The organism is Streptosporangium heterodermiicola (genome assembly GCF_051390675.1).
In the GTDB taxonomy this organism is placed as follows: Bacteria; Actinomycetota; Actinomycetes; order Streptosporangiales; family Streptosporangiaceae; genus Streptosporangium.
Window position 1 is genome coordinate 115344 of the sequence record NZ_JBPJSR010000005.1, and the last position, 56269, is coordinate 171612.

51 protein-coding genes, 1 tRNA gene and 1 other annotated feature (2 of these 53 only partly in view) are annotated in these 56269 nt (G+C 71.6%); of the genes, 27 read left to right on the forward strand and 25 right to left on the reverse strand.

The annotated features are described in order from the left end of the window. A protein-coding gene (locus ACSC1Q_RS12825; protein ID WP_436758901.1) for an AfsR/SARP family transcriptional regulator crosses the window boundary here: on the reverse strand, positions 1-809 show its beginning. Its footprint begins 2161 nt before the window's first position; the window shows 809 of its 2970 coding nt (coding positions 1-809); it begins with the start codon at positions 807-809; its stop codon lies off the left edge, out of view. 314 nt (positions 810-1123) lie between these two features. On the opposite strand from ACSC1Q_RS12825, the gene ACSC1Q_RS12830 reads away from it, so the two are divergent. From ACSC1Q_RS12830 to ACSC1Q_RS12875, 10 genes are all read left to right on the forward strand, one after another. Continuing rightward, a complete protein-coding gene (locus ACSC1Q_RS12830) occupies positions 1124-2155 on the forward strand; it encodes a LacI family DNA-binding transcriptional regulator (RefSeq protein WP_436758902.1) in 1032 nt (343 codons plus the stop codon). Continuing rightward, the gene (locus ACSC1Q_RS12835; RefSeq protein WP_436758903.1) at positions 2152-3402 is read left to right on the forward strand and encodes a sugar ABC transporter substrate-binding protein; all 1251 of its coding nucleotides are present in this window, start codon (positions 2152-2154) and stop codon (positions 3400-3402) included. The genes ACSC1Q_RS12830 and ACSC1Q_RS12835 overlap by 4 nt, the downstream gene beginning before the upstream one ends. A 2-nt stretch (positions 3403-3404) precedes the next feature. Beyond that, entirely contained in the window at positions 3405-4352 is a 948-nt protein-coding gene (locus ACSC1Q_RS12840) for a carbohydrate ABC transporter permease (protein WP_436758904.1), read from the forward strand. Further along, a complete protein-coding gene (locus ACSC1Q_RS12845) occupies positions 4349-5218 on the forward strand; it encodes a carbohydrate ABC transporter permease (protein ID WP_436758905.1) in 870 nt (289 codons plus the stop codon). Before ACSC1Q_RS12840 ends, ACSC1Q_RS12845 begins: the two co-directional genes overlap by 4 nt. Positions 5219-5365: 147 nt before the next feature. Continuing rightward, positions 5366-6823, forward strand: coding sequence for a glucoamylase family protein (locus ACSC1Q_RS12850; protein ID WP_436758906.1), 1458 nt, complete (start codon positions 5366-5368; stop codon positions 6821-6823). A gap of 46 nt (positions 6824-6869) precedes the next feature. Further along, the gene (locus tag ACSC1Q_RS12855) at positions 6870-8705 is read left to right on the forward strand and encodes a GH39 family glycosyl hydrolase (protein WP_436758907.1); all 1836 of its coding nucleotides are present in this window, start codon (positions 6870-6872) and stop codon (positions 8703-8705) included. A 94-nt stretch (positions 8706-8799) separates the two neighbouring features. Continuing rightward, positions 8800-9612 carry an RNA polymerase sigma factor gene (locus ACSC1Q_RS12860; protein ID WP_436758908.1) on the forward strand — a complete coding sequence of 271 codons (813 nt, stop codon included), beginning with the start codon at positions 8800-8802 and terminating at the stop codon, positions 9610-9612. Continuing rightward, positions 9605-10813 carry a CU044_5270 family protein gene (locus ACSC1Q_RS12865; RefSeq protein ID WP_436758909.1) on the forward strand — a complete coding sequence of 403 codons (1209 nt, stop codon included), beginning with the start codon at positions 9605-9607 and terminating at the stop codon, positions 10811-10813. The genes ACSC1Q_RS12860 and ACSC1Q_RS12865 overlap by 8 nt, the downstream gene beginning before the upstream one ends. Positions 10814-11126: 313 nt before the next feature. Beyond that, positions 11127-11669, forward strand: a complete 543-nt coding sequence (locus tag ACSC1Q_RS12870) for a hypothetical protein (RefSeq protein ID WP_436758910.1) — start codon at positions 11127-11129, stop codon at positions 11667-11669. Positions 11670-12038: 369 nt separating this feature from the next. Continuing rightward, complete coding sequence (locus tag ACSC1Q_RS12875; RefSeq protein WP_436758911.1) at positions 12039-13604, forward strand: PepSY-associated TM helix domain-containing protein; 1566 nt, start codon at positions 12039-12041, stop codon at positions 13602-13604. A gap of 154 nt (positions 13605-13758) precedes the next feature. Here ACSC1Q_RS12875 and ACSC1Q_RS12880 read toward each other — a convergent pair whose 3' ends face one another. Continuing rightward, a complete protein-coding gene (locus ACSC1Q_RS12880; RefSeq protein ID WP_436758912.1) occupies positions 13759-14562 on the reverse strand; it encodes a helix-turn-helix domain-containing protein in 804 nt (267 codons plus the stop codon). A 142-nt stretch (positions 14563-14704) separates the two neighbouring features. On the opposite strand from ACSC1Q_RS12880, the gene ACSC1Q_RS12885 reads away from it, so the two are divergent. Both ACSC1Q_RS12885 and ACSC1Q_RS12890 read left to right on the forward strand, forming a co-directional pair. Further along, positions 14705-14983 (forward strand): type II toxin-antitoxin system Phd/YefM family antitoxin, encoded by a 279-nt coding sequence (locus ACSC1Q_RS12885; protein WP_435286912.1) that lies wholly within the window; start codon positions 14705-14707, stop codon positions 14981-14983. Continuing rightward, positions 14980-15255, forward strand: coding sequence for a type II toxin-antitoxin system RelE family toxin (locus tag ACSC1Q_RS12890; RefSeq protein WP_436758913.1), 276 nt, complete (start codon positions 14980-14982; stop codon positions 15253-15255). Before ACSC1Q_RS12885 ends, ACSC1Q_RS12890 begins: the two co-directional genes overlap by 4 nt. 13 nt (positions 15256-15268) lie before the next feature. On the opposite strand, the gene secA2 is transcribed toward ACSC1Q_RS12890, so the two are convergent. Beyond that, positions 15269-17470 (reverse strand): accessory Sec system translocase SecA2, encoded by a 2202-nt coding sequence (gene secA2, locus ACSC1Q_RS12895; RefSeq protein ID WP_495573944.1) that lies wholly within the window; start codon positions 17468-17470, stop codon positions 15269-15271. A 207-nt stretch (positions 17471-17677) separates the two neighbouring features. On the opposite strand from secA2, the gene ACSC1Q_RS12900 reads away from it, so the two are divergent. Continuing rightward, on the forward strand, positions 17678-18829 hold the full coding sequence (locus ACSC1Q_RS12900) for a lactate 2-monooxygenase (RefSeq protein WP_436758915.1): 1152 nt from the start codon (positions 17678-17680) through the stop codon (positions 18827-18829). 83 nt (positions 18830-18912) lie between these two features. Beyond that, the gene (locus ACSC1Q_RS12905; protein ID WP_436758916.1) at positions 18913-19704 is read left to right on the forward strand and encodes a class II aldolase/adducin family protein; all 792 of its coding nucleotides are present in this window, start codon (positions 18913-18915) and stop codon (positions 19702-19704) included. A 104-nt stretch (positions 19705-19808) separates the two neighbouring features. Here ACSC1Q_RS12905 and ACSC1Q_RS12910 read toward each other — a convergent pair whose 3' ends face one another. Further along, entirely contained in the window at positions 19809-20819 is a 1011-nt protein-coding gene (locus tag ACSC1Q_RS12910) for an EamA family transporter (RefSeq protein WP_436758917.1), read from the reverse strand. 299 nt (positions 20820-21118) lie between these two features. On the opposite strand from ACSC1Q_RS12910, the gene ACSC1Q_RS12915 reads away from it, so the two are divergent. The 3 genes from ACSC1Q_RS12915 to ACSC1Q_RS12925 all read left to right on the forward strand — a co-directional run bounded on the left by ACSC1Q_RS12915 (position 21119) and on the right by ACSC1Q_RS12925 (position 24664). Beyond that, positions 21119-21487, forward strand: coding sequence for a VOC family protein (locus ACSC1Q_RS12915; RefSeq protein WP_436758918.1), 369 nt, complete (start codon positions 21119-21121; stop codon positions 21485-21487). A 386-nt stretch (positions 21488-21873) separates the two neighbouring features. Further along, positions 21874-23640 carry a pentapeptide repeat-containing protein gene (locus ACSC1Q_RS12920; RefSeq protein ID WP_436758919.1) on the forward strand — a complete coding sequence of 589 codons (1767 nt, stop codon included), beginning with the start codon at positions 21874-21876 and terminating at the stop codon, positions 23638-23640. A gap of 163 nt (positions 23641-23803) precedes the next feature. Then, positions 23804-24664, forward strand: a complete 861-nt coding sequence (locus ACSC1Q_RS12925; RefSeq protein ID WP_436758920.1) for a DMT family transporter — start codon at positions 23804-23806, stop codon at positions 24662-24664. A gap of 19 nt (positions 24665-24683) precedes the next feature. Here the strand turns inward: ACSC1Q_RS12925 and ACSC1Q_RS12930 are convergent, their stop codons facing one another. Further along, on the reverse strand, positions 24684-25862 hold the full coding sequence (locus tag ACSC1Q_RS12930; protein WP_436758921.1) for an FAD-dependent oxidoreductase: 1179 nt from the start codon (positions 25860-25862) through the stop codon (positions 24684-24686). 73 nt (positions 25863-25935) lie between these two features. Between ACSC1Q_RS12930 and ACSC1Q_RS12935 the strand changes: the two genes are divergently transcribed. Beyond that, the gene (locus ACSC1Q_RS12935) at positions 25936-26514 is read left to right on the forward strand and encodes a TetR/AcrR family transcriptional regulator (protein WP_436758922.1); all 579 of its coding nucleotides are present in this window, start codon (positions 25936-25938) and stop codon (positions 26512-26514) included. A 42-nt stretch (positions 26515-26556) separates the two neighbouring features. On the opposite strand, the gene ACSC1Q_RS12940 is transcribed toward ACSC1Q_RS12935, so the two are convergent. Further along, positions 26557-27144: a GNAT family N-acetyltransferase gene (locus ACSC1Q_RS12940; protein ID WP_436758923.1), complete on the reverse strand. Its 588-nt coding sequence runs from the start codon at positions 27142-27144 to the stop codon at positions 26557-26559. Between the two features lie 44 nt (positions 27145-27188). After that, positions 27189-27785, reverse strand: coding sequence for a YdeI/OmpD-associated family protein (locus ACSC1Q_RS12945; RefSeq protein WP_436758924.1), 597 nt, complete (start codon positions 27783-27785; stop codon positions 27189-27191). 76 nt (positions 27786-27861) lie between these two features. Between ACSC1Q_RS12945 and ACSC1Q_RS12950 the strand changes: the two genes are divergently transcribed. The 3 genes from ACSC1Q_RS12950 to ACSC1Q_RS12960 all read left to right on the forward strand — a co-directional run bounded on the left by ACSC1Q_RS12950 (position 27862) and on the right by ACSC1Q_RS12960 (position 31680). Continuing rightward, the gene (locus ACSC1Q_RS12950) at positions 27862-29064 is read left to right on the forward strand and encodes an acyl-CoA dehydrogenase family protein (RefSeq protein ID WP_436758925.1); all 1203 of its coding nucleotides are present in this window, start codon (positions 27862-27864) and stop codon (positions 29062-29064) included. 158 nt (positions 29065-29222) lie between these two features. After that, positions 29223-30398, forward strand: coding sequence for an acyl-CoA dehydrogenase family protein (locus ACSC1Q_RS12955; RefSeq protein ID WP_436758926.1), 1176 nt, complete (start codon positions 29223-29225; stop codon positions 30396-30398). Between the two features lie 172 nt (positions 30399-30570). After that, a complete protein-coding gene (locus ACSC1Q_RS12960) occupies positions 30571-31680 on the forward strand; it encodes an acyl-CoA dehydrogenase family protein (protein ID WP_436758927.1) in 1110 nt (369 codons plus the stop codon). Between the two features lie 71 nt (positions 31681-31751). Here ACSC1Q_RS12960 and ACSC1Q_RS12965 read toward each other — a convergent pair whose 3' ends face one another. Continuing rightward, positions 31752-32354 (reverse strand): TetR/AcrR family transcriptional regulator, encoded by a 603-nt coding sequence (locus ACSC1Q_RS12965; RefSeq protein ID WP_344745336.1) that lies wholly within the window; start codon positions 32352-32354, stop codon positions 31752-31754. Positions 32355-32579: 225 nt separating this feature from the next. Between ACSC1Q_RS12965 and ACSC1Q_RS12970 the strand changes: the two genes are divergently transcribed. Next, a complete protein-coding gene (locus ACSC1Q_RS12970; RefSeq protein ID WP_436758928.1) occupies positions 32580-33317 on the forward strand; it encodes a nuclease-related domain-containing protein in 738 nt (245 codons plus the stop codon). A 21-nt stretch (positions 33318-33338) separates the two neighbouring features. Here ACSC1Q_RS12970 and ACSC1Q_RS12975 read toward each other — a convergent pair whose 3' ends face one another. From ACSC1Q_RS12975 to ACSC1Q_RS12985, 3 genes are read right to left on the reverse strand one after another with little or no spacing between them, the layout of a single operon-like run. Further along, positions 33339-34706: a vWA domain-containing protein gene (locus ACSC1Q_RS12975; RefSeq protein ID WP_436758929.1), complete on the reverse strand. Its 1368-nt coding sequence runs from the start codon at positions 34704-34706 to the stop codon at positions 33339-33341. Further along, entirely contained in the window at positions 34703-34825 is a 123-nt protein-coding gene (locus ACSC1Q_RS12980) for a hypothetical protein (RefSeq protein ID WP_436758930.1), read from the reverse strand. Before ACSC1Q_RS12980 ends, ACSC1Q_RS12975 begins: the two co-directional genes overlap by 4 nt. Then, positions 34822-35673 (reverse strand): AAA family ATPase, encoded by an 852-nt coding sequence (locus ACSC1Q_RS12985; protein WP_436758931.1) that lies wholly within the window; start codon positions 35671-35673, stop codon positions 34822-34824. The genes ACSC1Q_RS12980 and ACSC1Q_RS12985 overlap by 4 nt, the downstream gene beginning before the upstream one ends. A 169-nt stretch (positions 35674-35842) precedes the next feature. Here ACSC1Q_RS12985 and ACSC1Q_RS12990 point away from each other — a divergent pair. The 4 genes from ACSC1Q_RS12990 to ACSC1Q_RS13005 all read left to right on the forward strand — a co-directional run bounded on the left by ACSC1Q_RS12990 (position 35843) and on the right by ACSC1Q_RS13005 (position 38919). After that, positions 35843-35916: transfer RNA gene (locus ACSC1Q_RS12990), tRNA-Lys, on the forward strand. Positions 35917-36157: 241 nt separating this feature from the next. Continuing rightward, positions 36158-37407 (forward strand): IS3 family transposase gene (locus tag ACSC1Q_RS12995; RefSeq protein WP_436758932.1). Its coding sequence is split into 2 segments (ribosomal slippage): positions 36158-36467 and positions 36467-37407, totalling 1251 coding nucleotides; the frame shifts between segments, so codons are not numbered across the junction. Further along, positions 36460-36574, forward strand: a sequence feature (AL1L pseudoknot). Its footprint overlaps the gene before it by 115 nt. A gap of 103 nt (positions 37408-37510) precedes the next feature. Next, complete coding sequence (locus tag ACSC1Q_RS13000; RefSeq protein WP_436758933.1) at positions 37511-37993, forward strand: NUDIX domain-containing protein; 483 nt, start codon at positions 37511-37513, stop codon at positions 37991-37993. 113 nt (positions 37994-38106) lie between these two features. Continuing rightward, positions 38107-38919, forward strand: coding sequence for a DUF1684 domain-containing protein (locus tag ACSC1Q_RS13005; RefSeq protein ID WP_436758934.1), 813 nt, complete (start codon positions 38107-38109; stop codon positions 38917-38919). Positions 38920-39082: 163 nt separating this feature from the next. Here ACSC1Q_RS13005 and aroC read toward each other — a convergent pair whose 3' ends face one another. The 8 genes from aroC to ACSC1Q_RS13045 all read right to left on the reverse strand — a co-directional run bounded on the left by aroC (position 39083) and on the right by ACSC1Q_RS13045 (position 49097). Next, complete coding sequence (gene aroC / locus ACSC1Q_RS13010; RefSeq protein WP_436758935.1) at positions 39083-40267, reverse strand: chorismate synthase; 1185 nt, start codon at positions 40265-40267, stop codon at positions 39083-39085. Then, positions 40264-41466, reverse strand: a complete 1203-nt coding sequence (locus ACSC1Q_RS13015; RefSeq protein ID WP_436758936.1) for a 3-hydroxybenzoate 6-monooxygenase — start codon at positions 41464-41466, stop codon at positions 40264-40266. Before ACSC1Q_RS13015 ends, aroC begins: the two co-directional genes overlap by 4 nt. Positions 41467-41473: 7 nt before the next feature. Next, positions 41474-41806, reverse strand: a complete 333-nt coding sequence (locus ACSC1Q_RS13020; protein WP_436758937.1) for a hypothetical protein — start codon at positions 41804-41806, stop codon at positions 41474-41476. Positions 41807-42334: 528 nt separating this feature from the next. Then, positions 42335-44671: a non-ribosomal peptide synthetase gene (locus tag ACSC1Q_RS13025; RefSeq protein WP_436758938.1), complete on the reverse strand. Its 2337-nt coding sequence runs from the start codon at positions 44669-44671 to the stop codon at positions 42335-42337. Between the two features lie 38 nt (positions 44672-44709). Then, positions 44710-45879 carry a 3-deoxy-7-phosphoheptulonate synthase gene (locus tag ACSC1Q_RS13030; RefSeq protein WP_436758939.1) on the reverse strand — a complete coding sequence of 390 codons (1170 nt, stop codon included), beginning with the start codon at positions 45877-45879 and terminating at the stop codon, positions 44710-44712. 65 nt (positions 45880-45944) lie between these two features. Next, positions 45945-46967, reverse strand: a complete 1023-nt coding sequence (locus tag ACSC1Q_RS13035; protein WP_436758940.1) for a ketoacyl-ACP synthase III family protein — start codon at positions 46965-46967, stop codon at positions 45945-45947. Further along, positions 46954-47511: a type II toxin-antitoxin system RatA family toxin gene (locus tag ACSC1Q_RS13040; RefSeq protein ID WP_436758941.1), complete on the reverse strand. Its 558-nt coding sequence runs from the start codon at positions 47509-47511 to the stop codon at positions 46954-46956. Before ACSC1Q_RS13040 ends, ACSC1Q_RS13035 begins: the two co-directional genes overlap by 14 nt. 5 nt (positions 47512-47516) lie before the next feature. Next, the gene (locus tag ACSC1Q_RS13045; protein WP_436758942.1) at positions 47517-49097 is read right to left on the reverse strand and encodes an aldehyde dehydrogenase family protein; all 1581 of its coding nucleotides are present in this window, start codon (positions 49095-49097) and stop codon (positions 47517-47519) included. 243 nt (positions 49098-49340) lie between these two features. Here ACSC1Q_RS13045 and ACSC1Q_RS13050 point away from each other — a divergent pair, with 243 nt between their 5' ends. Further along, positions 49341-49919, forward strand: a complete 579-nt coding sequence (locus ACSC1Q_RS13050) for a CGNR zinc finger domain-containing protein (protein WP_436758943.1) — start codon at positions 49341-49343, stop codon at positions 49917-49919. A gap of 317 nt (positions 49920-50236) precedes the next feature. Here ACSC1Q_RS13050 and ACSC1Q_RS13055 read toward each other — a convergent pair whose 3' ends face one another. From ACSC1Q_RS13055 to ACSC1Q_RS13080, 6 genes are all read right to left on the reverse strand, one after another. Continuing rightward, complete coding sequence (locus ACSC1Q_RS13055; RefSeq protein ID WP_436758944.1) at positions 50237-51382, reverse strand: acyl-CoA dehydrogenase family protein; 1146 nt, start codon at positions 51380-51382, stop codon at positions 50237-50239. Between the two features lie 8 nt (positions 51383-51390). Next, positions 51391-53028, reverse strand: coding sequence for an AMP-binding protein (locus ACSC1Q_RS13060; protein WP_436758945.1), 1638 nt, complete (start codon positions 53026-53028; stop codon positions 51391-51393). Next, the gene (locus tag ACSC1Q_RS13065) at positions 53025-53987 is read right to left on the reverse strand and encodes a transketolase family protein (RefSeq protein WP_436758946.1); all 963 of its coding nucleotides are present in this window, start codon (positions 53985-53987) and stop codon (positions 53025-53027) included. The genes ACSC1Q_RS13060 and ACSC1Q_RS13065 overlap by 4 nt, the downstream gene beginning before the upstream one ends. Further along, the gene (locus tag ACSC1Q_RS13070; RefSeq protein ID WP_436758947.1) at positions 53984-54892 is read right to left on the reverse strand and encodes a transketolase; all 909 of its coding nucleotides are present in this window, start codon (positions 54890-54892) and stop codon (positions 53984-53986) included. Before ACSC1Q_RS13070 ends, ACSC1Q_RS13065 begins: the two co-directional genes overlap by 4 nt. Positions 54893-55079: 187 nt before the next feature. Beyond that, entirely contained in the window at positions 55080-56105 is a 1026-nt protein-coding gene (gene argC / locus ACSC1Q_RS13075; RefSeq protein ID WP_436758948.1) for an N-acetyl-gamma-glutamyl-phosphate reductase, read from the reverse strand. Further along, positions 56102-56269: the 3' end of a RimK family alpha-L-glutamate ligase gene (locus ACSC1Q_RS13080; protein ID WP_436758949.1), read on the reverse strand. It continues 696 nt past the right edge of the window; the window shows 168 of its 864 coding nt (coding positions 697-864); its start codon lies beyond the right edge, outside the window; it ends in the stop codon at positions 56102-56104. Before ACSC1Q_RS13080 ends, argC begins: the two co-directional genes overlap by 4 nt.

Below are 56269 nucleotides of genomic sequence, written 5' to 3' on the forward strand. Positions count from 1 at the left end.
AGGGATGGGGCCACAGGGGCCACAGGGGAAGGGACGGGAGCCGGTGCCGCCTCGGGCCGGGGAGCCAGGTCGACCCGGGCGTCCCCGCGCAGGATGGCCTGTTCCAGCGCGCGCAGCTGCGGCCCCGGTTCCAGGCCCAGTTCCTCGGTGAGGACGGCACGGGTGCGCCGGTAGGTCTCCAGCGCCTCCGTACGCAACCCGGCCCGGTGCATCGCCACCATCAGCCGCGCGGCGGTGGACTCCACCAGCGGATCCTCCGCGAGCATCGAGAGCAGCTCCGGGATGACCTCCGCGTGCCTGCCCAGCGCCAGGTCGGTGTCGATGCGCTCGGTCAGCAGCCGCCTGCGGTCCTGCTCCAGGCGTTCGGCGGCCTCCGCGAGCTGGGCCACGTCGTCCAGTCCGGAGAAGGCCCGGCCGTTCCACAGCGCGAGCGCCTCCCGCTGCAGGGCGGACGCGGCCTCCGGCTCTCCCTGGTTCAGTGTCCGCCTGGCGAGCTCGGCCAGGTCGGCGAAGTGCCAGGCGTCGACCTCCTCCGGCCGCGCGGACAGCGTGTAGCCCGAGCGGTCGTGCCGGATCCGCTCGGGGGCGTCGAGCGTTCTGCGCAGCCGGTGCACGAGCACCCGCAGGTTCTTTCCGGCGCGCGGTCCGAGCCGCTCCCCCCACAGCGCGTCGATCAGGGTCTCGGCCGTCACGATGCGTCCCCGCGCGCAGACGAGGAGCGCGAGCAGCTGCTCCTGCCTGCGTGAGGACAGGGGTACGGGACGCTCGTCGGCGACGATCGTCACATCGCCCAGCACCTGGAATCTCATCAAGCTCCCCGAACGGCTCACGGATCTCAGGAGGCGAGGTGAACGGCGCCGCGCCCTGAAGATTATGGACTGCCCGATTCCGGCGAGGATAGCTCGGATGATCTTTCAACGGTAGTCGGCCGGTGTTCGTGCGCACCGGTCCGCCGAGCCTCACGAACACCGGAGCGCCACCGTGCCCATTTGGTAACGGTGATGTAACAACCCTTTACCGATGATTCCGTCCGATGGTTGACTCCGGTCATCCACTGTAAGCGCTTCCACTTTTCGTCGCCGCTGAGTGTAAGCGCTTCCACTCCTGGGAGATCGGACGACGGGTGCCACACAGTGACGAAGGTCAGGGCGCGACCATCTACGAGGTCGCGCAGCGGGCGGGCGTCTCCATCGCCACCGTCTCCCGGGCGCTGCGCAACACCGGCCCCGTCGCGGCCGGGACGCGCGAGAAGGTGCTGAGGGCGGTCGAGGAGCTCAGCTTCACCCCGAGCCGCCTCGGCGTCTCCCTCGCCCAGGGCCGCCACGCGGCCAACGGGATCGTCTTCCCCGACCTGTCGGGCCCCTACTTCGCCGAGGTCCTCCTCGGGTACGAGGAGGTGGCCGCCGAGCTCGGCCGTTCCGTGCTCATCCTGTCCACGCGCGGGCGGGCGGCCGTACAGGACCTGGTCAGGGACCTCGTCGGCCGGGTGGACGGCATGGTGATCTTCGGCAGGACCGTCGGGGACGCCGTGGTGGACGAGATCGTCAGGAGCAGGACGCCGCTGGTCCTGCTCGCCCGCGACCCCGTCGAGCGGGCGGACGCCGTCTCCAGCGAGAACACCGCGTCGGCCGAGGCGCTCGCCGCCCACCTGCTCGGTCACGGCCACACCACCTTCGCCCTCGCCGGGGACGACGACCGGGGCGACGTCACCCAGCGCTGGACGGGGGTCAGGCGGGTCCTGTCCGCCCATGGGATCCGGCCTCCCGCGCCGCTGCCCTGCGAGCTCACCGTGGAGGGCGGGTACGCGGCGGGACGGACGCTGCTCGGGGGAAAGACCAGCCGGGCGCGGCGTCCCGAGGCGGTGATCTGCGCCGACGACCAGGTGGCCCTCGGCGTCATCCTGGCGGCCGAGGAGCTCGGCCTCGACGTGCCGGGCGACGTGGCGGTCACCGGCTGGGACGACATCATGGCCGCCCGCCACGCCAGGCCCGCCCTCACCACGGTGCGCCAGCCCATGCGCCTGCTCGGCGCCCGCGCCGCCCGTGCGCTGGACGAGCTCATCAAGGGTAGTCGTACCGTCCCGAAATCCGAGATTCTCCCCACCCAGCTGGTCGTCCGATCCAGCTGCGGGCCTCACCCCCTGGAGGAAAAGTGAAGAAGTACGCCGTCGGGATCCTCGCGCTGGGGCTGGTGCTCGCGGGGTGCGGCCGGAGCACCGGAGGGGCCGCGGAGCAGGCGAGGGACGTCGACACCGGCAAGGCCACCGGCGAGGTCACGGTCTGGGCGATCGGGGCCGAGGGGGAGGCGCTGGGCGCCTTCGCCAAGGACTTCGAGACGGCCAACCCCGGCATCACGGTCAAGGTGACCGCGCTCGGCTGGGACTCGGCCCACGACAAGATCACCGCGGCCATCGCCGGGAACGCCACCCCCGACGTCACCATGCTGGGCAGCACCTGGATGGGCGAGATGGCCAAGACCGGCGCCCTCGACCCCACCCCGGCCAACCTGATCGACAAGTCGGCGTTCTTCCCCGGCGCGTGGGGCACGGTCGAGGTGGAGGGGACCGCGTACGGCGTGCCCTGGTACGTCGAGACCCGCGCCCTGTACTACCGCAAGGACCTCGCGGAGAAGGCGTCGGTGAAGCCGCCCGCCACCTGGGAGGAGACCACCGCCTTCGTGAAGGCGCTCAAGGAGAAGGGCGGCGCCTCGCTCGGTGTCGAGCAGAACTTCCGGCAGGGCTCCTGGCAGGAGGTGCTGCCGCTGGTGTGGCAGGCGGGGGGCGAGATCGTCTCGGGTGACAAGTGGACGCTCGACACGCCGCAGATGGTCCAGGCGCTCAAGCACTACGGCTCGTTCTTCGAGAGCGGGCTCTCCAGCACCGACCAGCCGACCGGCGCCTTCCCGCAGACGTTCGTCAAGGGGAAGGTCGGCGCCTTCTACTCGGGGCCGTGGATGATCGCGGGCCTGGAGAAGGACGGCGGCGAGGGCTTCGGCGACAAGCTCGCCGTCGCGCCCTACCCGAAGGGGAGCGCGGGCGGCCCCAGCCTGGTCGGCGGCAGCGACATGGTGGTCTTCAAGGACGCGAAGAACCGCGAGGCCGCATGGAAGTTCCTGCGCTGGCTCGTCGACCCCAAGGTCCAGGCCACCTGGTACACCAAGGTGAACGCGCTGCCCAGCGTCGAGGCCGCCTGGCGGGACCCGGCGCTCACCACCGACGAGCGCGTCACCGTCTTCGGCGAGCTGCTCAAGGACGCCAAGGCCGTCCCCGCCGTGCCGACCTGGGAGCAGGTGGCCAAGGTGATGGAGACCGAGGTCGAGAAGATGGCCCTGGGCAAGCAGACGGCCGAGGAGACGGCCAGGCGCGTCCAGGAGCAGGCCGAGACCATCGGGACCGGGGTCTGACCATGGTGGTCAGCGAGCGGGTGGGCTCGCGCGAGCCCGTCAAACCGGCCCCCGCGAGGGAGCGGCGATCCGGCGGAGGATTCCGCCGCGCCGGCCTGGCCTGGGTCTTCGTGACGCCCTTCGTGGTGATGTTCGCGGTCTTCTGGGCGGGGCCGCTCCTCGTCGAGCTCGGCATGAGCTTCACCGACATGCGCAGCACCGACGTGCGCGACCCCCTCGGGGTGAACCTTGTCGGGCTCGACAACTACCTGCGGCTGTTCGACGACGAGCTCATGCGCAAGGCGGCGGTGAACACGCTGATCTTCGTGGTGACCGCGCTCCCGCTCACCATCGCCCTCGGCCTGGGCGCGGCCGTGGCGCTGAACTCGGGGATCGCCCGGCTGCCCGCCGCGTTCTTCAGGCTCGGCTACTACCTGCCGTACGTCACCAGCATCATCGGCGTCGCGGTGGCCTGGAGGTTCCTGCTCGAACCGGACGCGGGGCTGGTCAACCAGGTGCTCGGGGCTGTGGGGGTGGACGGTCCCCGCTGGCTCGCCGACGAGGACCTGGCGCTTCCGGTGATCATCGTCATGACCGCCTGGCGGAGCTTCGGCTTCGACATGGTCGTCCTGCTCGCCGCCCTGCAGGGCATCCCCAGGGAGCTGTACGAGGCGGCGGAGGTCGACGGCGCCGGGCGCTGGGAGCGGTTCCGCTCCGTCACGCTGCCGATGCTCCGCCCGGCGCTGCTGTTCTGCACCGTCTACAGCTCCATCGGGTTCGCCCAGTTCATGGAGGAGCCGCTGGTGATGACCCAGGGCGGCCCGGCGGGGGCGACCACCTCGGCCTCGCTCGCCATCTACGACCAGTTCGGCTCCGGCAACTACGGCTACGCCGCCGCCGCCGCGAGCGTCCTGTTCACCGTGATCGTGGCCCTCGCGGTCCTGCAGTTCCGGGTCGGGAGGTCCAGATGAGATCGGTCCGGGGCCCTCAGGCCCCCGCGAAATCCGCTCCGGGCCGCAGGCCCCTGGTCAAACGCCGCTTCTCCACGTACGCGCTGCTCAGTGCCGGGCTCGTGGTCGTCGTGCTGCCGTTCGTCTGGACGCTGCTCACCTCGTTCAAGCCGGAGACCGAGATCAGGCGGACCCCGCCCGACCTCCTGCCGGTGCAGTGGACGCTCGCCAACTACGGCGAGCTGCTGGAGAAGATGAACATCACGCAGGTGTTCGTCAACAGCGCGGTGGTGGCCCTCGCCACCGTCGCGGGCAACCTGCTGTTCTGCTCGATGGTCGGGTACGCCTTCGCGAAGCTCTCCTTCCGTGGCAAGAACGTGCTCTTCGCGCTGGTCCTCACGCAGATGGCGCTCCCCGCGATCGTGGTGATGATCCCGCAGTTCGTGCTCATCGCGAAGCTCGGCCTGGTCAACACCTTCCTCGGGATCATCCTGCCCGGCCTGGTCACCCCGCTCGGCATCTTCCTGATGCGGCAGTTCATCTCGGACATCCCCGACGAGCTGATCCACGCCGCGCGGGTCGACGGCGCCAGGGAGTTCCGGATCTTCTTCCGGATCGTGATGCCGCTCTGCAAGCCCGCGCTCGCCACGCTCGGGCTGATCACGTTCCTCGGCTCGTGGAACAACTTCCTGTGGCCCGCGGTGGTCGCCCAGAGCGAGGACAAGTACACGCTGCCCGTCGCGCTTGCGATCTTCAACGGCTACCAGGGAACCCAGTACGGCCTGCTCATCGCCGGGGCGGTGGTCGTCGTGCTGCCGGTCCTCGTCCTCTTCGTCTTCCTGCAGCGCTTCTTCATCCAGGGAATCGCCTCCACCGGACTCAAGTAACCCCCCACGTAAGGAGCCCCCGTGCGTCGTCGTCACGCTGCCGCCCTGGCGGCCGGCCTCGCCCTGATCACGGCCGCCCCCTCTCCCGCCTCGGCCACCCCTTCCCCCGCCCCCTCCGCGTCTTCCCTTGTCTCCCCTGATGCCCCCTTGACAGCGGGGCATCAGCGAGAACTGCTGCGCCGCTACGCCGCAGACACCTGGAAGTCCATGGCCGCGCTGGCCGACCCGGCGACCGGGCTGCCCTCCGACAAGATCGACGGCTCGCTCGACCCCGCCACCCGCGCCAAGGTGACCTCGCCGACCAACATCGCCACCTACCTGTGGAGTACGGTGGCCGCCCGCGACACCCGCCTCATCTCCAAGGGCGAGGCCCTGCGCCGCGTGACCAGGACGCTCGCCTCGACCGCCAAGCTGGAGCGGCACGCCCCGACCGGCCAGTTCTACAACTGGTACGACCCGCGCACCCTCCAGATCGTGCGCACCTGGCCGGAGAACGGCTCGGCCGTCCAGCCGTTCCTGTCCAGCGTCGACAACGGCTGGCTCGCCGCCGCCCTGATGATGCTGAGAAGCGCCGTGCCCGAGGTCTCCAGGCAGGCCGGGGCGCTGGCGAGGAGCATGGACTTCGAGTCCTACTACGACCCGCGGGCGCGGCCCGACGCGGGCACCGGCCTGCTGCGCGGCGGGTTCTGGCCGGACAAGCCCACCGGCTGCTCGGTCGAGAGCGACTACAACGGCTCGGGGACCACGGTCCACTCCACCTGCCACCACTACGGCGCGCTCACCGAGGCCAGGATCGCCAGCTACGTCGGCATCGCCCTCGGCCAGCTCCCGCCCGAGCACTACTACGGCATGTGGCGCACCTTCCCCGACACCTGCGACTGGGCGTGGGCCGAGCAGAAGCCGGTCGGCGCCTGGCGCACGTACATGGGCGTCAACGTCTTCGAGGGCACCTACGGCTACCGGGGCATGCGCCTGGTGCCCACCTGGGGCGGCAGCATGTTCGAGGAGCTGATGGTGACCCAGCTCGTGCCGGAGGACGTCTGGGGCGCCAGGAGCTGGGGCCGCAACCAGCCGGTCTACATCGCCGCCCAGATCGAGCACGGCATGAACGAGGCGAAGTACGGCTACTGGGGCTTCTCCCCGTCCAACGACCCCGCCGGTGGCTACCGCGAGTACGGCGTGGACGCGATCGGCATGGACACCCCCGGCTACACCTCCGACCAGGAGCGCACCTCCGTCGACTACGGCTTCGAGGGATGCCGCGAGGGAACGCCCGAACCGGCGTCGTACGGGGACGGCGTGGTCACCCCGCACGCGTCGTTCCTCGCGCTGCGCCACACGCCCGGCGCGGCCCTCGCCAACCTTGCGAAGCTCAGGGCGAACTTCGACGCCTACGGGCCCGGCGGCTTCTACGACGCGGTCGCCGTGCGCAGCGGCAAGGTCGCCAAGCAGTATCTCGCCCTCGACCAGGGAATGATCATGATCGCGCTCGGCAACGCGCTCGCGGACGACAGCCTGCGCCGCCACTTCGCCACCCGCGACGTCACGGCAAGGCTCGCCCCCGTGCTGCGCCAGGAGGAATGGGCCGTCGTGCCGCCCAAGTGAGCCGTACTCCAGTAACCACCCAACCGACCATCGGGGAGACGTATTCATGAGCACGGCCGACGCGGCACGCCGGGACTGGCAGGCCCGGATCCACAAGGCGTCGGGGGAGGTGACCTCGACCCGTCTGGCCGGACCGGTCGAGGTCGCCGCCCCCCGCGACCTGCGCGCCGACAGCGGAGGCGGGCACGTCACGCTGACCTGGGAACCGGTGGCCGGGGTCGTCGGCTACCTCGTCCACCGCGCGCCCGCCGAGGCGGGGCCGTACACCTCGACCAAGCAGCGCGACGTCGACGTGCCGGCCGTGCCCGATCCGCGCTACGTCGACACGCGCGGGGAGCCCGCCTGGTACCGGGTCGCCGCCGTCACCACCATGGAGCGGACCGGGCCCTTCACCGAGGCGGTGTTCGCCGCGCCGCTCGCCGAGGCGGGCGCCGCGGCGCTGCGGGTCGACGCCTCGACGACCACCCGGCCGCTGCCCAGGCCGTGGAAGTACATGATCGGCTCCGAGCACCTGTCGCACATGCTGTCGGCCGACACCGTGGGCGGGCGCCCGATCGGTCCCGAGCTGACCGAGGCGCTGTGGACGATGCGCGACGAGCTCGGTGTCGAGACCGTGCGCGCCCACGCGATCCTCTGCGACGACCTCGGCGTCTACCGGGAGGAGGACGGCAAGCCCGTGCACGACTTCAGCCGGGTGGACGAGGTCTACGACACGATCACCGCGTTCGGCATGCGGCCGATCGTGGAGCTGTCGTTCATGCCGCGCGACCTCGCCGCCGACCCGTCGAAGACGGTCTTCGGCTACGGGGCGATCATCTCGCCGCCCAGGGACTACGACCGCTGGGGCGACCTGGTCCGCGACCTCACCCGGCACCTCGTCGACCGGTACGGCCTGCGCGAGGTGGTCGACAACTGGGCCTTCGAGGTGTGGAACGAGGCGAACCTGGAGGTCTTCTGGAGCGGCACGCCGCAGGAGTTCTTCCGCCTGTACGACGTGTCGGCGGCGGCGGTGAAGGACGTCCACCCGGACATCCGCGTCGGCGGCCCGTCGTCGGCGGCCAACGGCTGGGTCCAGGAGCTGATCGACCACGTGGACGCCTCGGGCGCCGCGCTCGACTTCGTCTCCACCCACACCTACGGCAACGCCCCGCTCGACTGGCGGCCAGCCCTGGAACGGCACGGCCGCGCGGGCACGCCGATCTGGTGGACGGAGTGGGGGCCGACCCCCACCCATTTCCACGGCATCGGCGACGGGCCGTTCGGGGCGGCGTTCCTGCTGCACGGGATGCGGTCGGCGGCCGGGCGGGTGGACGCGCTCGCCCACTGGGTGGCCTCGGACCACTTCGAGGAGCTGGGCCGCCCACCGGCGCTCTTCCACGGCGGGTTCGGCCTGCTCACGGTCGGCAACCTGCGCAAGCCCCGCTACCTCGCGCTCGCCCTGGCCGACCGGCTGGGCGAGGACGAGCTCGCCTGCTCGGCCGGAGGCGACGTCGCGGGGGTCGAGGCGTGGGCGGCCCGCTCGGCCGCCGGCGCCGTCGGGGTGCTGGTGTGGAACGGCACCCTCGACCAGGACCGGGCCGACGGCTCGGAACTCCTGTCGCGCGAGGTCACCCTCACCGTCGAGGGCCTGGCCGAGGGGGAGTACGCCGTCCGCCACCACCGGATCGACGAGCGGCACTCCAACATCCGGGCCGTCTGGGCGGAGATCGGCGGGGACGCCGCCTGGCCGGAGGGCGAGCAGTGGGAACGGCTCCGCGCCGCGAACACCCTGGACGAGCTGGAACCCGCCCGTACCCTGCGCGCGCAGGAGGACGGGACCCTGCGGCTGGGGTTCACCCTGCCCATGCCCGCCGTCTCCTACCTGGAGTTCGTCCCGGCCTGACGGGGCCGCGTCCGGTCGCCGGGACGCTTTCGGGAACCGCGGGCACGCGGGAGGGCAACAACGGGTGTCCTGACCGAGAGCCGAGAGGCCGGATATGAGTGAAACGAGCCGGACCCGGACGGGGGAGGGCGGCACCTTCCCCGTCGACCGGGAAGGGGACCGTGACGCCTCCCCCACCGGCGGAGCGGGGGGCCGTGACCTCTTCCCCACCGGTGGGGGAGGGGACCACGACGCCCTCCTCGCCGGTGGGGGAGGGGGGCGCGACGCCCTCCCCGCCGACGGGGTACGGGACCGTGCCCCCTCTCCCGCCGGGTCCCTCGTCGACGGTACGGAGGCCGACGACGCCTCCCTCATCGTGCTGTCACGCCGGGAGCCGGAGGCGTTCGCCGAGGTCTTCCACCGGCACGCGCCGGAGATCAAGCGCTACGTCACCCGGCGGCTGGGAGCCGACGCGGCCGAGGACGTCGTGGCGGACACCTTCCTCGTGGCGTTCCGCGGCAGGGAGGGCTACGACCCGGCGCGGCCCAGCGCGCGCCCGTGGCTGTACGGCATCGCGACCAACCTGGTCAGGCGGCACAAGCGTGTCGAGGTGCGGCAGTTGCGCGTCCTCGAACGGACCGGTGTCGACCCGGTGACCGTCCCGTTCACCGAGCGCAGCGACGAGCGGCTGAGCGCCGGTGCCGCGCGGCGGAGGCTGGCGGCCGCCCTGGCGAGGCTGCCCGCGGGCCACCGGGACGTGCTGCTGCTGGTCACGTGGGGCGGCCTCACCTACCCGGAGGCCGCCCAGGCGATGGGCATCCCGGTGGGCACGGTCCGCTCGCGCGTCAACCGGGCTAGGAGCAAGGTGCGCAAGGAACTCGGCGGGGTCGACCCCACGTCCGTCAGCGAGGAGACCTTCCATGGATGAGATGACCCAGATGGACCGGCTGCGCTCGGAAGTGCCCCGGCCGGGCCCGGCGGAACTGCGCGCGGAGGAGCGGCGGTTGCTGTCGGAGATCGCCGCCCTCGGCGCGGCACCGTCCGGCCGCGAGGGCCGCGAGGGCCGCGAGGGCCGTAAGGGCCGCGAGGGCCGTAAGGGCCGCCGGGCGGGCCTCCGGGGGAACCTCAGGCTGAGCCTGGGGACGAGCCTGGCGGTGGGGGCAGGGGCCGCGCTGGTCGTGGGACTCGGGTTCGTCGACACCGGCTCGCCCCCCCGGCCGGGGACGGCCGTCCGGGTGACGCCCGTGGCGATGTCGGCGGTCCTCCAGCGGGCCGCCAACACCGCGGGCGAGCGCGACGAGCTGTACCCGAAGCCCGGCCAGTTCCTCGCGTACGAGCTGCAGGTCATGTTCCCGGTCAAGCTGCGGGAGGGCGGGAAGGAGGTTCGCTACCTCGCCCGCAGCCTGTTCAAGGTGTGGCTGCCGGTCGAGGGCTCCGCCCTGGACGGAGGGGTCATGGCGAGCGAGCACCTGGAGCCGAGGCCGTTCCCCGGGGAGCCGCTGCCCGCCGAGGCCAGGCGCAGGGCGGGGACCGTCGTGCCGCCGTCGAGGCTCACCGGCTACGACGTCCGCGCCGAGCACCAGCGCACCGACTACGCCTACCTGAGCCGGTTGCCCGCCGATCCCGCGAGGATGCGCGAGCACCTCTACAAAGGGCTGGCCCAGGACCCGCTGGCCGACTACAAGGCGTGGGGGAGTGTCGGCTCGATGATCACGCAGGCGTACCTGCCGTCCGCCCAGCGAGCCGCCCTGTTCCGGGCGGCCGGCACGATCCCCGGCGTCGAGACCGTCGACAGGGCCGAGGACGCCGCCGGGCGCGAGGGGGTCGCGGTGGCGATGGCCAACACGCTCGGCGGGGTGCGGCACGAGTACATCTTCGATCCCGCCACCTACCTGTACCTGGGCGAGCGCGTCGTCGTGACGGACGCGGCCAGGGCGGGAGCGCCCGAGGGCACCCTGCTGACCTCGACGGCACAGCTGAAGGTCGAGGTCGCCGACGGCGCGCCCGAGGTGGCCGACCCCGCGCCCGACGGCGCCGCCCCCGCGCCCGAGGTGGCCGACTCCGCTTCTGACGGCGCCGATCCCGTGCCCGATGATGCCGGCCCCGCGTCGGAGGCGCGGCACAGGTAGCAACGGCGGCACAGGTGGACCGGCGGCGGTGCGAGAACCCGGGGTAACCGGGGCGCCCCGGGGGCCGGGTCCCGGTAGGCCATGTCCCGGTGGCCGAGGTGGAACCGGCGCCCGCCCCGCACCGCCGCCCCACCCGCGACAAGCACATGACCGGCCCGCGATCCGCCCGCCGGGAACACCTGGTCGGCCCACGGGACACACACGGTTAGCACAGACCGTGCAATCGTGACGCACGGGTCGAGTGGTATTAATCCACACTCTTTTCCACAGTTCAAGGGCTGGAGAATTCAACATTCTCTGTCACCATTGCCCCATGCATGCCTTCCGTTTTGTTCGCGCCGCGGTGTTCGCGGTCGTGTGCGTGACGGCGTCGTTGGCCATGCACGTGCTGGCCGGAGGCAGCCCGGTGGGACCGGGCGTGCTGGCCTGGGCGATACTGCCGACCGCGGCGGGCGCGTTCGCGCTCGCCCGGCGGCAGCGCGGTTTCGGCATGCTGCTGGGGGCGAGTTTCGCCGCGCAGTACGGCATGCACCTCTGGTTCACCTCCGGCGCGGTGCCACCGTCGACCGGGCACGAGCACGGCGCCGGTGACCTGTCCACCGGCCTGTTCATGGTGCTGGTGCACGTCGTGACGGCGTTGCTGTCGGCCCACTGGCTGGAGCGGGGGGAGTGCGGCCTGGCCACGCTCCTGTTCCTGCTCTTCGCCTCGGTGCTCACCCCGCTGCGGTGGCGCGCCCCCGTCACCGGCAGCGTCGTGCTCCCCGCCGCGCCCGCCGACCGGGTGCCACCGGTCGCCCGGCTGCTCGCCGCCGCCGTCTCGCGCCGCGGGCCGCCCGCGCCCTCGTACGCCGTCTGACATCGGGCCGTCGCGCCCGGACGCCGCCGTGCCCTCGCGGGCCCGCGTCTCCGGGCGCCGTACCCTCCCCGGTCGCGGGTCGTCGCGCCGTCGCGCCCTCCCCGGCCGGTGAGCCCGGATGTCGACGCCCACCGGCTCCCGGTGACACCGGCGCCGCCCGCGTAGTACGGGCGGCGTCCGCCAGCCGGTGGTAGCGGCAGCACCTGCCAGCACCGAACGCCAACGGGCCGCGCGCCCGGCTCCCACCATGCCTCCGGCGGGTGGGAACCGGATTCCCGCCCGCCCTTTCGCGACGCCGAACCGAACCTCACACCGCGGTGGCGCGTACCTGACGGTGCGCGCGTTCCCTGCGAACGGAGAACCCTCCCCATGACGTCTGACGTCGAGATCCAGCCCGAGACCGGGCCGTCCGGATCGTCCCCGGCCCCCGTGACCCCCGCGTCCCCTGTGTCCCCTGTGTCTTCCGGGTCCCCGGTGCCCTCCACCTGGGCGACGCTGCGCTCGCTCCTGCTCCGCCTGCACTTCTACGCCGGGATCCTCGTCGCGCCCTTCCTGCTGGTGGCCGCGACGACCGGCCTGCTGTACGCCGCCTCCTTCCAGCTGGAGAAGGTGGTCCACTCCCACGAGCTGACGGTTCCCGTACCGGCCGGGCAGCAGAAGCTGCCCCTGGCGCGGCAGGTCGCCGCCGCGACCACCGCGCACCCCGGCGGGACGATCGGGGCCGTGTGGACCTACGACGAGCCCGACGCGACGACCCGGGTGCTGTTCAACGACCCCGGCCTCCCGGAGAGCGTCCGCACGGCGGTCTTCGTCGACCCGTACACCGCCCAGGTCCGCGGGACGCTGGAGAGCTACGGCGGCTCGGGCGCCCTGCCCGTGCGGACCTGGATCTCCCAGCTCCACCGCCACCTGCACCTGGGCGAGCCGGGGCGTGTCTACAGCGAGATGGCCGCGAGCTGGCTGTGGCTGGTCGGGCTCGGCGGCCTGGTGCTGTGGCTGACCCGCCGCCGCCGTGCCGGTCAGCGGCTGCGCCGCCTCGTCGCCCCCGAGCGCGGCGCCCGCGGCCAGCGCAAGACCCTCTCCTGGCACGGCTCGGTCGGCCTGTGGGCGCTGGTCGGCCTGCTCGCCCTGTCGGCCACCGGCCTGACCTGGTCGAAGTACGCGGGAGCCAACGTCGACGTGATCCAGAGGGCGATCGGCTGGGGCACCCCGTCGATGCCCGTCTCCGGCGGTCACGGTGACCACGGTGGCGGCGCCGGAGGGGACGCGGGTGCCGCCCCGGCCGCCGACCCCGACCGGGTCGTCCAGGCGGCGGCGGGCAAGGGACTCTCCGGACCCATGGAGATCGTCTGGCCGGCCGAGGCGGGCGACCCGTACGTCGTCAAGGAGACGGACCGCCTCTGGCCGCAGCGCAACGACCAGGTGGCGGTCGACGCCGCGAGCGGCCAGGCGGTCGCCGAGCTGCGCTTCGACGACTTCCCCATCGGCGCCAAGCTGACCCGGTGGGGCATCGACGGGCACATGGGAGTGCTGTTCGGCCTGGCCAACCAGATCCTGCTCGGCGTGCTGGCCCTGGCGCTGATCTCGGTCATCGTGTGGGGCTACCGGATGTGGTGGCTGCGCCGCCCGACCCGCGGGTTCGGCGTCCCCTACGAGCGCGGCGGCCTGCGGCGGCTGCCCCTCGCCGTGGCCCTGCCCCTGGCGGCCGTCGCGATCGCGGTGGGCGTGTTCCTCCCGCTCCTGGGCGTCTCGCTGCTCGCCTTCCTCGTGGTCGACGTCGTCCTCGCCAGGGTCGCGGCGTCACGCGCGAAGAAGCGGGACGCCGAGGGGCCGGGCGAGCCCGGCGACTCCGGCGACTCCGGCGAGCCCGGCGAGTCGGATGAGCCGAGCGAGACCGGCGAGTCCGGCAAGTCCGAGGCCGGGGTGTCCGGCTGAGACCCGCCGAGGGCGACTGAAGGACCTTCCAGGACCCGGGCCGGCCGGTGACGAGTGACACCGGCGGCCCGGCCGGGACGGCGGGGGCGGCGGGGGCGCGGCGTGGGGCGCACGCCGCGCCCCCGCCCCGGCCCAGCCCCGTCTCCGCCCCGGCTCAGTCGGGGTGGTGCTGGTGCTGCAGGTAGGCGGCGGTCTCCGGGTTCGCCGGGAAGTACGCCTCGATGGCGAGCTCGGCGACGGTGATGTCCAGCGGGGTGCCGAAGGTGGCCATGGTGCTGAAGAAGGCCAGCTCCCGGTAGCCGCGGCGGAGCCGGAGGGGGATCACGATGTCGCCGGGCCCCGGCCGGTCGATCTCCGGCTCCGGCTGGTCGCAGGGGTAGTCGTCGAGCTCCTGCCAGAGCGCCGCCAGCTCGGGGTCGGCGGTGAGGCTCATCTGGCGGCGGAGCCGGTGGAGCAGGTGGGCCCGCCACTCGCCCAGGTTGATGATCCGCTGCGCCATGCCCTTGGGGTGCAGGCTCAGCCGCAGCACGTTGACCGGGGGGACGAGCAGCTCCGGCGCGACCCCGCGCAGCAGCAGCCCGGTCGCGGCGTTGCGGTCGACGAGGTTCCAGCGCTGGTCGACGACGATCGCCGGGTACGGTTCGTGCCCGCTCAGCACCTGCCCCAGCGCCTCCCGTACCGACGCCATGTGCGGTGAGTTGAGCGGCGTCTCCGCGTAGAGCGGCGCGAACCCGCCGGACAGCAGCAGGTGGTTGCGCTCGCGCAGCGGGAGCTCCAGCTCCTCCGCGAGGTGCAGGATCATGTCCCTGCTCGGCTTGGACCGGCCCGTCTCCACGAAGCTCAGGTGCCTGGTGGAGATGTCGGCCTGGATCGCGAGGTCCATCTGGCTCATCCGCCGTCGTTCCCGCCACTGGCGCAGAAGCTCGCCTACCGGCCGGGACGCGCTGGTGGTGGTCACGTACGCCACGATAACCGGCGGCGATCGGCGAAACCATTACCACACACGTAACGCGCGCCATGATGTCGGCGCTGAAGCTCGCGCTTCCTTGAAGAATTCGGATCGCTGGTTACCGCGGTCCATGTTGGCTAGAATTATGTACATGACTGTTCTTCCTCTCGCGGACGCGAGAAACCGGCTCTCCGGCATCGTCGAGTCCGCCGTCAGCACCCACGAGCGCTTTGAGATCACTCGCAACGGCCTGCCCGCCGCCGTGCTGCTGGCCGCCGACGACTACGAGACGATGCGCGAGATGATCGAGATTCTCGCCTCGACGGAAACGGTGGCGGCCATCCGCGAAGGGCTCGCCGACCTGGAGTCGGGACGCGTCTCCTCCCTTGAGGAGGTGGAGGCCGAGCTCCGCCGGACCGGTCGTCTGTGAGCAGGCGATATGAGCTCAGCCTCACCCGCCGCGCCAGGCAGGACCTCGCCGAGCGGCTGCCGGCGAAGGTCGTCCCGGCGGTCTGGGAGTTCATCACCGGCCCGCTCCTGGACAACCCTCGCCGGGTGGGCAGGCCTCTCGACGAGCCCCTCGCCCCGCAGTGGTCGGCGCGCCGGGGCGAATACCGGGTGCTCTACCTGATCGACGACGACACGGTCGTGGTCCAAGTGGTCACCATTCAGCATCGGTCGGACGCCTACCGGTCGCGGTGAGGGGTGATCCCGGTCAGCGGCGGCGGACCTTGGTGGCGAGGCGGTTGAGGATGCGGTCCCACTCGGTGCCGAAGGGGTTGTCCTGGACGAGGTAGGTCCAGGTGGCGGTGGGGCGCTTGAGGCCCGCTCCCTCCAGGTCGAGGCCCTCCTCGGTGACGGACGCGGTCTCGAAGGTCTCGACCGAGCGTGACTCGATCTCGGCCAGCAGGCGCTGGTACGCCGGGACGGCGTCCTTGTGGAACTCGTCGATCGGGTTGAGCCTGCCGAGGACCCGCAGGTGGATGCCCTCCCGCAGCTCCGCCAGGTACGCCAGGTGGTCGGCCCAGCCCCGGTCGAGGTGGAACAGCACGATCTGGCGGGCCGCCTCGCGCAGCACCTCCTCGTCGACGCTCTCCGCCAGCTCCGCCCACCGCTCGGGGGCCGCCTTGGCCAGCGCGTCGCCGGCCACGTCGTCGCGCAGGACCCGGTCGCGGCGCTCCAGCAGCTCGCCGCGCTGCCGCTCCAGCAGCCGGGTGTAGCGCCAGGTGTTGCGGTGGATCTCCATGTTGACGCCCTCGGCGACCCGCTGGGCGTGGCCCACGAGGGAGTGCTCCGGCACGCCCTTGGCGTACTCGTCGGCGACGTAGTGGGTGATCAGCTCGTCCTCGCCGCTGACGAGGAAGATCGAGCCGCCGGGGTCGCCCTGGCGGCCCGCGCGCCCGCGGAGCTGGTCGTCCAGGCGGCTGCTGGTGTGCCGGCCCGAGCCGATGACGTACAGGCCGCCGAGCTCGTCGACGCCCTCGCCGAGGCGGATGTCGGTGCCGCGCCCGGCCATCTGGGTGGAGACCGTGAGCGCGCCGCGCTCCCCGGCCCGGGAGATGATGGCCGCCTCCTCGGCGTCGTTCTTGGCGTTGAGGACCACGCACTCCAGCCCGCGCCCGGCCAGGGTGAGCGACAGGCGCTCGGACTCGGCCACGTCCAGGGTGCCGATCAGGATCGGCCGGCCGGTGGCGTGCACCTCGACGATCTCCTCGACCAGCGCGAGGTCCTTCTCCATGCGGTACTCGAAGAGGCGGTCGGGCTCGTCGATCCGCACGTTCGGCCGGTTGGGCTGGACCACGGCCACCTTGAGGTCGTAGAACTCCCGCAGCTGGTCGCCGACCGCCACCGCGGTGCCGGTCATGCCGCACTTCTCCGGGTAACGGGTGATCAGCGCCTGGACGGTGATCGAGTCGAGGATCTCGCCGGTCTCCGACGGCGAGAGCGCCTCCTTGGCCTCCACCGCCGCCTGCAGCCCGTCGGGCCAGCGCTGCAGCAGCGCCACCCGGCCCCGGGAGGGGTTGATCAGGTGCACCTTGCCGTCGCGGACGATGTAGTCGACGTCCTTGGTGAGCAGGGCGTGCGCGTGCAGCGCGAGGTTGACGTCCGTCAGGGTGGCCGGGGTGTCGTAGAGGTCGAGGCCGAGCGCCTGCTCGACGGTGTCGATGCCCTTGCTCGTCAGATGGACGTTGCGCGCCTGGTCGTCGAGCTCGTAGTGGTAGCCCTTGACCAGCTGCCTGACCAGCACGGCCATCTCCGGGACCGCGTCGCCCGGGTCGGCGGCACCGGCGAGCACCAGCGGCACCCGGGCCTCGTCGACCAGCACGGAGTCGGCCTCGTCGACCAGCGCCACGGCCGGAGCGGGCACGATCAGGTCGTCCACGCTCGTGCTCAGCCGGTCGCGCAGCACGTCGAAGCCGATCTCGCTGACCGAGCCGTACGTCACGTCCGCCGCGTAGGCCGCCCGGCGCTCCTCGGGGGTGGAGTTCTGGCCGATCCAGCCGCAGGAGACGCCGAGCGCCGCGTAGAGGGGGCCCATCCACTCGGCGTCACGCTGGGCCAGGTAGTCGTTGACCGAGATGACGTGGACGCGCTTGCCCTGCAGGGCGTATCCGGCGGCGGCCATCGCGCCGGACAGGGTCTTGCCCTCGCCGGTGGCCATCTCCGCGACGTTTCCCGACAGCATCGCCAGCATGCCGACCAGCTGCACGTCGTACGGCCGCAGGTCGAGCGCGCGGCGCGCGGCCTCGCGCACGATCGCGCAGAACTCGGGAAGGTCGTCGGCCGACGGCACGGGCAGCTCGTCGAGCGCGCGGATCCGCTCCTCGCGGGTCCCGGCCTCCGCGACGACCTTCTCGAACTTCGAGAGGTCGATGGTGCCGGGGCGTTCGAGGAACCGCCTGAAGAGCTGGGTAATCGAGGCCACGTTCCCTCCAACGCCCGTCCCCGGGCTCGCGTTCCGTCTCTCCGCACATTGTGGTGCAAAGATCGGCCGTTCAGGATCGGGGTGCTCCTGCCAGGTTTCGGGGCACCGGTGACTTGTCCTGTCATAGCGGGATAAGTCGGATGTGATTTTAGCCAACAAGCCGTAGACATCCACGGTGATCGGAACAAAGGTTGGAACATGGCCTTCTCCGATTACCAGTACGAGATCTACCTCAACGGCCTGGTCGGGACCCCGCCCCCGTACTCGACGTCCGTCGCCGAGCTGGAGCGGGTGGCGCGCGAGCGGCTCGACCCCGGACCGTACTGGTACGTGGCCGGTTCCGCCGGGACCGGCGCGACCGAGCGCGCCAACCGAGAGGCGTTCGACCGCCGGAGGATCGTGCCCAGGATGCTCCGCGACGTCCCGGTCAGGGACCTCGGCGTCGAGCTGTTCGGCAGGACCTACCCCGCGCCGCTCGCCCTCGCCCCGATCGGGGTGCAGTCGATCGTGCACCCGGACGGCGAGCTCGCCACCGCTAGGGCCGCCGCCTCGCTCGGCATTCCCACGGTGCTGAGCACCGCCGCGTCCCACACGCTGGAGGAGGTGGCCGAGGCCGACGGCCCCCGCTGGTACCAGCTCTACTGGCCGCACGACGACGAGGTCACGCTCAGCCTGCTCGACCGGGCCGCGAAGAACGGCTACGACACCCTGGTCGTCACCCTCGACACCTGGACCCTGGCCTGGCGCCCGCACGACCTCGACCACGCCTACCTGCCGTTCCTGCGCGGGACCGGCCTGGCGATCCCGCTGTCTGACCCGGTGTTCCGCGCCAAGCTGGCCCGTCCGGTCGAGGAGGACCTCGACGCGGCGATCATGCAGTGGGTGCCGATGTTCAACGGCCGCCCCCACACCTGGGACCAGCTGGCCCTGCTCCGCGACAACTGGGACGGGCCGATCGTCCTCAAGGGGATCCAGCACGTGGACGACGCCCTGCGCGCCGCGGACGCGGGCATGGACGGCATCGTCGTCTCCAACCACGGGGGCCGCCAGATCGACGGCGCCACGGCCTCGCTCGACGCGCTCCCCGCGATCGCGGCGGCCGTGGGCGACCGGCTGACCGTGTTGTTCGACTCGGGCATCCGCACCGGCTCCGACATCGTCAAGGCCCTCGCCCTCGGCGCGCGTGCCGTGCTCCTCGGCAGGCCGTACGTCTGGGGCCTGGCCGCGGGCGGCGAGGAGGGCGTCCGCCACGTGGTGCGAGGCCTGCTCGCCGAGCTCGACCTCACCCTCGGCCTGGCGGGCTACAGCCGTCCCGCCGATCTCGACCCTTCCGCCCTGGAGGCCCTGTAACCGCACTGGAGGCCCTGTGACCGCCCTGGAGCCTGGAGGACCTGTGACCGTCCTGGAGGAACCGTGATCGTCCTGGAGGAACCGTGAGCCTGTCCGACTTGCGGCCCGTTCCCCGTGACCAGCTCGTCTTCCGGCTGCCGCGGAAGTTCGAGACCGTGGAGGAGGAGCGCCGCCACCGCAGGGAACGCCTGGTCGCGGCGCTGCGGCTGTTCGGCGGGTTCGGCTTCGAGGAGGGGGTGGCCGGGCACATCACCGTCCGCGACCCCGAGCACACCGACCATTTCTGGGTGAACCCGTTCGGCATGTCGTTCAGGCACATCAAGGTGAGCGACCTGATCCTCGTCAACCACGAGGGCCAGGTGGTCGACGGCCGCCACCACGTCAACAGGGCCGCCTTCGCGATCCACTCGATGGTCCACCAGGCCAGGCCGGACGTGGTCGCCGCCGCGCACAGCCACTCGGTGCACGGCAAGGCGCTGTCGTCGCTCGGCACGCTCCTGGAACCGCTCACCCAGGACGCCTGCGCCTTCTACGAGGACCACGCCCTGTTCGACGACTACACCGGCGTCGTCCTGGAGACGGAGGAGGGCCGCCGCATCGCCCAGGCCCTCGGTTCCCACAAGGCGGTGATCCTGCGCAACCACGGGTTGCTGACGGTGGGCGACAGCGTGGACGCCGCCGCCTGGTGGTTCATCACGATGGAACGTTCGTGCCAGGCCCAGCTCCTGGCCAAGGCCGCGGGGCCCACCGTCCGGATCACCCACGAGAACGCCAAGCTCACCCACGGCCAGATCGGCGACGACACGGCCGGCTGGATCAACTTCCAGCCCCTGTACGACCAGATCGCCGCCACCGAGCCCGACCTGTTCGACTGAGGCCCCGTTCGACCGAGGCCCTGTCCGGCAGAGGTCTTGTCCGGCCGAGGTCCCGCGAGGGTCCCGTACGAATCGTCGTCACGGGACCCTCGCGGGCCGCCCGATCACACCGGGGCGGCCGCCTGCCCCCTCTCCCTTAGGGCGAGCAGGGCGACCGCGCCGAGCAGCAGGGCGCTCCCGCACGCCGCCGCGGGGGTGAGCCGTTCGCCGAGCAGCAGGATTCCCAGGATCGCCGCGCCGACCGGCTCGACAAGGGAGATCACGGCGGCCGTCGTGGCCCGTACCGCCACGAGACCGGTGAAGAAGAGCCCGTAGGCCAGGGCCGTCGGGACCGTACCGAGGTAGACGACGATCGCCCAGGAGGCGAGCGGGTCACCGGAGGGCAGCAGACCCTGGGCCAGTGCGACGGGGAGCAGGCAGAGCCCGCCGACGACGAAGCCGCCCGTCGCGGTGGCGTACGGCTCGTCGGTGGAGGCCCGGTTGAGCAGGGTCACGCCCGCGTACCCGGCCGCCGACAGCAGGGCCCACCCGACACCGGCCGCCGAGAAGGCCGCCGGCCCGTCGCCGAGCGTCAGCATGGCCAGGCCGGTCAGGGCGATCACGACCGCGCCCAGCCCGGTGGCGCTCAGGCGCTCACCCAGCAGCAGCCGCCCGCCCGCGGCCACCAGGACGGGGGTGGCTCCGATCGTGACCACGGTCGCCACGGCCAGGCCCGACTCGGCGATCGCCGCGAAGTAGGCCGTCTGGTAGACGGCCATCGCCACACCGGTGACCAGGACCCGCCCGAACACCGAACCCCGCCGGGCGAGTCGGGCCCGCCGGAGGACGGCGAGCGGTCCGGTGGAACGGGTTCGCCGGACGGTGGTCGGTGGTCCGGTGAGTCGGGCCGGCCGGAGGGTGGTGAGTGGCCCGGCGTGCCGGGGGCCGCCGAGGCCGAACAGGAGCCTGGCCAGCAGGAGCACGGCCGCTCCGGCGGCGAACCGCCAGAAGGAGACGGCGACGGGGCCGAGCCCGCCCGTCTGGTGGAGCAGCGCGCCGGCGGCGCCGCCGGTGCCCCAGGCGGTCGCCGCGATGGACACGTACAGCAGGCCCCGCCGCACGGAGACATGCGTCATGGAGGTCTCTCCAGATGAGGTGGTTGTCGTCAGGTCGCGCGTATGCGGACGGCAAGCACCCACCGGACCGCTCGGGTCCGGTCGTCAGGAGAGAGGGCCGCCCGCTAGCGGGCGGTCGGCGGGGAAACGATCAGAAACACGGAGACACCCTAACCAGGCACTCCTCACGGCGGCCACCGCTTATTCCGGCCCGTGTACCGGCACCCGTCGCCCGGTCCGGGAACCGCCCGGGAACCGCTCCGGCAACCGCTCCGGCAAACGTGACAGCGGCTGACAGGTATGGGCGGGACGATCGTTCCATGACCACGAAAGCACAACTCGTCGCCGTGACCATCGACTGCGCCGAACCCAGGCGGCTGGCCGAGTTCTACGCGGCCGTCCTCGGCGGTTACGAGGTCCAGTACGCGGAGGACACCTACGCCGGTATCGGCGACGGCACGACGAGCATCTACTTCCAGCAGAACCCCGACCGCAAGCCGTCCACGTGGCCGGGTCCCGACAAGCAGTTCCACCTGGACGTCCGCGTGCCCGACCTGGAGAAGGCCGTCCGGGACTACCTGGAACTCGGAGCCACCCGGCCCGACTTCCAGCCCGGCGAGGGAAAGTGGGTCGTGCTCGCCGACCCCGAGGGCCACCTGTTCTGCGTCTGCCCGCCCAGCGGCCAATGACCACCGACCACTGACCACCGACCGTCCGGACTTCGCCGGGCGCGAGGTGACCGACGGCCGGGCTGATCGCGGACCGGGTGCCGTTCGCGTCTCGGACCGGGGTGATCACCGGCCGCACGGATCCCGGACCCCGGACCGTGCGGCCCCGTCCGGGGTGAGCGGCCCCGTCCGGGGTGAGGGGAACAGAGGGGCAGGGGGTTCATCCGGACGACTGGACGATCCTGGAGGGATGCGCTGAAGTTGCCTTCCGGACTCTCTCCTCCCTGAACATCTCCTCGAACTTCTCCTCGAAGGCGACGGAGACCTTCCCGGAGGTGACCGAGAGCCCGTTCTCCCTCGCCCGAGGCTCGTCCGGAGGTGGAGGTCCGCACCCCCGAGGAGGACTGATGAGGCGGCACCCCCGGCGCGGGACGGTCGGCGTGATCTCGCTCGTCGCGGCGGGGGCGGTGGCGGCGGCCGCGCTGGTGGCGGGCCGCGCCGGGGCGCCGGACCTGGCGGCCTACGTGCCCCTGCCCGGCCTGCTCGCGCTGGTGGCCGCGGTGCTCGCGGGGGTGGGCGCCGGGCTGACCCTGGCGCGTCCCCGGCGGGACGGCCGCGCGGCACTGCGCGTCCTGTCCTGGTGGTGGGTCCTCGCCGGGGTCGTGCTCATCGTCGTGTCCATGTGGAGCGCCACGGCCGTCCTGCTGTTCCTCGCGGACACGGCGCCGGACGCGACCAAGCGCGTCGAGATGCGCCTGGACGCGGTGAAGACCGGCCTGACCGTGGGCGCCGGGGCCGTAGGACTGGTGGCGCTCCTTTTGGGCGTACGCCGCCAGTGGCTCGGGGAGCGTACGCAGGCCTACCAGGAGTACGACGCCGGCGAGCGGCGCGTGACCGAGCTCTACACCAAGGCGGCCGACCAGCTCGGGCACGACAAGGCGGCCGTGCGCCTGGCCGGCCTGTACGCCCTGGAACGCGTCGCGCAGGACAATCCCGAACACCGCCAGACGGTCGTCGACGTGATCTGCGCCTATCTCCGGATGCCTCCCGTCCCGGCCGCGCCGGTGGAGGCGGAGGCGGAGGCGGAGCCCGTCGGTCGGGAGGAGGTCATCGACCCGCAGGAATTCCAGGTGCGCGCCACGGCCCAGGGAATCCTCAGGAACCACCTGCGCTGGAGCCGGTCCGAGCCGGTCAGGCCCGTCATGTTCTGGCCGGACGTCGACATCGACCTCACGGGCGCGTGGCTCGTGAAGCTGGGGTTCGTCGACTGCCGGATGCGCCGGGCCGGGTTCGGAGGAGCCAGGTTCGAGGGGTCCGCCCGCTTCGACAGGGCCGTCTTCGAGGGCGTGGCGGTGTTCGGGGGAGCCGTCTTCACCGGCCGGGCGGCCTGGGGGGAGGCCGACTACAAGGCGGGTTTCGAGGGGGCGGTGTTCAGGGACGAGGCCGTGTTCCGGGAGGCGGTGTTCGCCCTCCGGGCGGACTTCAGGGAGGTCGTGTTCGAGCGGGCGGCGTTCTTCAACCGGGCCGTCTTCAGGGACCGGGCGCTCTTCCGCAAGACGGCCTTCGCGGGGACCACGCTCTTCGGCGACGCCGTGTTCGAGAACGAGGCCGTCTTCCGCCAGGCCGTCTTCGAGGGAGGGGCGTCCTTCGCCGAGACCGTCTTCACGACCGCGCCCGCCTTCTGGGAGGCGACGGTACGCGAGACGTCCGGGGTCCGGCGCTCCTGGCCCACCGGCTGGCGTGAGGCCGCCCGCGACGACGGCTCCGGCACCACGCATCTCGTCCTAGAGATCCGCGAGGACCGCGAAGTTCATGAGGACCGAGAGGAGCGCGAGGACCTCGAAGTTCGAGAGGACCTCGAAGTCCGCGAAGTTCGAGAGGAGCGTGGCGACCGTGAGGGCTCCCGGCCCGGCGATGACGGTACCGCGCATCTCGCCGGCGAGGGTTCCGAGAACCCGGAGGACCCGGAGGACCCAGAGGGCTCTGAGCGCTCCGGGCGCTCCGAGGACTTCAGGGACCCCGAGGCCCCCGAGCACTCCCGGCCCGTAGAGCCCGGCGAGTCCGTAGAGCCCATCGACGCCCGGACCGATGTCGGCGGGCTCGCCGGGCCGGGGGCCGGTCGGGTCCAGGCCGGTGGACAGGGCGCCGGTCACGCCCGAAGTGCCGGTTCGTAGGAATGTTCCCCACGAGGAAGGGCGCGGCATCGGCCGGACGGCGCCTCACCGCGTCTCGTACGAACAAGGGAAGGTCCCTACCCGTTCGTCATGCGCCTTAAGCTTGCGGGATGACCCGTGAATCGCTTCTTTCCGGATGCCCCGTCCGTTATGTGAGGTGGCGATGACCTGGGTCGGGATATCGATCGCCCTGGTCGGCGCGCTGGGCTACGCCCTGGGAGCTGCGCTCCAGCAGTTCGAGGCGGTCTCCGAGGGCGCCTCGCTGAAGCTGATGAAGCGGCCCCGCTGGTGGATCGGCGGCGTCATCGGTTTCACCGGGGCGTCCCTGCACGCCGTCGCCCTCAGCTTCGCGCCGCTGATCGCGGTGCAGCCGATCAGCGTGGCGACGCTGGTGTTCGCGGTGCCGCTGGCGGCGATGCTGCACGGCAGGCGTCCGCACAGGGGGGAGATCTTCGGTTCGGCCGCGGTGGCCGTCGGGCTGCTCGGGTTGCTGTTGCTGGTCCCCGCGCACCCCGTGAGACCCGACATGACGAACCAGGAGGCGCTGGGCTTCCTGGGCTGCGTCGGGCTGGTCGTGCTGGTGACCCATCTGCTGGCAAGGAAGATGACCGGCTCGGCCCACGCGCTCGTGCTGTCGGTCGCGGCGGGGGCGGTGACGGCCAGCGTCTCCACCTTCGTCCGGGTGGTGGGCGGCAACTTCGACGGCGACCTGAGCACGCTGCTCAACTGGTTCGCGCTGGCCATCCCCGTGCTGCTCATCTGCGCGGTCGTGCTGCTGCAGAAGACCTACGAGGTGGGTTACTTCGGCATCTCCTACGCCGCCGTCCAGATCGTCGACCCGATCACCTCGATCCTCGCGGGCGCGCTCCTGCTCGACGAGGCGGTGCCCAGCGGCTGGCTGAACGTGATCCCCGCTCTCGTCGCCGCCGCGCTGCTCGTCTGGGGGACGATCACCCTGGGACGGCTCTCCCCCGACCAGGGGGTGTCCGCCCCGATGCGCGAGAAGGCGAGCGTCGCGCCGTAGTCGCGAGACGACCACGGGGTCAGGGGGCGGGCGGTGTCCAGCCGAACACCTCGTCCATCGCGCCGTTCACGCTCGACGGGGCGAGCCGCCAGCTGAGCGCCATCATCGTGTCGCGCAGCCGTACGGCCAGCGGGCCGCGCATCCGGGTGACGCGGCAGATCGAGGCGGACCGGGCCACGATCTTGGACGTACGCTCCAGCCGCGCGGCGGTGTAACCGGCCAGCACGTCGTTCCCGCCGGTCGGCCCGCCGGTGCCGCCGGTGAACCTCCCGCCGTCGCCGGCCACGTGGGCCAGCACCACGGCGTCCTCGATCGCCTGGCAGGCGCCCTGGCCCACGTTGGGGGTCATGGCGTGCGCGGCGTCGCCCAGCAGGGCGACCCTGCCCCGGTGCATGGCGGGCAGCGGGGTGGCGAGATGGTGGACGTCGTTCCTCAGGACCTTCTCCGGTGAGGCCGCGGCGAGCAGCTCCGGGATCGGGGAGTGCCAGTCCCCGAACAGCCGGCGCAGCTCGGCCAGCTGGTCCCCGCCCCCGCCGCCCGCCGGGACGGTGTCGGTGGCGTAGCAGTAGGACGTGCCCCCGGCCAGCGGCATGACGCCGAAGACCCTGCCCCGCCCCCAGCTCTCGTACGCCTGACCCGGGACGCCCTCGGCGGGGATGAGCACCCGCCAGCTGGTGACACCCGCGTAGCGGGGGGCGGGGTGGCCGGGGAACAACGCCGACCTGACGGGAGAGTGGATGCCGTCGGCGGCCACCACCAGGTCCGCCTCCACCCGCCCGTCGGGGAGGGTCACCAGGCCGGCCTCCGCGTCGACCTCCGAGACCTCGGTGTTCAGCCGGACCGTGCCGGGCGCGAGGTGGGAGGAGAGCGCGTCGACGAGGTCCGCGCGGCGCAGCAGCACCACGGAGTCACCGCCGTTGCGGGCCGAGGCGGCCTCCACGCTGGTCCTCACCAGCCACCTGCCGTCGGAGCGCCGGATGCCGCCCGCGCCCTGGACCGCGGACAGCTCGCGGATCTCGTCACCGGCCCCGATCGTGTCGAGCGCCTTGAGCGCGTTGGCGGCGACGGCGAGCCCCGAGCCGACCGGCTCCAGGGACGCCGCCCTCTCGAACACCGTCACGTCCCAGCCCCGCCGCTGCAGTGCCACCGCCGCCGTCAGCCCGCCGATGCCCGCTCCGATGACCACCGCACGTGTCATGACCTTCTCCTTTACTACGGATGTAGTGGATGCTACTACGCCTGTAGTTGAACTACAAATGTAGTATCGGAGGGTGAAGTCCCAACGCGCGGAGCTCGTCGCCGACACCGCCATCGCCCTGCTGGCGGATCGGGGAATGCGCGGCCTGACCCATCGGGCCGTGGACGAGGCGGCGGGGTTGCCGCCGGGGTCGACCTCCAACCTGGCCCGCACCCGGTCCGCGCTCCTGGAGCTGACCCTCGCCCGGCTCACCCAGCTGGAGTCCGCCGCGTTCGCGCCGATCCTGGAGTCTCCCGCGCAGGACCTGGTCGAAGACCTCGCCGAGATGACGGCCCAGGCGCTCTGGACGCAGCTGACCGTCGGCCGCCGCCGGACGGTCGCCCGCTACGAGCTGGCCCTTGAGGCCACCCGCCGCCCCGAGCTGCGCAGGATCTACGACAGGGCCGGTGCGCGCTTCCGCGACCCCGCGGTCGCGATCCTCTCCGCCGCGGGCTCGTCCGACCCGGTACGGCACGGGCGCCAGATCGTCGCCTTCAGCGAAGGGGTGATGTTCGACGCCGTCATCGGCGCCGGGGCGGAACCGACCCTGGACGACCTCCGCCTGGGGATCGGGGAACTCCTGCGCGGCATGCTCGGCCGCGAAGGCGCGTAGAAGTCACACGGGCGCGGCGAACCGTGAAGCGGGACGGGTGGTTCAGCGGGGCAGGCCGGTGAGGCGGGCGCGGTGGGCGGGCCACTCGTCGTCGAGGATGCCGAAATAGGCGGTGTCGCGCCAGGTGCCGTCGGCGCGGCGGCGCTGGCGGCGCAGGGTGCCCTCGGCGACGCCGCCGATGCGCCTGATCGCCTCCTGCGAGCGGACGTTCAGGCTGTCGGTCTTGAGCTGGACCCGGTTCACGCCCAGCTTGTCGAAGGCGTGGTCGATCAGCAGGACCTTGCACCCGGTGTTCACCGCGGAGCGCCACACGGACCTGCCGTACCAGGTCCAGCCGATCTCGATGCTGTCGGCGTATCCGGGGGTGTCGATGTAGGTGGTCCAGCCGACCGCGCGGCCGGTTCCCCTCAGGATCACCGCGAACGGCACGTGGTCCGGCGCCTCGGCCAGCCGTACCGCGATCTCCGCCAGCTCGGCCTCGGTGCGCGGGGTCGGGGCGGGCATCCAGCGCCACACCTCGTCGTCGTCGCCACCGGCCAGGAACAGGTCGGGGACGTGGTCGCCGGTCAGCGGCTCCAGCCGTACGGTCTCGCCTTCGAGGGTGACGGGAGCGGGCATCTTCGCGGTCATGGAGACGACCCTAGAGCCCCCGGTGGACCTGTCCGAAGGTCCACTCAGGGGGTGTTCCCGGGAACCACTCGGCGCTCGAACTGCGCGAGCCTGCGTTCCGCCGCGGAATCCTCGATCAGCCGGGTGAGACGCTTCTCCCTCGTCCCGGGCCGTTTCGCGGTGGTCACCCAGTGCAGCGCGGTTCTGCGGTAGCCGGGCGGCTGGCTCTGGAACCACTCCCACGCCGCCGTCTCCGCCTGGAAGCGGCGCTCCTGCTCCTCGTCCAGCGCGGCGTCCTCGCCCCGCTCGTGTGAGTAGATCACCGAGTTCTCCTCGGTCCGCTGCTCGAAGGCGAGCAGGCCCGCGGGGAGCATCAGGCCGCGCTCGGTCAGTTCGGCGACCTTGGCGATGTTGACCGCGCTCCACGTGCTGCGCGCCTTGCGCGGCGTGAAGCGGACGCTGTAGCTCTCGGCGTCGACGGTCCTGCGGACGCCGTCGATCCAGCCGAAGCACAGGGCCTGCTCGACGGACTGGGGCCAGGTGACGCTCGGGCGGCCGGTGCCCTTCTTGTGGAACCCCACCAGCAGCTCCGCCTCGGTCTCGTGGTGCGCCTCCAGCCAGGCGCGGAACTCCTCGGGGGTGGCGAAGAAGACGGGGTCCATGAGGTCGAGCATAGGGGGCGTGTCGACAGGCATACCGTCCGGTCGGTACCCTCACGGGAGACCGTGAGGAGGGCCCATGGATTTCGCGTTCGACGCCGAGACCGAGGAGCTGCGGGAACGGCTGCTCGGCTTCATGGACGAGTGTGTGTACCCGGCGGAGGAGGCCTTCGAGGCCCAGGCCGCCGAGAGCGGGTGGGCCGTTCCACCGCTGATGGAGGATCTCAAGGAGGAGGCGCGCAGGCGGGGCCTGTGGAACCTCTTCCTGCCGGGCGAGCACGGCGCGGGCCTGACCAACCTGCGGTACGCGCCGCTGGCCGAGATCATGGGCCGCTCGCCCAGGATCGCCCCGACCGCGACCAACTGCGCCGCCCCCGACACCGGCAACATGGAGGTCCTCTCCATGTTCGGCAGCGAGTGGCAGCGCAAGGAGTGGCTGGAGCCGCTGCTGCGCGGCGAGATCCGGTCGGCGTTCGCGATGACCGAGCCCGACACCGCGTCCTCGGACGCCACGAACATCGCGCTCTCGATCGTCAGGGACGGCTCCGAGTACGTCGTCAACGGCCGCAAGTGGTTCGCCTCCGGCGCGATGAACCCCAACTGCCGGATCCTCATCGTGATGGGCAAGACCGACCCCGAGGCGTCCTCGCACCGGCAGCAGTCGATGATCCTGATACCGCGCGACACGCCCGGCATGCACGTCAAGCGGGGCATGCACGTCTTCGGCTACTCCGACTCCGACCACGGCGGGCACGCCGAGATCGTGTTCGAGGACGTCAGGGTGCCGGTCGGCAACCTGATCGGCGAGGAGGGCGGCGGCTTCGCGATCGCCCAGGCCCGCCTCGGGCCCGGCCGCATCCACCACTGCATGCGGCTGATCGGGATGGCCGAGCGGGCCGTCGAGATGATGTGCGTCCGGACCCTGTCGCGGAACGCGTTCGGCAAGCCGATCGCCCAGCAGGGCGTCGTCCAGGACTGGATCGCCGAGTCGCGGGTGAGGATCGAGCAACTCCGCCTGCTCGTGCTGAAGACCGCCTGGCTGATGGACACCGTGGGCAACCGGGGTGCCCACGCCGAGATCCAGGCCATCAAGATCGCCACCCCGCGCGACGTGGAGTGGATCCTGGACAAGGCGATCCAGTCCCACGGCGCCGGAGGCGTCAGCCAGGACTTCCCGCTGGCCGGCCTCTGGGCGGGGGCGCGCTCGCTGCGGCTCGCCGACGGTCCCGACGAGGTCCACAAGCGCTCCCTGGCCTACCGGGAGCTCAAAAAACACATGTGAGCCCGCGCTCGCCCATCGTCTCGGGGGCGAGCGAGGCCGGGGCGCTCCGGAGGCGCGGGCCGGCGACGGCCGACTGGCGGCCGACGAGGCTTGACGGAGGTCGGCGAAGGCCGGCACGGGTCGATGGAGATCGACGAAGATCGACGAAGGGAGCGTTCGTGGCGCTGGACGAGAAGGCGGTCAGGGAGCGCGCTGCCGCGTTCCTGGCCGGGCACGACCCCGCCGGGGACCGGCTGGAGTTCCTGCGGGCCAGGTTCGACGCCGGGCTGGCCTGGGTGCACTTCCCCGAGGGGCTCGGCGGGCTCGGCGCGGCGCGCGAGCTGCAGAACGTCGTGGAGCGCGAGCTGGAGGGGACGCCGCAGCTCAACCTCGGGGTGCAGACGATCGGGCTGGGGATGGCGGCGCCCACGATCCTGACGTTCGGCACCGACGAGCAGCGGAGGCGGTTCCTGCGCCCGCTGTGGACGGGCGAGGAGATCTGGTGCCAGCTCTTCAGCGAGCCCGGCGCCGGTTCCGACCTGGCCACGCTCGGCACCCGCGCGGTCAGGGACGGCGACGAGTGGGTGGTGGACGGGCAGAAGGTCTGGACCTCCGGCGCCCACCACTCCCGCTGGGCGATCCTGGTCGCCAGGACCGACGCGGACGTGCCCAAGCACCGTGGGCTCACCTACTTCGTGTGCGACATGCACGCCCCCGGGGTCGAGGTCAGGCCGCTGCGGCAGATCACCGGCGAGGCCGAGTTCAACGAGGTCTTCCTCACCGGCGTACGGCTCGGTGACGACCTGCGGCTGGGGGAGGTCGGCGACGGCTGGCGGGTCGCGCAGACCACGCTCATGAACGAGCGGGTCGCCATCGGCGGCGCGCCGGTCCGGCGGGGCGGCGGCGTGGTCGGCCTGGTCGCCGACACCTGGCGCTCCCGGCCCGAGTCGCGCACCCACGACCTGCACCAGCGCCTGCTGCGCCTGTGGGTGGAGGCCGAGGTGACCCGCCTGGCCGGTACGCGCCTGCGCGAGCAGCTCTCCGCCGGGCAGCCGGGACCCGAGGGTTCCGGTATGAAGCTCGCCTTCGCCGACCTCAACCAGGCCCTGTCCGGGCTGGACGTGGAACTGCGCGGGGAGGAGGGCCTGGTCTACGACGACTGGACCTTCCGCCGCTCCGACAGCGTCGACTTCTTCGGCCGGGGCCCCGGATACCGCTACCTCCGCGCCAAGGGCAACTCCATCGAGGGCGGCACCTCAGAGATCCTGCGCAACATCATCGCCGAGCGCGTGCTCGGCCTCCCCTCGGAACCCCGCGTCGACAAGGACGTGCCCTGGAAGGACCTTCCGCGATGACACGGAGTGAACCCGACGCAGTGAGCGGAGTGGGTCGCGAGGGACGAGCGGGCCGCGTAGCGAATGAGGAGTGGTGAGTGAGTGATGGCGGAGGGTGAACCCGACGCGGTGAGCGGAGTGGGTCGCGAGGGACGAGCGGGCCGCGTAGCGAATGAGGAGTGGTGAGCGACCGATGACACTGCTGTATACCGAGGTCGAGGAGGAGCTCAGGGCCTCTGTGCGGGATCTTCTCGCGGATCGTTGCGGGGCCGCCGCCGTGTTGAGGCGTGCCGAGTCCGAGGCGCCGTACGACATGGATCTGTGGAAGACGTTGTCCCGGGACATCGGGGTGGCGGGTCTGCTGGTGCCGGAGGAGTACGGCGGGGCGGGGGCGTCGGCGCGGGAGGTCGCGGTGGTGCTGGAGGAGCTGGGGCGGGCGGTGGCGCCGCTGCCGTTCCTCACCAGCTCGGTGCTCGCCACGAAGGCCCTGCTGCAGGCCGGTGAGGAGGACCTGATCCAGGAGCTCGCCTCGGGGGAGACGACGGCGGCGCTCGCGGTGTCGCTGGCGGCCTCGCCGTACCGGCCGTTGCCGGAGACCGTCACCGTCACGGACGGGGTCCTGAACGGGGAGATCCGGGCGGTGGCCGGCGCGGACGTGGCGGACGTGCTGCTGGTGCCCGTCGGGACGGCGCTCCACCGGGTGGAGGCGGCGGCTGTCCGGATCGACGTGGTGCCGTCGCTCGACCTGACGCGGCCGGTCGCCACCGTCACGTTCTCGGACACACCCGGTGAGGCGATCGGCGAGCTCGACGTGCGGAGGGTGCTGAACTTCGGCGCGGGCCTGCTCGCCTCCGAGCAGCTCGGGGTCGCCGAGTGGTGCCTGGGCACGACGCTCTCCTACATCAAGGAGCGCCACCAGTTCGCCCGGCCGGTCGGCTCCTTCCAGGCGATCAAGCACCGGATGGCCGACCTCTGGCTGGACGTGGTGCGGGCCCGTGCCGCCGCGAGGAACGCGGCCGGCCTGCTGGCCGCGGACGTGGGCACGGGCGCGGGCGCGTCCGGCGCGGGGGAGGCGGCCGGTGATCGCGAGCTGGCGGCGGCGGTGGCCGCGTCGTGGTGCTCGGAGGTGGCGGTGCACGTCGCCGAGGAGAGCGTCCAGCTGCACGGAGGGATCGGGATGACCTGGGAGCACCCCGTGCACCTCTATCTCAAGCGCGCCAAGTCCACCGAGATCGCGCTCGGCACCCCCGGCGCCCACCGGGAGGCCGTGGAGGCCCTCGCGGACCTGCCAGGTCCCGCCTGACGCCTGCCCCCTTGACCCCCTGGCCTCCTGACCGTGTGCCGACACGATGACCCCCGGTCCCGGGCCGGGGGTCACGCGGGGGGTGCAGGCCGGTCAGGTCGCAGCGAGGTGAGCAGCAGGTCGGCGAAGTGCGCCCCCAGCTCGGGGCCGGAGAGCGCGCCCTCCGCGCTGTACCAGGTGCCCAGGTGGTGGACGGAGCCGAAGAAGAAGTCGACGACGATGTCCGCGGGGACGTCGCTCCTGAAGGTGCCCTCGCGCTGCCCCTCGGTGACCAGGTCGCGGAAGCGCTCGTGGTAGTTGCGCCGCTCGGCGCGGACGACCTTGCGGGTGTCGGGCGCGAGCAGGTGCATCGAGCGGAAGAAGATCTTGGAGTCGTCCAGGTTCTCCACCGTGGTCGTCACGACGTCCGCGGCGGCGGAGTGCAGGCGGGTGGCCACCGGTCCCGGGCCGTCGGCGAAGTGGGTGAGCCGCTCCATCTGCAGGCGCAGCACGCGCCCGTAGATCTCGTGGAGCAGGTCATCTTTGGAGTCGAAATAGTGGTACATGGCGCCCTTGGTGACGCCCGCCGCCGAGACGACCTCCTGCACTGACGTACTCTCGAAGCCTCGCTCGGCGAACAGGCGGGTGGCCTCACTGAGCAGGCGTTGCCGTACCGGCTCCTGGTCCTGAGTCATGCGTCCCCCATGGTGTGGTGAGGGAAAGCATACCGACTGGTCGGTTGCACCGCTGGCGGCTGGCGAATACGTGTTACTTGCGTCACCTTCGCGGTCCGGAGATAGCTGGGGCCCCCGATTGGGTATTTCATAGTCCGAGGATCTTCAGCGTGGCAGGTCCCCCCACCCTTCCTTGCCGACCGTTCTAGCCATGGGGGTTCCGCTATGCCGGGCGGATCTATCTACGTGACACCAGTCGACCAGGTCCACGGCCTGTCGCCGCAGGTCATGTACGAGCAGTTCTGGATCAAGGAAGTCGTCCAGCGCAGGAAGATGCGCGCGGTCAAGGCGGTGGTCGGCCTGGCGGTGGGCGTCGCTCTCGCCTACCGGTTCGACCTGTCCCCGCCGATCCTCGGGCTGCTGTGCGGCCTGCTCGTCGCCGGTGGGGACGCGTTCCTGAGCTGGCGGGAGTACGACTCCACCGCCGTCTGGCGCGGCAGGCGCCGGGGCGAGACCATCACCGGCAAGCTGCTCCGCCGCAAGCTCCGCAAGGACGGCTACCACATCCTCGAAGGCCGGGCCATGCCGGGCAAGGCGTCGGTCGACCACCTCGTCATCGGTCCCGGCGGCGTCTGGGTGGTCGACAACGAGGCGTGGGACCCCGACACCGAGATCGCCCGGTACGGCGACCGGTTGTTCCTGGGCGAGAAGTACGGCACGAAGGTGGCCAAGGCGCTCGTCGAGGTCTCCGAGTCGCTCGCCGAGGTGCTCTCCCGCGAGTCGGGCATCCCCGTCACCATCGAGCCGCTGATCGCCGTGCACGGCGGGGTGATCAGGCGGTCGGTGACCGCGGAGGGGCTCACCCTCCTCAAGCCCCGCCTGGTCGCGCGCTGGATCCAGAAGGGCCCCCGGGCCGACTTCGACGACGCCCAGGTCGAGGTCCTCGCCAGGACCGCCGCCCGGGTGCTGCGCCGCATGAGCTGACCGCGCCCGCCGCCCTGTTTTTCAGACGAGTTCCTCGATGAAGGCCGCCAGCTGCGCGGCGTTCCGGCACTCGTACATCGGCACGATCCCGCCGTACGCCGTCGCGAGCGAGTCGCCGCTGTCCCACTGGGCGGTCGGCTCCGGGTTGAGCCAGTAGGCGTGCCGGGCGCCGGAGGCCAGGCGCCTCAGTGTCTCCAGCGCGGGCGGCTGGTAGTTGGACCGGGCGTCGCCCAGGATGAGCAGGGACGTCCTCGGCCCGATGGCGTCGCCGTAGCGTTCGACGAACCCCTCCAGCGCGTGGCCGTAGTCGGTCCGGCCGAACCGCACCATGTCGGCCTCCCTCGTCAGCCGGGTCATCGCCTCCACCACGTCGGCGCCCGGCACGAAGAACCGGGTGATCTCGTCCACGGTGTCCACGAACCCGAACGCGCGGACCTTGGTGAACTGCTCGCGCAGCGCGTACGTCAGCAGCAGGGTGAAGTGCGCGAAGGAGGCGACCGAGTCGCTGGTGTCGCACAGGACGACCAGCTCGGGCTTGTGCGGGCGGCGCGGCCTGTCGAAGGTGGTGAGCGGCACCCCGCCGCTGGACAGCGAGGCCCGTACGGTCCTGCGGAAGTCCAGGCGGCCACGGTGGCCGAGCCGGTGCTTGACGGTGAGCCGGGCCGCGAGGCGGCGGGCGAGCGGGTGGACCTCCCGGCGGAGCCTGGCCAGGTCGGCCTTGGTGATCCGCAGGAAGTCGAGCTGCTCCAGCGGCGGGCGTACCGCGGACCGGGCGATCCGCTCGATCCCGGAGTCCTCGGCGATCCGGCGGCGCACGTCGCCGGAGACGGCGTCCTCGAAGCGCCTGGTGTTCTCGCCGATCCGCTGCCGGGCGACCTTCTCGGCCAGCCCGCCGCGCTCCCGGCCCGCGAGGACCTCGGCGAGCAGCCGCGCCATGAGCGTCTCGGGGGAGAGCGTCCGCATCACCGGGTAGGAGAACCAGTTCTGCCTGCCGGGGCCCGCGGGCTGGCGGCCGAAGCGCTCCACCATCGCCCGCGCGAACTCGTTCATCCCCTCGGCGCCCAGCAGCAGCCCGGCCAGCCGGTCGCGCAGCTCGGCTACCTCGGCGGTCTCCAGGTCCAGCTGCTCCTGCTCCTGTTCGGCCGGGCGCGACGCCCGCAGGCCGGTCGTCGTGGCGGGGAACCACAGGTCGAACAGCGTGTCGAAGCCCGGCCGGTGCGAGGGCCGCTTGACCAGCGTCGCGGCGTACGCGGCCCGCAGCGACTCCCGCTCGGTCAGGTCGATCACCGCCAGCGCCCTGGCCGCGTCCAGGCCCTCGGCCGGCGACACCGGCAGCCCGGCGTCGCGCAGCGCGTGCACGAACCCCACATGCCGGTCGAGCAGGCTCATCCCCGGCCTCCCGCCCAGCCCGGAAAGCCGGTCGCGGTGTTCTTCGCGGTGCCGTTCGCGGTGTTCTTCGCGGTGTTCTTCGCAGGGCCGGCCGGGGAGCCGCTCGGGAGGCCGGTCACAGGGCCAGTTCCTTGCGGGCACGCGTCTGGTCGGAGGCGTGCTTGAGGACGACGCCGAGGGTGGCTCCGATCGCCGCCTCGTCCAGCTCGGTCCTGCCCAGCGCCAGCAGGGTGTTCGCCCAGTCGATCGTCTCGGCGATCGAGGGCGACTTCTTCAGCTCCAGGGTGCGCAGGGTGGCGACCGTGCGGGCGAGCTGCTCGGCCAGGCTCGCCTCGATCGCGGGCACCTGCGCCAGCACGATGTCGCGCTCGCGCTCCGGCGTCGGATACTCCAGGTGCAGGTAGAGGCAGCGCCGCTTCAGCGCCTCGGAGAGCTCGCGGGTCGCGTTGGAGGTGAGCACCACGTACGGCTTCCGCACGGCGGCGATCGTGCCGAGCTCGGGGATCGTGACCTGGTAGTCGGACAGGATCTCCAGCAGCAGCCCCTCCACCTCGACGTCGGCCTTGTCGATCTCGTCGATCAGCAGGACCACCGGCGTCTCCGACCGGATCGCCGCGAGCAGCGGCCGCTCCAGCAGGAACTCCTCGGTGAAGATGTCGTCGTGCGTGGCGTCCCAGTCCTCGCCCTGCCCGGCCTGGATGCGCAGCAGCTGCTTCTTGTAGTTCCACTCGTACAGCGCCCTGGCCTCGTCCAGTCCCTCGTAGCACTGCAGCCTGACCAGCCGGGCCCCGGTCGTCGCCGCCACGGCCTTGGCGAGCTGGGTCTTGCCCACCCCCGCGGGGCCCTCGGCGAGGAGTGGTTTGCCGAGCGCTCCCGCCAGGAAGACCGAGGTCGAGATGGAGTCGTCGGGGAGGTAGTCGACGGCGTCGAGCCGCTCGCCGGCGTCGCTCGGTGAGGCGAACCACATATGTGCTCCCAGTACAGGACCGAATGTTGTTCTAGCTTAGCCGGTGATCCTCCCCGCCTCGCGGCCGCCGTCGCCCGGTGATCGTCTCCGCTCCGCGGTCGCCCTCGACCGGCGGCCGCCGCCGATTTCGGGGCGCCACCCGATGTGCGCTATCCTTCAAGGGCTTCAAGCGCCGCTAGCTCAGTTGGTTAGAGCAGCTGACTCTTAATCAGCGGGTCCGGGGTTCGAGTCCCTGGCGGCGCACACCACATCCGAACAGCGCATCCCCTGTGATCACAGGGGATGCGCTGTTCGCGTTTGAGATGTTCGGTTTGCTGTCATCTGTTCCCGATGTCGGCTCTAAGGCCGCCGTTCCGGCGCAAACGATCATCCCGGCACCACAGCGACCGGGATCATGTCATGATCCCCACGAAGTTCTCGTCGGCCAGCGACTGAACCGCGCCGGGATTGCTGGAGGCTTCATCGGTTGGAAAGGATGAAGCTCATGTCAGGTCGATCTGGTTCGTCGCACCCCGCCCAGCGTCGGTATCCGCTGGAGTCGAAAGAGCGGGCGGTGCGTATGGTGCAGGAGGCCACCGCGCAGTCCGGGGAGTCGTTCGGCGTCATCACTCGCGTTGCTCGGCAGTTGGGCATTGGGTCGGAGTCGCTGCGCAACTGGGTCAAGCAGGCCGAGATCGACGGCGGTCAGCGACCCGGGACCAGCACCGATGAGGCCAAGCGGATCGCCGAGTTGGAGCGGGAGGTCCGCGAGCTGCGCCGCGCCAACGAGATCCTCAAGGCGGCGTCGGCTTTTTTCGCCAGAGAACTCGACCCTCGACCGCCCAGATGAACGCCTTCATCGACGCTCACCGCGCCCAGTTCGGTGTCGAGCCGATCTGCCGGGTCCTGCAGAGCGCTGCCTCGACGTACTACGCAGCCCGCACCCGGCCGCCGTCTGCGCGAGCAGTACGCGATGACCGGCTCAAGACAGAGATCACCCGCATCTACCAGGACAACTACTCCTGCTACGGCGCCCGCAAGATCCATAGGCAGCTGCGTCGCGAAGGGCATGCGCTCGCCCGGTGCACAATCCAGCGACTGATGGGCGAGTTGGGCATCGTCGGGCTGGTCCGCGGGAAAGTCCGGCGAACCACCATCGCCGGCGACCAGGCCGATCGGCCGGCCGATCTCGTCGACCGCACCTTCTGCGCGCCGTCGCCGAACCGGCTCTGGGTCGCCGATCTGACCTATATCCGCACCTGGTCGGGCTGGGTGTATGCGGCGTTCGTCATCGACGTGTACTTTCGTATGGTCGTGGGCTGGCAGATCGCCACCCATCTGCGCACCGACCTGGCCCTGGACGCTTTGGAGATGGCCATCTGGCGTCGCAATCGCGGCCAGTGCGCGGATCTGTCCGGGCTGGTTCATCACTCCGACCGCGGGGTGCGATATTTGTCGATCCGCTACAGCGAGCGCCTGGCCGACACCGGAGCGGTCGCTTCAGTGGGCAGCCGCGGCGACTCCTATGACAACGCCTCGGCCGAGTCCTTCAACGGCCTGTTCAAAGCCGAGCTGGTCCGCCGCTACGGCCCCTGGAAAAACATGGACGACGTCGAGTTGGCGACGCTGGAACACCTCGACTGGTTCAACCACCGCCGCCTGCACACCGCCTGCGGCAACATCCCGCCCGCAGAGTACGAAGCGACCCACTACCGTCACCGACAAGCCGCACTCACCGCAGCAGAAACCAAGTAGCCAAGTCTCCACGAAACTCGGCGCGGTTCAGGCGTCCCCGGCGCGGCCCTGCTGGAGCAGCGCATCCGGCACGCCGCCACCGCCGCGTGAAAGGATCGTGTCCATGCCCACGCCCGGCACCGCTCTGCCCCCCGCGCTCGAAGCACACACCCTCCTCGTCGCCGCCGTCATCGTCCACGACCAGACGCGGCAACGAGTCCTCCTCATACAACGAGCGGCCGGAGCGAAGTTCGCCCCCAACCACTGGGACCTCCCCGTCGGCAAGGCGAGCAAGGGCGAAGTGATCACGCAGACCGCGGTCCGCGAGCTGAAAGAGGAGACCGGACTGGTCGTGGACCCCGCCGACCTCCGAGTAGCCGGTCTCATCCACTGCTCCTGGGGTGTCGAGGCACCGAACGGCTTCGTCACCGTTGTCTTCGTCACCGGCACCTGGAGCGGCACCCCGATCAACGCCGAACCTCGCAAACACGCGCGCGTCGCCTGGCACCCGGCAGACCGGATACCCCAGGCATTCGTGTCCACCACCCGCGCCGCGCTGATCAACTACCTGATAGGCGGCCCCGTGGTGACCACCGAGGGATTCTGACTCCAAGGCCTGATGGTCGAGTGGGTTCCGATCGTCCTGAGGTCAACGCTGGACATAAACCAATCTAAAAGGTAGGAATAGTATGAAAATCTCGCGCATCTTGAGGAGCAGCCATGGCAGCCAAAGTGATCGACGTGGCCGCGTACGTCCAGGAATGGCAGGACTGGCACCACGGGCACGAGAGGGTGCTGGCCGATCCCCACGGGTTCCTCGCCGTCACGAACCTGCACTGGCTGACGTCCGAACCGCAGCGACTGCCGGATGCTCCAGGGGAGTGGTCGACCGGCGGCGAGGGCGTCGTGGTGACCCTCGGCGACGCGGAGGAACTGGTCGTGGACGGCACGCCCGTGCGTGGCCGGTACGTGTTCGGCCACATCCCCGAACGGGGCTCGATCAATACCACCTGGAGTGAAGCGGTGATCGAGGTGGCCAAGCGGGGCGGGCATGAGATCGTCAGGCCTAGACACCCGGACCACCCGCTGCGTGTCGCGTTCGCCGGTACTCCGGTGTTCCCGCCGGACCCGCGATGGTTGGTCGTCGGCCGCTACCTGCCGTTCGACGAGCCCCGGCCGACGGAGGTCGGGGCGGCGGTGGAAGGGCTGAGGCACGTCTACGACGCGCCAGGGCGGGTCGAGTTCGAACTCGACGGGCGGACGCTGAGCCTGACGGTGTTCAACGGCCACGCGCCGGGCAGCCTGATCGCCCTGTTCACCGACGCGACCTCCGGCGTGACCACCTACGCCGCCAACCGCGTCCTGCAACTCGGGGTGCCTGACGCCGACAACCAGGTGACCGTGGATTTCAACCGGGCCACGAACCTGCCGTGCGCCTACACCGACCTCGCCACCTGCCCGCTGCCGCCGGCGGAGAACCGACTGCCGGTCGCGATCGAGGCAGGCGAGAAGATCCCCTACGAGCGCGGCTGACGTCCGGACGAGCGTGCCCGTGGCCCCACGCGCGTCACCTCTCGCGGGCTTCAGGCGCCGCCGGCTCAGTTCCCGGCTCCCCCTCCGAGGACGCGATCGTCACGCCGAGGGGGGCCGACCCAAGACGCTCGCCCGTCCCTCGACGTGCCGCTCTTCTGGGCCGTCAGTCGACGAGCAGGTGGTCGAGGTAGCCCCGGACGTTGCGGCGGGTCTCGGGGACGGAGTCGCCGGCGAACTTCTCCGCGACCGCGTCCGCCAGGACCAGCGCGACCATCGCCTCGGCCACGATCCCGGCCGCCGGGACCGCGCACACGTCCGACCGCTGGTGGTGGGCCCGCGCGGGGGCGCCGGTGGTGACGTCCACGGTGGCCAGGGCCCGGGGCACGGTCGCGATCGGCTTCATCGCCGCCCGCACCCGCAGCGGTTCGCCGGTGCTCAGGCCGCCCTCGGTCCCGCCGGAACGCCCCGAGGCCCGCCTGACGCCCTCGTCCGTCGGCACGATCTCGTCGTGCGCCCTCGACCCCGGCGTACGGGCCAGCGCGAAGCCGTCGCCGAGCTCGACGCCCTTGATCGCCTGGATGCCCATCAGGGCGCACGCCAGCCGCGCGTCGAGACGCCTGTCCCAGTGCACGTGGGAGCCGAGTCCCACGGGAACCCCGTAGGCGAGGACCTCGACCACGCCGCCGAGCGTGTCACCGTCCCGGTGGGCCCGGTCGATCTCTGCGACCATCGCCTTGCTCGCGTACGCGTCCAGGCAGCGCACCGGGTCGGCGTCCAGTCTCCCGGTGTCCTCGGGGGTGGGGAGGACCCCTTCGGGGGCCCTGGCGGAGGCCAGTTCCACGACGTGCGAGACGAGCTCGATCCCGGCCGTCTCCCGCAGGTAGGAGCGGGCCACCGTGCCCAGCGCGACCCGCGCCGCGGTCTCCCGCGCGCTCGCCCGCTCCAGGATCGGCCTGGCCTCGTCGAAGCCGTACTTCTGCATGCCCGCCAGGTCCGCGTGGCCGGGCCGGGGCCGGGTCAGGGGGGCGTTGCGCGCCAGCCCGTCCAGCACCTCGGGGGCGACCGGGTCGGCCGCCATGACCTGCTCCCACCTGGCCCACTCGGTGTTGCCCACCACGATCGCGACCGGCGAGCCCAGGGTCAGCCCGTGCCGTACGCCGCCGAGGATGGTCACCTCGTCCCGCTCGAACCTCATCCGCGCGCCCCGGCCGTACCCCAGCCGCCGCCTGGCGAGCGCGTCCGCCAGCATGCCGGTGGTGACCGGCACGCCCGCGGGCAGACCCTCCAGGGTCGCCACCAGGGCGGGTCCGTGGGATTCCCCCGCGGTCAGCCAGCGCAACCTGCTCATCGGGCCGCTCCCACACCGAGATCGCGGCTGAAGTCGCGGGCGCCGTGCAGCCAGGCGACCTTGTCGTGCAGGTCGTCCACGGTGAGGGAGGACAGCATCTCGTTCCGCTCCCGCGCCTCGGCGCCCGCCGGGTGGTAGAGCCGCGTCCCCATCTCGCGGGCCACCAGCTGGGTCCTGGCCGTGCGCTCGCGCCGTTCGGCGTTGTACTTCTCCAGGCGCCGCGGGATCGCGTCCTCGTCCCAGCCGAGCAGCCTGCCGATCACCACCGCGTCCTCAAGGGCCATGCACGCGCCCTGGGCGGCGTACTGCAGCATCGGGTGCGCGGCGTCGCCGAGCAGGGCGACCCGCCCGTCGGTCCAGCGGTCGACCGGGTCGCGGTCGCACAGCACCCAGGTCCTCCACTCCTCGCCCAGTTCCAGGAGGTCGCGGGCGGTGTCGCCCAGGCCGGGGAACTCGCCCAGCACGTGGGACCTGTCCGCGGGATCGCCGGTCACCTCCTCGCGGGCGTCGTCGTCCCGGGTGGCGGCCAGGTTCAGGAACCTGCCGCCGCCGATCGGGTAGTGGACGAAGTGCCACTTCGGGCCCGCCCAGAGGGTGACGGTGTTCCAGCGCAGCTCCTCGGGGACGTTCTCCATGGGGATGACCGAGCGGTAGATGGTGTGCCCGGAGATCCGGGGCCCGCCGTCGCCGACGAGCTGCCGGCGGACGGCCGAGCGGATGCCGTCGGCCCCGATGAGGGCGGCGCCGGTGAACCGGTCTCCCGCGTCCGTGACGGCGGTGACATCGGCCGGGCCCTGCTCGTACCGGGTGACCTGCCGGCCGCCGAGCAGCTCGATGTCGCCGGACGCGCGGCAGGCGTCGAGCAGCGGCTGGTACAGGTCGCCCCGGTGGACCACCGCGTACGGGTTGCCGAACCGCCCCCGGTAGGCGCCGGTCAGCGGCATGCTGGCCACCCGCTCGCCCGTCGTGCCGTCCATGAGACGCAGCTCGTCGATGAAGACCGCCCGGTCGCGTACGGCCTCGCCGACCCCGAGGCGGTCGAGCGCGTGGAAGGCGTTCGGCCCCAGCTGGATGCCCGCGCCCAGTTCGGCGAACGTGGCCTGGCGTTCCAGCACGATCACCCGGTGTCCCCGGTCGGCGACGCTCAGCGCGGCCGCGAGGCCGCCGATGCCACCACCGGCGATGAGAATCTTCGCCATGTCCTCGTCATCCCTCCAGGGCCAGGCCACGGCCCGCCAGTTCGGCGATGTCGAAGATGCCCTCGGTGGTGGCCTCCACCTCGAAGACGGAGCGCTGGACGGGCGGGAATCCGATCAGTTCGGCGGCCCTGGCCGGCAGCGGAGCCGCCGCGGCCTCCGCCGACTCCCAGAGCAGCACGGCGCCCCAGCGCTCGCTCCTCCGGTCGGAGATCCAGAACTTCAGGCGCAGCCCGGGAATCGCGGCGAACCGGTCCACCGCCTCGTCGCGCAGGAACGCGCGGAGCGATTCGACGGTCTGGTCCGAGTCACGCAGATCCCACCAGACGACCGCGGCCTGCATACGCTTGACACCTCCGGCATTTGATTTCCTGTGCCGTTGCCGCCGGTGACGTCCTTTCCGCGAACGCCGCGAATTCGTCCTCCGGGTGTACGGCCATTCTCTTGGCTACCGTCTTTTACGGTAGGTTCCCGGCCGGGGCGGTACAACGGGCCGGTGATAAGACATTCTTCTCGGGATGCGAACAAGAAACAGCGGTCGCCGGAAAGATTGGCGGCATGAATGTTCGGACGACGGCCAGGGCCAGGTGGGGGACTGGAAGGGGGGATTTCAGGAACCGCGGTGCGAAGGGACGTGACTTTCGCGAAGGGTGATGTGAAGGCCATGGGATGAAAGGTCGCGGCGCGAAAAGGTCCCGGCACGAAGGACCGGCCCCGGTGTTCACCGGGGCCGGTCCGTTCGCTGGCTTCGATCCGTTCGCTGGGTTCGGTCCGTTTACTGGGTTCGGTCCGTTCGCTGGGTTCGGTTCGTTTGTCGGGGGCGTTCCCGGGAGACGCGCGAATGGGGACGGGCGATCCGCGGAACGGGCGATCAGCTCTTCCTCGCCTCCCCGACGGTGTGGGCCATCCGCTCGATGCTGGCGTCGTCGAACAGGTCGTCGATGTCGACGTCCACGTCGAAGACCTCGCGGATCCGCTCGGTCAGGCGGGCGGCGCGCAGGGAGTCCCCGCCCAGCTCGAAGAAGTTGTCGAGGATGCCGATGCCTTCGAGTTCCAGCGTCTTCGCCCAGATCCGCTGGAGGGACCGCTCGATGTCGTCGCGCGGCTCCTGGTAGGGGCTGCCGACCTCGGGGCGGGACCGGGGCGGCTCGGGGAGCGCGGTCCGGTCGATCTTGCCGTTCGTCGTCGTCGGGAGACCGCCGATGACGTACGCCGCGGGCACCATGAACGAGGGAAGCGTCTGCCGCAGCGCCGCCCGGACGTCCCGCACCTCGGGGACGGGGCCGGAACCCGGCTCGATGTAGGCCACCAGCTGGACGTCTCCCTGGCCGTCCTTCTTGGCCAGGACCGCCGCCTGGCCGACGCCCGGCTGGTCGGCCAGGACGGCCTCGATCTCGCCGAGGTGCACCCGGTTGCCACGGACCTTGATCTGGTTGTCGGTACGGCCGACGATCTCGATGCTCCCGTCGGTCCAGTAGCGGGCCACGTCACCCGTCCGGTACAGCACCGGGTGGCGGACCGGGTCCATCGGGTTGGCGAGCCACTTCTCCGCGGTGGCCTCGGGCCGGCCCAGGTATCCCTCGGACAGGCTCTCACCGGCCACGAAGATCTCGCCGACGACTCCCGGCGGCAGGACTTCGAGGTTCTCGCCGAGCACGTACGCCTTGACGTTGGGCGTGGGCCGTCCGATCGGCGGCAGGCGGTGGGCGCGTCCCTCCTCGCCGAGGTCCTCGCCGAGCTGGGTGATGTCGCACGTGGCCACCACCGTCGCCTCCGCGGAGCCGTACAGGTTGAACACGTGGAAGGGCAGGTCGGCGGAGGGCCACGACTGCACGCGCTCGCCGCAGATCCTGATGTTGACCAGCTCGGTCTCGGCGGGCCAGTGGAGCGTCCACAGCCGTTCGGCCATGGCCTTCATGAGCAGGGTGTGGGTGATCCGCTCGGAGACGAGCCAGTCGCGCAGCCACTCGGGCGACGTCACGACCGACGGCTCGGGGATGTGGACCGTGGTGCCCGCGGCGAGGACCGAGAAGCACTCGACCTCCACCATGCCGTAGCCGGGCGCCGCCAGCCACGTCCCGCGGGACTTCTCGGTGATGCCGCAGATCACCCGCATGCTGTAGATGAGGTTGCGGGCCGCGCCGTGCGGCACCATGACGGCCTTGGGCACCCCGGTGGAGCCGGAGGTGTAGCAGATGTGGATGAGGTCCCCGGCCTCCACCCGCTCGCTGACCGGGGTGGCGGGCTCGGCACGCCAGTCCGCGTCGTCGAGCGAGAGCACCGGGCAGATCCCGGACACCTTGGGCTCGTGGGCCTTCATGGTGAGCACCACCACGGCCGAGGCGTCCTCGATCATGAAGCGGACGCGGTCGTCGGGGAACTCGGGGTCGAGCAGGATCGCCGCCGCCGCCGTCTTGAAGCAGGCGAGCTGCGCGATCAGGCTCTCCGCGCCGCGCGGGAAGCAGACCCCGACCCGGTCGCGGGGGCGTACCCCTGTCGCGGCGAGCCGGTGGGCGAGCTGGTTGGCCTGGTCGTCGAGCTCGCGGAAGGTCAGCCGGCCGCCGGGCCAGGCCACCGCGACCACGTCGGGCGTCCGGCGCGCGATGTCGGCGACGACCTCGTGGAAGAAGAGGTCGGGTACGGGCTCGTCGGTCTGGTTCCAGCCGACCAGGATGCGCCGCGACTCCTCCTCGGTGAGCAGGGGGACGTCCCGCAGCGCGACGGCCGGGTCGGCCGCCAGGGCGTCGAGGACCCGCCCCAGGTGCAGCGCGTACTGCGCGGCGGCGTCCGCGTCGAACTCCGCCCGGGACATCACGAGCTCGAAGTCGCCCTCGTCCCCGGTGAACACGGTCAGCGCGGCACGCGGACCGGGCTCACCGCCGTTCGTGGAGACGACGGCGTGACAGGCCTCGCCGGTGGACGGCTCCGCCCGCGTGGCGGCGATCCCGGCCAGCAGGTCCGCGGCGGTCGTGTCCCCCGACACCCGGAGCCGGATGTTCTCAGCGGCCCCCTGCCCCGCCCGCCGTCCGATCAGCAGGCCGGTCTCCCCGGTGTAGCGGTGGAGCAGGCCGGCCAGGGCCGCCACCGCGAACGTCTCCCGCCGCGGAACGGCCTTCTCGGGTACGGGGATGGAGTGCCGGTGCGGCGCTCCGGTCCGGTCGTCACCGGCGGGACGGGCGAGGGGAAGCGACGAGTTGGTCGTTTCCATGGGAATCGTTCCTCTCGTTATGGCGTGGGACAGGGGGCTCAGGCGAGGGCCGGCAGTGTGGCGACGGCGGGGAGAGGGGCCTCGGCCAGCAGGGGAGTGTCCTCGGCACCGGCCCGCCGGAGGGAGCGCCCGGTCTCGACGGCCTCGGCGAGCTCCTCGATCATCCGGGTGGTCTGCTCCCAGTCCACGCAGGCGTCGGTCACGCTCTGCCCGTACGCGAGGCGCTCCGTCCTTCCCAGGACCAGGTCCTGCCGGCCGGCGGCCAGGAAGCTCTCCAGCATGATCCCGGCGATGCCGGTCTCCCCGCCGGCGATCCGCTGCGCGATGTCCGCGGCGACGTGGGGCTGCCGCTCGTGGTCCTTGCCGCTGTTGCCGTGGCTGGCGTCGATGAAGAGGCGCCGCGGCAGTTCCGCGCTGCCCAGCAGTTCGAGGGCGTCCGCCACGTCGGAGGGCCCGTAGTTCGGGGCCTCGCTGCCGCCGCGCAGGACGACGTGACACTCGGGGTTCCCGCTGGTGGCGACGATCGAGGCGACGCCCTCGTCGTCGATGCCCGGGAACACGTGCCCCTCGGAGGCCGCGACGATGGCGTCGACCGCGTCCTCCACGTGGCCGCTCGTCGCGTTCTTGATGCCGACGGGCATGCTGAGCCCGCTGGTGAGCTGCCGGTGCACCTGGCTCTGGACGGTGCGGGCACCGATCGATCCCCAGGACACGGCGTCGGAGAAGTAGCGGGGGGTCAGCGGGTCGAGGAACTCGCAGCCGATCGGCAGGCCGGTCTCCAGGATGTCCACCATCAGGCTTCTCGCCAGGCGCAGCCCGCTGTTGAGGTCGTTCGAGCCGTCGAGGTGGGGATCGCTGATGAGCCCCTTCCAGCCGAGGCGGGTCCGCGGCTTCTCCAGGTAGACCCGCATGACGACCACGAGCGAGTCGGACACCCGCCGCGCGAGGTCGGACAGCCGCTCGGCGTAGGCCAGGGCGGCGCCGGGGTCGTGGATGGAGCACGGGCCGGCGACCACGACGAGCCGGTCGTTCTCGCCGTTCAGCACCTGGGCGACCTCGTACCGGCCGTTGAGCACGGTCTCCGCGGCGGCGGGCGACATCGGGATCTCCTCCCGCAGCGCGGCGGGGGCGAGGAGCGGCTCGACCGGGGTGACCCGGGAGTCGAGAGAGGGAGTGGGGGACACGTCGGGAGTCTGGGTGACGGTCATGACGGGGTTCCTTCCTGTGCGGTCCTGCGAAGTCCTGCGAAGTCCTGTGGAGTCCTGTGGAGTGGTCAGGCGCCGCGCGCCTCGAGAACGGCCGCGGAGAACGTGAATCCCATGCCGGTGCCGATGAGGAGCACCCGGGCTCCCGGCTCCAGGAGGTCCTCCTTCAACAGGTGGTCCAGGCCGTAGAGCTGGTCGGCGGGGCCGAGATGGCCGATCGTCAGCCCGAGCTCGGCCAGGGTGTCGCCGGGAATGGCGTCCAACGGACGCACGAAGCTCTCCTTGAACAGGACCCGGCCGACGAACGGCGTGACGAGCCAGTCGATCTCGTCCATGGACAGGCCGGCGTCGGACAGCGCCCGGGAGACGACGCCGGCGGTCCCGGCCGCCGACCTGGCGCGGACGTCGCGCAGCGACAGCTCGCCGCGGGTCAGGAACTCCCGGGTCCTGCGCCTCATGTCGGGCTGCGGCTCGGGAGCGGTACGGAACGGCTCGTCGCCGCGCGAGAGGCCTTCGAGGGCCGTGTCGGTCTCCGAGGCGCAGGACAGCAGCCGCAGCCGGCCGTCGCCGCGGGTGACCACCGCCGACGCGGCACCGTCACCGAAGACCATGCCGGGGGAGAGGTACCAGCGGTCGGTGGGAGGGGCGAACCGGTCCGCGACCGTGATGAGGGCGGAGGGGAGCTCGGGGCGTCCCGACAGCATGCCCGCCGCGATCTCCAGGCAGGCGAGGGAGCCGTTCGACGCCGCCGAGACGGTCATCGGCATCCCGGCCAGGTGTGTGCCCAGCAGTTCCCCGCCGATCCAGCAGGCCGCGGGCCACATGTCGATGCCCTGGAAGTGGCTGTGGCTGTGCAGGTAGAGCGTGTCGGGGCCGACCTCCGTGCCGAGGGCGGCGGCCTCCTTGATCGCCTGCCGTCCCGCGGTCACGGCCATCTCGGGGGGAGCCTCCGTGGACTGGGAGACGGAGACCATCCCGGTGCTCTCCGCGACCTCGGCCGAGTACGAGCCGTCCTCGACGGCCCGGCCTATCGGCACCAGGTCGCCGAGCGTGCCGCCCGTGCCGGAGATCCAGATGTCATCGAATCGCATGGCTGAATGTCCTTTCCGTGCCGGAGGTGCCGGAGGTGTCCGAGGTGCCGGAAGTGTCTGAGGTGCCGGAGAAGCCGGAGGCCTCGGGGACGTCCCACAGGTACTCGCCGCCCGCGGTGACGTGGATCGGCCCGCAGATCCCGTCGAGGATCCGCCGGACGCTGCGGAGCAGCACCCGTCCGACGGCCGTGTCGATCGCGCCCGCCAGGTGCGGGACGCTCGTGGAGTAGTCCACCTGGTAGGTGACCTCGCAGCCCTCGGCGAGGTCCTCGGTCGTCCAGGAGCCCCTGAAGTCGTGGAAGTCGCCGGTGACCTGCTCGAACTCGATCCGGTACGGCTGCGCGCCGACCAGGTCGCGGCTGTGCTGGACCCACTCGGCCGTGCCGTCGCGGAAGGCGAGGACCCACTGGCGGAGCCCGCCGCCGATGTCCTCGACGGAGAGGATGTCCGGGGCGCACGCCGGGAACGCCCGGTCGTCGCCGAGCTGCTCGATCAGGTCCTCGGCCGAGCACCACACGGTGGCCTTGAAAGTACGAGATGTCATGTCGTTCACTCCGTATCGGTCGCCGGGCGGACGATGCTGACGCCCTGCAGGTGTGAGGCGCGCAGCATGAGGTAGTTCGCCTCCCCGAAGGCGCCGCCGGTCAGGCCGGTCCCGCCGTGGGTGGGAAGGAACGGCAGGAAGCCGGCGTGCGAGTCGTTGATCTTGAGCTGGCCGCCGCCGGTGGCCCCCTCGGCGAACCGGTCGATCACCGAGGGGTCGGTGGCCCAGAAGGAGTTGCGCAGGCCGTACGCGTTGCCGTTCACGAACGCGATGAACCTCTCCAGCAGGTCGTCGTCCGTGCCGCCCGCCTCGGGGACGATGACCGGCAGGAGGGGGAAGAACGTCTCGTCGCGTACCACCCACAGCGACCTGGAGTCGCGGAGCCCGTCGACCCGCAGGATCGTCGGCTCCACGAAGAAGCCGGTCTCCGACGGGGAGCCGTCCACCTCCAGGCGGCGGCCGCCGTGGACGAGCGTCGCGCCCCGCCCGAGCGCCTGGGCGACGCAGGCGTGGAACGCGTCGACCATCAGGACCGGGGTGAGCACGACGCCGCGCTCCTCGGGGTACCCGGGCTGGATCTTCTGCACGGCCACGGTCAGCCGCTCGACGAGCTCGTCGGCGATCGCGGGGTGGGCGATCACCTGGTTGGGCACGTTGCAGATCTGGCCCGACTGCGTGAAGAACTGCGTGAGGCTCTCCACCGCGACGTCCAGGTCCGCGTCGCGCCAGACCACGAAGCAGTCGTTGCCCGCGAGTTCCAGGATGGGCTTCTTCCCGGCCGCGACGCAGTCGCGCTCCAGTGCCAGCCCCTTCTCGCTGCCGCCGATGTAGACGATGTCGTCGACGTGCTCGCTGGCCAGCCAGGCGTCGAGCATCGGGGGCCCGCAGAGCGCGTTGAGCGTGCCGGGGGGCGCGCCCGCCTCTTCGAGCACCGGCGCCACGATCTCCCGCATCGTGTACATGACCGCGAGCGGGATCCCGCGCGGCGCCCGCACCACCACGGCGTTGCCGGCGAGGAGGGCGGTGATGCCGAACAGGGCGTTGGCGACCGCGGCGTTCTGCGGCGGGTTGACGCAGACGACCCCGTCGGGGACGCGCCGCAGGATCATCTCGCGCTCGCCGTCGTACCGGTCGAAGCGCATCTGCGCGGCGCACCATTCGAGGGTCTCCCGGCTCCAGCCGGTGAGGGGGATCCCGTCGACCATGCCCTCGGCGAGGGAGCGGGGCTGTCCTTCGGCGACGAGGATCTCGACCAGCTCGTCGCGGTGCTCGGCGAGGCGTTCCGCGATGCGGTACCCGATCTCCATCCGGGTGGCGAGCGGGAAGCGGGCCCATTCGGGGGCGGCCCGGGCCGCCGATTTGAGGGCGAGCTGCACCATCTCCTCGTCGGCGACGGCACACGCTCCCGCGACGACGTCCCCGGCCGTTTCGATGTCGACGACGCCCAGGTCAAGGTCGCGCTTGAGCCTCAGGCTGGGGAAGGTGTCCTCCAGGACGGCACGCGTGGTGACCGTGTGGACGTACTTCCCGCTGTCGCCGGTGATGTCCCTGCCGCCGATATAGGCGGGATAGACCCTGGTGGTCACGTCGCTTCCCTTCGTGCTCCTCGTGCTCCGGATTTCTCTGCCGGTTTTTTCTGTTACCAGCAATTACGCTAAGACGGTAACAAGGTCGGAGCAACGGGGGTGCGATAAGACCTCCTTCTCGGGATGCGAACACGAAGCGTGGCTTACGAAGCAGGGTTCTGTTGCGGTGGAGGCCCTGTGGGGCGTCGCTGGATCACCGATGTGCACTACCGGCAAACTCGCTTCGGTAGTAACATTGTCAAAGTGAAGCGACAACCGGGAGACAGAGCCGTGGCGCCGGATCCGCTCGCGCTGGTGCAGGCATTCGTCAACAGCGTCAATGTGGAGTTCGGCCCTGACTATTTCGCCACCGCGCAGGGCCTCGCCACCTGGCTGGAACGCAACGGCCTCGGTGGCCCGCGGGTGAAACCGGACGAGCTGGATCGCCGCGACGCCGTGATCCTGAGGGAGGCGCTCCGCGCGCTCCTGCGGGAGAACAACGGCGGGCCCATCGACCCGCAGGCCCGCCGTACGGTCGAGCACGTCGCGCGCGCCTGCCCGCTCGTCGTGGGGTTCGGCGCGGAGACCGGGAGTCTCGGCCTCCGGCCCGCGCTGACCGACGTGCGCGGGGCCCTGGCCGAGGTGCTGGCGTCCGTCGCCGGCGCCGTCATCGACGGTTCCTGGCAGCGCCTCAAGGCGTGCGGCGAGCACCGATGTGAGTGGATCTTCTACGACCGGTCGCGAAACCGGGGCAGCAGGTGGTGTTCGATGTCGGTGTGCGGGACGCGGGCCAAGATGCGCGCCTACCGCCAGGCGAAACGGGCCCACAGCGCGGTCGGGTGAGACCGGCGCGACCGGGTGAGCCGGAGAGGCCGGCTGAGCCGGGAAGGGCGGACGACCGGGCCGATCAGGTGAGTCCGGGAAGACGAAGCGAGCCGGGGGAGACGGTGACCGTCTCCCCCGGCTCACGTCACCGGTCGCCTCGTCATGTCGCCGAGAACCGCGTCATCGAGGACCGCGTCGCTCAGGATCCTGTCACTGAGAACCGCGTCATCGAGGACCGCGTCGCTCAGGATCCTGTCACTGAGAACCGCGTCACCGAGGGTCGCTCACCGAGGGCCGCGGAGCTCACCGAGGACCGTGGCTCACGTCGCCGGCGATCACGGTGCGTTCTCCCGGCCGAGGAGCTTCCTCGCGACGACGAGCTTGGTGGCCGCCGCGGTGCCGTCCGCGAGCTGGAGCCCGATGACGTCCCTGAGCCGCTGCGCGACCGGCCCGTCCTCCGACCAGCCGAGGTGGCCCATGGTCAGCAGCGACTGGTGAACGGCCTCCATCGCCGCCTTCGGCGCCCACCACTTGGCCATGTTGGAGGGGATCCTCGGGTCCATGCCGTTGTCGGCGCGCCACAGCGCCTCGTACGACACCAGCCGTGCCGCGTGGAGCATGGTCGCGTGTTCGACCAGGGGGAAGGCGACTCCCTGGAACCTGCCGATGGGCCCGCCGAACGCCTCCCTGGCGCCCGCGTGGGCGACGGCCTCGTCGAGGGCGGCCTTGCCGACCCCGAGCGCCATCAGCGAGATGAGCGCCCGCGAGACGCCGAACCCGCGCATGACCGCGGCGAAGCCGAGTCCCGGCTCCCCGACCACGTCCCGGGGGCCGACGCGGACGTCGTCGAAGACGAGTTTGCCCCGCCCTCCGGACCGGCAGCCGAGGTCGGAGAGGACCTCGCGGGTCACCTTCTCCTCGTCGAGCCGGACGTAGAAGGCGGTGATGCCGTGCGCCCCCGGCTCTCCCGTACGCGCGAAGACGAGGCCGTGCGTGGCGTAGGCGGCGATCATGATGGAGGTCTTCTCGCCGTTCAGCACCCATCCGTCGCCGTCGGGCTCGGCGCGCATCTCGATGCTCGCGGCGTCGGTGCCGTGGCCGGGCTCGGTGAGGCAGAGCGCGACGATCGACTCGCCGGTGGCGATCGGCGGCAGCCAGCCCGCCAGCTGTCCCGGCGTGCCGTTCGCGGCCAGGACACCGCCGATGAGGGCGGCGTTGAGCACGGGGTAGCAGACCGACAGGTCCGCCGACGCCAGCTCCTCCAGGGCGACGCCCGCGCTCACCGCGTCGAGCCCGCGTCCCCCGTACTCCTCGGGGACCCGCAGCGAGAACAATCCCTCCTCGCCCATCTCGGCGAGGAGCCCGGCACGGTAACCGCGCCGCACGTCGCTCTCGTGGCGGTACGGGGCCACCCTGTCGGCCGCGAACTCCCGCACCCTCTTGGCGAGCGCCTGCTGTTCACTGGTGAATTCGAAGTCCATGACCTGTCCTAAGCCCGGAGCCGGTCGCGCAAGGCGAATTTCTGGATCTTTCCGGAGGGGGTTCTCGGCAGCGACGGCACGACCTCCAGCCGTTCCGGCCAGTACTGCTTGGCCATGCCGAGGCCGGCGAGGTGGCCGCGCATGTCGTCGAGGGTGAGCGGCGGGTCCGCCGACGGGTCCGCCGCGACGAGGATCGCGCAGGCGCGCTCGCCCAGTCGCGGGTCCGGGTAGCCGACGACCGCCACGTCCTTGATGGAGCGGTGCCGCAGCAGGGCCGCCTCCACCTCCACGACGGGGATGTTCTCGGCGCCCCGCATGATGACGTCCTTGACCCGGCCGGTGATCCGGATGCCGCCGAAGCCGTCCTCGCGGGCCAGGTCGCCGGTGTCGAACCAGCCGTCCTCGGTCGTCGACTCCGCGTACACCTCGGGGCGGCGGAAGTAGCCGAGACACTGGGCGGCGCCGCGGACCTGGAGCAGGCCGGGCTGCCCGGCGGCCACCGGCTCGCCCTCGCGGCCGACGATCCTGACCTCCATCCCCGGTACGGGGGTTCCGTCGCTCTCGGCAGCGCGCATCGCCGGGTCCTCGGGACGGGTGATCGTCACGCAGCCGTTCTCGCTCATGCCCCACAGGGCGTACAGCCGGCAGCCGAGGACCTCCCGCGCGTCCTCCACGAGGAGCGGCGCGATCGGCGCGCTGCCGGTGGCGAACGTCACCAGCGAGGACAGGTCCCTCGGCGAGTCGCGCTGCGCCTCGATGAGGTCGGAGAGGAACGTGGGCGCGCCCATGAAGAACGTGACCTCGTGCTCCTCCAGGATCCGCAGCATCACGGCCGGGTCCCACGCGTCCACCTGCACGGCCGTCGCGCCGAGGATGAGCGGCATGACGAAGTTCCAGGTGTATCCGGCCTGGTGGGTCGTGGGGGAGCCCATCGCCGTCACTTCCCTGATGGTCAGGTGAAGCACGTCGGCCTGCGCCCTGTTCATCGCGTACAGGGTGTTGTGGCTGTGCACGACGCCCTTCGGCTCACCGGTCGTGCCGGAGGTGAACACGATCTGGGCGGGGTCGTCGGGTCCGGCCTCAAGGGCGTCGAGGGCCTCGACCTCCTCGGGGGAGGGCTCGGGGCCGAGCAGGTCACGGTCGAAGTCGAGCGCCCCGTCCATCCCCTCACTACCGTCGTCGCCGAGGAGCACCCGGTGGCGCAGGCCGGGGACGGCGCGGGCGACCTCGGCGCTCATCTCCGCGTACGAGAAGCCGCGGAACCCGGCCGCGGCGATGTAGACGGGACTGGCGGTGAGCCGGGTCATGAACTCGACCTCGCGCCTGCGCATGATCGGCACGACCGGGCCCGCCACGGCGCCGATCCGCGCGCACGCGAGGATCGACGCGACGAGCTGCCACGAGTTGGGCAGCTGCAGGGTCACCACGTCGCCGCGGCCCACGCCCAGCCGCGCCAGGCTCGCCGCGAGGCGGTCGACGCGGTGGGCGAGCTCGCTGTAGGTCACCGTCTCGGGGACGCCGTCGCGGTAGCAGACCAGCGCGGGCTTGTCCGGGTGGCTGGCGGCGGAGCGGCGGAGGTCGTCGAGGACGGTCTCGTCGCGCCACCAGCCGGCGGCGCGGAAGTCGTCCTTCGTCAGGTCCTTCATCGGGGGTCCCTCCTCGGCCTGCCGAGGGCCGTCCTGGCCCGCGCGGCGACGGCCTGCGGGGTGACGCCACCCCGCTCCAGGAGATATCTCTGGCCGCCGGAGACCGGTACGAACGCGTCGGGCATCGCCACCCGGTGCACCCTGACCGGCAGGAGCTCGGAGAGGCTCTCGGCGACGGCGGCCCCGAAGCCCCCGGCGCGCCAGTGCTCCTCCACCGTGACCACGACGCCGGTCGTGCCCGCCGCGGCGGCGAGCGTGTCCGTGTCCAGCGGCTTGACCGTGTGCACGTGGATCACGGACGCCGCGATGCCGTCGCGCTCCAGCAGGTCGGCGGCGTCGAGGGCGGCGAGCACCGGGTACGGGCCGCAGGCGGCGAGCGTGACGTCGCCGCCCTCCCGCAGGGTGCGCGCCTTCCCGAGCCGTACGGGCGGGCCGTCGGGAAGGTCGGGGGTGGCGTTGCGGCCGAGCCTGAAGTAGACGGGGCCCGGCAGGGTGAGGGCCTGGCGGAACAGCTCGTCGGTGGTGGCCGCGTCGGCCGGGACCACGACGGTCATGTTCGGCAGGTTCCGCATCACGGCCAGGTCCTCCAGCGAGTGGTGGGTGGGGCCGAGATGGCCGCCCGACACCCCGGAGTGGGTCGCGGCGATGCGGACGGGCAGGTTGTTGAGCGCGATGTCGACCTTGACGGCCTCCAGGGCCCGGGTCGAGGCGAACGCCGCCATCGTGTTCACGACGGGAACGCGCCCCTCCTTGGCGAGCCCGGCCGCGGCACCCATGAGGGTGTGCTCGGCGATGCCCAGGTTGACGTACCTGTCGCTCGCCTCGCCGAAGTCGACCCCGCTGAACAGGCCGGTGTCGCTGTCCAGGCAGACCAGCCGCTCGTCGTCCGGCATGAGTTCCACGAGCACGTCCCGGTAGACCTCACGGGACGAGCGCGTCTTCGCTGTGGTGGCGGTCATCGCCGCTCTCCTTCCGGGTTGGCGCGCGGGCTTTCCGGGGTGGCGGGCCGGTCCTCCGAGGTGGCGCGCAGGGCGGAGAGCGCGCGGCGGTGCTGCCGGTCGCCCAGCTTGGCGTAGTGGCTGCGCGCCTGGCCCTCGATGAAGGGGATTCCCTTGCCCTTGACGGTGTGGGCGATGATCAGGGTGGGCCGCCCCGGCTCCGGCGGCGTGGTGAACGCCGAGGTCAGCTCGGCGACGTCGTGGCCGTCCACCTCGTGGACCCGCCAGCCGAAGGCCCGCCAGCGGTCGGCCAGCGGTTCCAGGTCGCCGACGGACTCCGTCTCGCCGGTGATCTGGAGGCGGTTGCGGTCGATCACGGCGGTCAGGTTGTCCAGCCCGTGGTTCGCGGCGACGCTCGCGGCCTCCCAGACCGAGCCCTCCTGGAGCTCGCCGTCGCCCATGACCACGAAGCAGCGGCGCTCGGAGCGGCCGAGCCTGGCCGCGAGCGCCACTCCGACGCCCAGCGCCAGGCCGTGGCCGAGAGAGCCGGACGGCATCTCCACGCCGGGAATCTCGGCGTGGGGGTGGGCCATGAAGGAGCTGCCCGGCAGCGCGTAGTCGGCGAGCCGCTCCTCGGGGAAGAAACCGGCCTCGCAGAGGGTCGCGTAGAGGGCGATGCCCGCGTGTCCCTTGCTCAGCAGCAGCATGTCGCGGTCGGGCGCGCCCGGGTTCCGGGGGTCGACGCGCATGATCTGGAAGTACAGGGTGGCGAGGACCTCGACGAGGGACATGGAGCCCCCCAGGTGCCCGCCCTCGGGACTCGCGCACATGTTCACGATGTGTTCCCTGATCCGGCCGGTCACCGCGGCCGGATCGGCCGTCTCACCCGCCGGGGTCGCACCCGGCAGGATGGAGGTGCTGCTCATGTCTGCTCCTTTCGCCTCGGTCATTTCGGGCAAGAGCCTTGGTCGGCTACGGATGCGGGCCTCGTCTCGGTCGGTTCGGGTGCGGGCCGGTGGAGTCGAGACCTCGGTCGGTTCGGGTGCGGGCCTACGGTGGAGTCGAGGCCCCGGTCGGTTCGGGGGCGGGCTTACGATGAAGTCGAGGCCCCGGTCAGTTCGGGTGCAGGCCGGTGAAGTCGAGCCCGAGGGACTCGGGCAGGCCGAGCCGGATGTTCATGCACTGCACCGCGTTCCCGGAACCGCCCTTGACCAGGTTGTCCAGGGCCGCGATCACCGTCACGCCGTCCGACTCGGGGTCCAGGGCGAAGCCGACGTCGCAGAAGTTGGAACCGGACAGGATCTTCGCGTCCGGGAACCGGTGCAGGCCGCGCCGCTGGGCGACCACGCGGACGAACGGCTCGTCGGCGTACCGCTCCCGGTAGACCGAGCGGATGTCCCGCTCGTCGGCGCCGTCGGCGAGGCGTGCCCTGCACAGCAGCTGCACCCCTCGTACGGCCTCCACCCCCGTCGCCGTCATGCGGACGGGGAGCCCGGTCGTCTGGGAGATCTCCGCCTCGTGCCGGTGCCGTGTCGGGGCGAAGACCCTGAGCGCGCCACTGCGTTCTGCGTGCAGGTTCTCCGAGCCCGCGGTCGCCCCGGCGCCGCTGGAACCGGTCCTGGCGTCGACCGTTATCTCGTCCCTGATCAGCCCGGCCTCGGCCAGCGGGGTGAGCCCCAGGATCCCGGCGTTCGCCATGCAGCCGGGCACGCTGATCCGGTCGGCCGTGCGCAGGCGTTCCCGGTGGAACTCCGGCACGCCGGGCACGAAGGTGCCGAGAAGGTCGGTGGCCTCGTGCCGGACCCCGTAGTAGTCCTCGTAGGTGTCGGCGGACCGCAGCCGGAAGTCTCCGGACAGGTCGATGATCGTGCCGGCCCTGTCGAGGAACTCCGGCATCCGGCGCATCGTCTCCCGGTGCGGTGTCGCCAGGAACAGCACGTCGTAGTGGTCGAGCTGGTCCTCCGCGCAGAAGGCCAGCCGGGTCCTCCCCCTCAGGTTCGGGTGGGCCCCGTCGATCTGGCGGCCTTGCAGGCGCCGCGAGGTGGCGGCGGCCAGCTCGACCTCGGGGTGGGTGGTCAGGATGCGCAGGAGCTCGCCGCCGATGTAGCCGGCGGCCCCGACGACCGCGGCGCGTGTCATGTCTCTCCTCTCGCGATGAGATGGGCCGCGATGGCGTCCGCCACGTCGACCCTGGAACCGTGGGCCTCCTGGAAGCCCCTGAACTCCACCCGGTCGTTGACCTCAAGCACGGTCAGGTGCCCGTCCACGTCCTCGATGAGGTCGACGCCCGCGATGTCGGTGCC

Coding starts and splice junctions, on each gene's coding strand:
- ACSC1Q_RS12840 (WP_436758904.1), top strand. CDS start 3,405: ATGGTGGTCAGCGAGCGGGTGGGCTCGCGCGAGCCCGTCAAACCGGCC.
- ACSC1Q_RS12845 (WP_436758905.1), top strand. CDS start 4,349: ATGAGATCGGTCCGGGGCCCTCAGGCCCCCGCGAAATCCGCTCCGGGC.
- ACSC1Q_RS12855 (WP_436758907.1), top strand. CDS start 6,870: ATGAGCACGGCCGACGCGGCACGCCGGGACTGGCAGGCCCGGATCCAC.
- ACSC1Q_RS12860 (WP_436758908.1), top strand. CDS start 8,800: ATGAGTGAAACGAGCCGGACCCGGACGGGGGAGGGCGGCACCTTCCCC.
- ACSC1Q_RS12865 (WP_436758909.1), top strand. CDS start 9,605: ATGGATGAGATGACCCAGATGGACCGGCTGCGCTCGGAAGTGCCCCGG.
- ACSC1Q_RS12870 (WP_436758910.1), top strand. CDS start 11,127: ATGCATGCCTTCCGTTTTGTTCGCGCCGCGGTGTTCGCGGTCGTGTGC.
- ACSC1Q_RS12875 (WP_436758911.1), top strand. CDS start 12,039: ATGACGTCTGACGTCGAGATCCAGCCCGAGACCGGGCCGTCCGGATCG.
- ACSC1Q_RS12885 (WP_435286912.1), top strand. CDS start 14,705: ATGACTGTTCTTCCTCTCGCGGACGCGAGAAACCGGCTCTCCGGCATC.
- ACSC1Q_RS12900 (WP_436758915.1), top strand. CDS start 17,678: ATGGCCTTCTCCGATTACCAGTACGAGATCTACCTCAACGGCCTGGTC.
- ACSC1Q_RS12910 (WP_436758917.1), bottom strand. CDS start 20,819: ATGACGCATGTCTCCGTGCGGCGGGGCCTGCTGTACGTGTCCATCGCG.
- ACSC1Q_RS12915 (WP_436758918.1), top strand. CDS start 21,119: ATGACCACGAAAGCACAACTCGTCGCCGTGACCATCGACTGCGCCGAA.
- ACSC1Q_RS12920 (WP_436758919.1), top strand. CDS start 21,874: ATGAGGCGGCACCCCCGGCGCGGGACGGTCGGCGTGATCTCGCTCGTC.
- ACSC1Q_RS12925 (WP_436758920.1), top strand. CDS start 23,804: ATGACCTGGGTCGGGATATCGATCGCCCTGGTCGGCGCGCTGGGCTAC.
- ACSC1Q_RS12930 (WP_436758921.1), bottom strand. CDS start 25,862: ATGACACGTGCGGTGGTCATCGGAGCGGGCATCGGCGGGCTGACGGCG.
- ACSC1Q_RS12940 (WP_436758923.1), bottom strand. CDS start 27,144: ATGACCGCGAAGATGCCCGCTCCCGTCACCCTCGAAGGCGAGACCGTA.
- ACSC1Q_RS12945 (WP_436758924.1), bottom strand. CDS start 27,785: ATGGACCCCGTCTTCTTCGCCACCCCCGAGGAGTTCCGCGCCTGGCTG.
- ACSC1Q_RS12950 (WP_436758925.1), top strand. CDS start 27,862: ATGGATTTCGCGTTCGACGCCGAGACCGAGGAGCTGCGGGAACGGCTG.
- ACSC1Q_RS12960 (WP_436758927.1), top strand. CDS start 30,571: ATGACACTGCTGTATACCGAGGTCGAGGAGGAGCTCAGGGCCTCTGTG.
- ACSC1Q_RS12965 (WP_344745336.1), bottom strand. CDS start 32,354: ATGACTCAGGACCAGGAGCCGGTACGGCAACGCCTGCTCAGTGAGGCC.
- ACSC1Q_RS12975 (WP_436758929.1), bottom strand. CDS start 34,706: ATGAGCCTGCTCGACCGGCATGTGGGGTTCGTGCACGCGCTGCGCGAC.
- ACSC1Q_RS12985 (WP_436758931.1), bottom strand. CDS start 35,673: ATGTGGTTCGCCTCACCGAGCGACGCCGGCGAGCGGCTCGACGCCGTC.
- ACSC1Q_RS13000 (WP_436758933.1), top strand. CDS start 37,511: ATGCCCACGCCCGGCACCGCTCTGCCCCCCGCGCTCGAAGCACACACC.
- ACSC1Q_RS13005 (WP_436758934.1), top strand. CDS start 38,107: ATGGCAGCCAAAGTGATCGACGTGGCCGCGTACGTCCAGGAATGGCAG.
- aroC (WP_436758935.1), bottom strand. CDS start 40,267: ATGAGCAGGTTGCGCTGGCTGACCGCGGGGGAATCCCACGGACCCGCC.
- ACSC1Q_RS13015 (WP_436758936.1), bottom strand. CDS start 41,466: ATGGCGAAGATTCTCATCGCCGGTGGTGGCATCGGCGGCCTCGCGGCC.
- ACSC1Q_RS13020 (WP_436758937.1), bottom strand. CDS start 41,806: ATGCAGGCCGCGGTCGTCTGGTGGGATCTGCGTGACTCGGACCAGACC.
- ACSC1Q_RS13025 (WP_436758938.1), bottom strand. CDS start 44,671: ATGGAAACGACCAACTCGTCGCTTCCCCTCGCCCGTCCCGCCGGTGAC.
- ACSC1Q_RS13030 (WP_436758939.1), bottom strand. CDS start 45,879: ATGACCGTCACCCAGACTCCCGACGTGTCCCCCACTCCCTCTCTCGAC.
- ACSC1Q_RS13035 (WP_436758940.1), bottom strand. CDS start 46,967: ATGCGATTCGATGACATCTGGATCTCCGGCACGGGCGGCACGCTCGGC.
- ACSC1Q_RS13040 (WP_436758941.1), bottom strand. CDS start 47,511: ATGACATCTCGTACTTTCAAGGCCACCGTGTGGTGCTCGGCCGAGGAC.
- ACSC1Q_RS13055 (WP_436758944.1), bottom strand. CDS start 51,382: ATGGACTTCGAATTCACCAGTGAACAGCAGGCGCTCGCCAAGAGGGTG.
- ACSC1Q_RS13060 (WP_436758945.1), bottom strand. CDS start 53,028: ATGAAGGACCTGACGAAGGACGACTTCCGCGCCGCCGGCTGGTGGCGC.
- ACSC1Q_RS13065 (WP_436758946.1), bottom strand. CDS start 53,987: ATGACCGCCACCACAGCGAAGACGCGCTCGTCCCGTGAGGTCTACCGG.
- ACSC1Q_RS13070 (WP_436758947.1), bottom strand. CDS start 54,892: ATGAGCAGCACCTCCATCCTGCCGGGTGCGACCCCGGCGGGTGAGACG.
- argC (WP_436758948.1), bottom strand. CDS start 56,105: ATGACACGCGCCGCGGTCGTCGGGGCCGCCGGCTACATCGGCGGCGAG.